The organism is Streptomyces sp. NPDC051105 (genome assembly GCF_040682795.1).
GTDB lineage: Bacteria > Actinomycetota > Actinomycetes > Streptomycetales > Streptomycetaceae > Streptomyces.
The window spans coordinates 1-57671 of the sequence record NZ_JBFBBR010000011.1 but is presented as its reverse complement, the minus strand read 5'-3'; the positions used below and the strand labels follow the sequence as shown (position 1 = coordinate 57671).

At 70.5% G+C, this 57671-nt stretch carries 44 protein-coding genes, 2 tRNA genes and 1 pseudogene (1 of these 47 running past the window's edge); 31 read left to right on the top strand and 16 right to left on the bottom strand.

Annotation, left to right across the window (positions count from 1 at the left end):
- Positions 1–2775: the 5' portion of a S8 family serine peptidase gene (locus AB0N16_RS26400; protein WP_365800736.1), read on the bottom strand. 528 nt of this gene lie to the left of the window's left edge; 2775 of the gene's 3303 nt are visible here — the first part of the coding sequence; its start codon is at positions 2773–2775; its stop codon lies off the left edge, out of view.
- Positions 2776–2996: 221 nt separating this feature from the next.
- Between AB0N16_RS26400 and AB0N16_RS26395 the strand changes: the two genes are divergently transcribed.
- From AB0N16_RS26395 to AB0N16_RS26370, 6 genes are all read left to right on the top strand, one after another.
- Positions 2997–3461 carry an NUDIX hydrolase gene (locus AB0N16_RS26395; protein WP_365800734.1) on the top strand — a complete coding sequence of 155 codons (465 nt, stop codon included), beginning with the start codon at positions 2997–2999 and terminating at the stop codon, positions 3459–3461.
- 254 nt (positions 3462–3715) lie between these two features.
- The gene (locus AB0N16_RS26390) at positions 3716–5494 is read left to right on the top strand and encodes a TIGR03767 family metallophosphoesterase (protein WP_365800732.1); all 1779 of its coding nucleotides are present in this window, start codon (positions 3716–3718) and stop codon (positions 5492–5494) included.
- Between the two features lie 99 nt (positions 5495–5593).
- A complete protein-coding gene (locus AB0N16_RS26385; protein WP_365800730.1) occupies positions 5594–6724 on the top strand; it encodes a serine hydrolase domain-containing protein in 1131 nt (376 codons plus the stop codon).
- 118 nt (positions 6725–6842) lie between these two features.
- On the top strand, positions 6843–7250 hold the full coding sequence (locus AB0N16_RS26380; protein WP_365800728.1) for a YciI family protein: 408 nt from the start codon (positions 6843–6845) through the stop codon (positions 7248–7250).
- Positions 7251–7258: 8 nt separating this feature from the next.
- Positions 7259–8407: a DUF6596 domain-containing protein gene (locus AB0N16_RS26375; RefSeq protein ID WP_365801179.1), complete on the top strand. Its 1149-nt coding sequence runs from the start codon at positions 7259–7261 to the stop codon at positions 8405–8407.
- A gap of 356 nt (positions 8408–8763) precedes the next feature.
- Positions 8764–9921, top strand: coding sequence for a glycosyltransferase (locus AB0N16_RS26370; RefSeq protein ID WP_365800726.1), 1158 nt, complete (start codon positions 8764–8766; stop codon positions 9919–9921).
- Positions 9922–10126: 205 nt separating this feature from the next.
- Here AB0N16_RS26370 and AB0N16_RS26365 read toward each other — a convergent pair whose 3' ends face one another.
- Positions 10127–11176 (bottom strand): hypothetical protein, encoded by a 1050-nt coding sequence (locus AB0N16_RS26365; RefSeq protein WP_365800724.1) that lies wholly within the window; start codon positions 11174–11176, stop codon positions 10127–10129.
- A gap of 207 nt (positions 11177–11383) precedes the next feature.
- Positions 11384–13966: an aminopeptidase N gene (pepN, locus tag AB0N16_RS26360; RefSeq protein ID WP_365800722.1), complete on the bottom strand. Its 2583-nt coding sequence runs from the start codon at positions 13964–13966 to the stop codon at positions 11384–11386.
- A 137-nt stretch (positions 13967–14103) separates the two neighbouring features.
- Here pepN and AB0N16_RS26355 point away from each other — a divergent pair, with 137 nt between their 5' ends.
- On the top strand, positions 14104–14766 hold the full coding sequence (locus tag AB0N16_RS26355) for a DsbA family protein (protein WP_365800720.1): 663 nt from the start codon (positions 14104–14106) through the stop codon (positions 14764–14766).
- 141 nt (positions 14767–14907) lie between these two features.
- Here AB0N16_RS26355 and AB0N16_RS26350 read toward each other — a convergent pair whose 3' ends face one another.
- From AB0N16_RS26350 to AB0N16_RS26320, 7 genes are all read right to left on the bottom strand, one after another.
- Positions 14908–15555 (bottom strand): superoxide dismutase, encoded by a 648-nt coding sequence (locus AB0N16_RS26350; RefSeq protein WP_365800718.1) that lies wholly within the window; start codon positions 15553–15555, stop codon positions 14908–14910.
- A gap of 155 nt (positions 15556–15710) precedes the next feature.
- Positions 15711–16601 (bottom strand): TauD/TfdA family dioxygenase, encoded by an 891-nt coding sequence (locus tag AB0N16_RS26345; protein WP_365800716.1) that lies wholly within the window; start codon positions 16599–16601, stop codon positions 15711–15713.
- A gap of 13 nt (positions 16602–16614) precedes the next feature.
- Positions 16615–17955 carry an LLM class flavin-dependent oxidoreductase gene (locus AB0N16_RS26340; protein WP_365800714.1) on the bottom strand — a complete coding sequence of 447 codons (1341 nt, stop codon included), beginning with the start codon at positions 17953–17955 and terminating at the stop codon, positions 16615–16617.
- Positions 17952–18665, bottom strand: coding sequence for an ABC transporter ATP-binding protein (locus tag AB0N16_RS26335; protein ID WP_365800712.1), 714 nt, complete (start codon positions 18663–18665; stop codon positions 17952–17954). Before AB0N16_RS26335 ends, AB0N16_RS26340 begins: the two co-directional genes overlap by 4 nt.
- On the bottom strand, positions 18641–19483 hold the full coding sequence (locus AB0N16_RS26330; protein ID WP_365800710.1) for an ABC transporter permease: 843 nt from the start codon (positions 19481–19483) through the stop codon (positions 18641–18643). Before AB0N16_RS26330 ends, AB0N16_RS26335 begins: the two co-directional genes overlap by 25 nt.
- A complete protein-coding gene (locus AB0N16_RS26325) occupies positions 19480–20547 on the bottom strand; it encodes an ABC transporter substrate-binding protein (RefSeq protein ID WP_365800708.1) in 1068 nt (355 codons plus the stop codon). Before AB0N16_RS26325 ends, AB0N16_RS26330 begins: the two co-directional genes overlap by 4 nt.
- A 206-nt stretch (positions 20548–20753) precedes the next feature.
- Positions 20754–21938 carry an ROK family protein gene (locus AB0N16_RS26320; protein ID WP_365800706.1) on the bottom strand — a complete coding sequence of 395 codons (1185 nt, stop codon included), beginning with the start codon at positions 21936–21938 and terminating at the stop codon, positions 20754–20756.
- A 443-nt stretch (positions 21939–22381) separates the two neighbouring features.
- Here AB0N16_RS26320 and AB0N16_RS26315 point away from each other — a divergent pair, with 443 nt between their 5' ends.
- Complete coding sequence (locus AB0N16_RS26315; protein ID WP_365800704.1) at positions 22382–22966, top strand: biotin transporter BioY; 585 nt, start codon at positions 22382–22384, stop codon at positions 22964–22966.
- Positions 22967–23115: 149 nt separating this feature from the next.
- Here the strand turns inward: AB0N16_RS26315 and AB0N16_RS26310 are convergent, their stop codons facing one another.
- Positions 23116–23826 carry an LPXTG cell wall anchor domain-containing protein gene (locus AB0N16_RS26310; RefSeq protein WP_365800702.1) on the bottom strand — a complete coding sequence of 237 codons (711 nt, stop codon included), beginning with the start codon at positions 23824–23826 and terminating at the stop codon, positions 23116–23118.
- Between the two features lie 258 nt (positions 23827–24084).
- Between AB0N16_RS26310 and AB0N16_RS26305 the strand changes: the two genes are divergently transcribed.
- Complete coding sequence (locus tag AB0N16_RS26305) at positions 24085–26022, top strand: protein kinase (RefSeq protein ID WP_365801177.1); 1938 nt, start codon at positions 24085–24087, stop codon at positions 26020–26022.
- Between the two features lie 12 nt (positions 26023–26034).
- Here AB0N16_RS26305 and AB0N16_RS26300 read toward each other — a convergent pair whose 3' ends face one another.
- Complete coding sequence (locus tag AB0N16_RS26300) at positions 26035–27507, bottom strand: amino acid permease (RefSeq protein ID WP_365800700.1); 1473 nt, start codon at positions 27505–27507, stop codon at positions 26035–26037.
- Positions 27508–27711: 204 nt separating this feature from the next.
- Here AB0N16_RS26300 and AB0N16_RS26295 point away from each other — a divergent pair, with 204 nt between their 5' ends.
- Both AB0N16_RS26295 and AB0N16_RS26290 read left to right on the top strand, forming a co-directional pair.
- Positions 27712–28197 (top strand): ribose-5-phosphate isomerase, encoded by a 486-nt coding sequence (locus AB0N16_RS26295; protein WP_365800698.1) that lies wholly within the window; start codon positions 27712–27714, stop codon positions 28195–28197.
- Positions 28198–28477: 280 nt separating this feature from the next.
- On the top strand, positions 28478–29281 hold the full coding sequence (locus AB0N16_RS26290; RefSeq protein WP_365800696.1) for a DNA-formamidopyrimidine glycosylase family protein: 804 nt from the start codon (positions 28478–28480) through the stop codon (positions 29279–29281).
- A 49-nt stretch (positions 29282–29330) separates the two neighbouring features.
- On the opposite strand, the gene AB0N16_RS26285 is transcribed toward AB0N16_RS26290, so the two are convergent.
- Entirely contained in the window at positions 29331–30572 is a 1242-nt protein-coding gene (locus AB0N16_RS26285; RefSeq protein WP_365800694.1) for a GNAT family N-acetyltransferase, read from the bottom strand.
- Between the two features lie 175 nt (positions 30573–30747).
- Here AB0N16_RS26285 and AB0N16_RS26280 point away from each other — a divergent pair, with 175 nt between their 5' ends.
- On the top strand, positions 30748–31911 hold the full coding sequence (locus AB0N16_RS26280) for a PP2C family protein-serine/threonine phosphatase (protein ID WP_365800692.1): 1164 nt from the start codon (positions 30748–30750) through the stop codon (positions 31909–31911).
- Between the two features lie 254 nt (positions 31912–32165).
- Positions 32166–32624, top strand: coding sequence for an HD domain-containing protein (locus AB0N16_RS26275; protein ID WP_365800690.1), 459 nt, complete (start codon positions 32166–32168; stop codon positions 32622–32624).
- A gap of 6 nt (positions 32625–32630) precedes the next feature.
- Here AB0N16_RS26275 and AB0N16_RS26270 read toward each other — a convergent pair whose 3' ends face one another.
- Positions 32631–33815: an acyltransferase family protein gene (locus AB0N16_RS26270; protein ID WP_365800688.1), complete on the bottom strand. Its 1185-nt coding sequence runs from the start codon at positions 33813–33815 to the stop codon at positions 32631–32633.
- Positions 33816–34278: 463 nt separating this feature from the next.
- On the opposite strand from AB0N16_RS26270, the gene AB0N16_RS26265 reads away from it, so the two are divergent.
- Positions 34279–34473 (top strand): hypothetical protein, encoded by a 195-nt coding sequence (locus tag AB0N16_RS26265; protein ID WP_054231893.1) that lies wholly within the window; start codon positions 34279–34281, stop codon positions 34471–34473.
- A 215-nt stretch (positions 34474–34688) separates the two neighbouring features.
- On the opposite strand, the gene AB0N16_RS26260 is transcribed toward AB0N16_RS26265, so the two are convergent.
- A tRNA-Gly gene (locus tag AB0N16_RS26260) sits at positions 34689–34759 on the bottom strand.
- 163 nt (positions 34760–34922) lie between these two features.
- On the opposite strand from AB0N16_RS26260, the gene AB0N16_RS26255 reads away from it, so the two are divergent.
- The 5 genes from AB0N16_RS26255 (at position 34923) to clpX (ending at position 39779) form a co-directional block, all read left to right on the top strand.
- Positions 34923–34999: transfer RNA gene (locus AB0N16_RS26255), tRNA-Pro, on the top strand.
- A gap of 186 nt (positions 35000–35185) precedes the next feature.
- Positions 35186–36568 carry a trigger factor gene (gene tig / locus AB0N16_RS26250; protein WP_365800685.1) on the top strand — a complete coding sequence of 461 codons (1383 nt, stop codon included), beginning with the start codon at positions 35186–35188 and terminating at the stop codon, positions 36566–36568.
- 392 nt (positions 36569–36960) lie between these two features.
- Positions 36961–37569, top strand: a complete 609-nt coding sequence (locus tag AB0N16_RS26245) for an ATP-dependent Clp protease proteolytic subunit (RefSeq protein ID WP_365801175.1) — start codon at positions 36961–36963, stop codon at positions 37567–37569.
- A gap of 67 nt (positions 37570–37636) precedes the next feature.
- Complete coding sequence (locus AB0N16_RS26240) at positions 37637–38302, top strand: ATP-dependent Clp protease proteolytic subunit (RefSeq protein WP_365800683.1); 666 nt, start codon at positions 37637–37639, stop codon at positions 38300–38302.
- Between the two features lie 190 nt (positions 38303–38492).
- Positions 38493–39779 carry an ATP-dependent Clp protease ATP-binding subunit ClpX gene (gene clpX / locus AB0N16_RS26235; RefSeq protein ID WP_365800681.1) on the top strand — a complete coding sequence of 429 codons (1287 nt, stop codon included), beginning with the start codon at positions 38493–38495 and terminating at the stop codon, positions 39777–39779.
- A gap of 69 nt (positions 39780–39848) precedes the next feature.
- Here the strand turns inward: clpX and AB0N16_RS26230 are convergent, their stop codons facing one another.
- Positions 39849–40847: a hypothetical protein gene (locus AB0N16_RS26230; RefSeq protein WP_365800679.1), complete on the bottom strand. Its 999-nt coding sequence runs from the start codon at positions 40845–40847 to the stop codon at positions 39849–39851.
- Positions 40848–40984: 137 nt separating this feature from the next.
- Here AB0N16_RS26230 and AB0N16_RS26225 point away from each other — a divergent pair, with 137 nt between their 5' ends.
- From AB0N16_RS26225 to AB0N16_RS26170, 12 genes and pseudogenes are all read left to right on the top strand, one after another.
- Entirely contained in the window at positions 40985–43609 is a 2625-nt protein-coding gene (locus AB0N16_RS26225) for a valine--tRNA ligase (RefSeq protein WP_365800677.1), read from the top strand.
- Between the two features lie 166 nt (positions 43610–43775).
- The gene (locus tag AB0N16_RS26220) at positions 43776–46220 is read left to right on the top strand and encodes a SpoIIE family protein phosphatase (protein WP_365800675.1); all 2445 of its coding nucleotides are present in this window, start codon (positions 43776–43778) and stop codon (positions 46218–46220) included.
- A 55-nt stretch (positions 46221–46275) separates the two neighbouring features.
- Positions 46276–47802 (top strand): folylpolyglutamate synthase/dihydrofolate synthase family protein, encoded by a 1527-nt coding sequence (locus AB0N16_RS26215; protein WP_365800673.1) that lies wholly within the window; start codon positions 46276–46278, stop codon positions 47800–47802.
- A gap of 2 nt (positions 47803–47804) precedes the next feature.
- Positions 47805–48179: a DUF4233 domain-containing protein gene (locus AB0N16_RS26210; protein ID WP_365800671.1), complete on the top strand. Its 375-nt coding sequence runs from the start codon at positions 47805–47807 to the stop codon at positions 48177–48179.
- 152 nt (positions 48180–48331) lie between these two features.
- Positions 48332–48745, top strand: coding sequence for a nucleoside-diphosphate kinase (gene ndk, locus AB0N16_RS26205; protein WP_362575699.1), 414 nt, complete (start codon positions 48332–48334; stop codon positions 48743–48745).
- A 321-nt stretch (positions 48746–49066) separates the two neighbouring features.
- Positions 49067–50086, top strand: coding sequence for a rod shape-determining protein (locus AB0N16_RS26200; RefSeq protein WP_004001297.1), 1020 nt, complete (start codon positions 49067–49069; stop codon positions 50084–50086).
- Between the two features lie 164 nt (positions 50087–50250).
- Positions 50251–51222 carry a rod shape-determining protein MreC gene (gene mreC, locus AB0N16_RS26195; RefSeq protein ID WP_365800668.1) on the top strand — a complete coding sequence of 324 codons (972 nt, stop codon included), beginning with the start codon at positions 50251–50253 and terminating at the stop codon, positions 51220–51222.
- A 16-nt stretch (positions 51223–51238) separates the two neighbouring features.
- Positions 51239–51916 carry a rod shape-determining protein MreD gene (gene mreD, locus AB0N16_RS26190; RefSeq protein WP_365800666.1) on the top strand — a complete coding sequence of 226 codons (678 nt, stop codon included), beginning with the start codon at positions 51239–51241 and terminating at the stop codon, positions 51914–51916.
- 94 nt (positions 51917–52010) lie between these two features.
- Entirely contained in the window at positions 52011–54260 is a 2250-nt protein-coding gene (gene mrdA, locus AB0N16_RS26185; protein WP_365800664.1) for a penicillin-binding protein 2, read from the top strand.
- 28 nt (positions 54261–54288) lie between these two features.
- Positions 54289–55488 (top strand): rod shape-determining protein RodA, encoded by a 1200-nt coding sequence (rodA, locus tag AB0N16_RS26180; protein WP_365800662.1) that lies wholly within the window; start codon positions 54289–54291, stop codon positions 55486–55488.
- A gap of 151 nt (positions 55489–55639) precedes the next feature.
- Complete coding sequence (locus AB0N16_RS26175; RefSeq protein WP_365800660.1) at positions 55640–57157, top strand: CYTH and CHAD domain-containing protein; 1518 nt, start codon at positions 55640–55642, stop codon at positions 57155–57157.
- Positions 57158–57260: 103 nt separating this feature from the next.
- Positions 57261–57671 (top strand): annotated as a pseudogene (locus AB0N16_RS26170) (B12-binding domain-containing radical SAM protein); the annotation flags it as partial.

Here is a 57671-nt window from a genome sequence, read left to right as displayed (position 1 = left end):
GTCGAGCGCGGCGAACTTGTTGGCCACCTTCCAGGAGGCGACGACCGGGACGCCGGCCTTGGCCTCGGGCACGGTCACGGTCTCCGGGTCGAAGGCCGCGCCGAGCACGGTGACGCCCAGCTTGTAGGGGTTGTCGAGCAGCGGGGAGGTGCGGCGCGCCTCGACCTCGATCTCCCAGACCCCGGCCTGCGGGTCGGCGTACGAACGGACGTCGGGCTTGCAGCCGTTGCCGTTCAGGTAGTTGTTGTAGCAGTACGGGGTGCCGGACTCGTCGACCGGGACGCCGTACGGGTGGATGGCGATGAACCGCGTCTGGCTCTTGTCGGCGAGCCCGCTCATCGCGACCTCGAGAGAGGTGGCGCCCTCGGGCACGGTCACGAAGTACGAGGTGGAGCTGTTGCGCTGCACCGAACCCGAGCCGGAGTAGGTGTAGGCGAGGGGAGTGGAGACCACGACCGTCGTCAGGATCTGCTTGTCGACGCCCTCGGTCTTCGGGTCGTCGACCTCGAGGATCGCGGACTTGATGCCCGAACTCTTCGCCCGCGCCTGCACCTTGACCGTCACCGGCTGGTTCAGCGGTAGCTTCACCTCGTCCGAGCCGACGATCTTGAAGGTGTGCCCGGCGTTGTTCTCGAAGTGCAGCTCGTGCCGGATCGCCGTGTCCGCGCCGGAGGTACGGGTGATCGTGACGTCGTACGTCTTCTTCTGCCCGGCCTTGAGACCACCTTCACGGTCGTACAGCCCTGTGCCGTAGCCCGGGGTCTTCAGCGCGTAGTCGATCGCGGTGTCGACCGGCGCCTTCACGGTGTAGTCGTGCGCGGTGGCGTGGTCGCGGATGGACTCCCACGCGTCGACGATGTTGATGCGGCCCGCGCCTTCTTCGTACGCCTGCACGTCCTTGATGCGGTCGGCGGTCGAGGTGAGGGCGGTGCGCAGGTCGGCGGGGGAGAGGGCGATGCCCTTCTGCTTGGCCGCGCTCAGCAGCAGCGCCGTGGCGCCCGTCGCCTGCGGGGACGCCATCGAGGTGCCCTGGAGCATGGAGTAGCCGGCCGGCAGCGAGTAGCCCGCCTCGGCGACCGGGGAGCCCGGCAGCCAGGTCTGGGTGGTGTTGATCGCGGCGCCCGGAGCGACCAGGGTCGGCGTGAAGCCGCCGTCCTCGCGCGGGCCGCGCGAGGAGAAGGGGAGCAGCTGGTACTTGGTCGTCACCTGGGAGCCGTAGTTGGCGGCCCAGGTCTCCTTGGAGATGGCCGCGCCGACCGAGATCACCTTGTCGGCGAGGCCGGGGTCGCCGATGGTGTTGGCGCCGGGGCCCTCGTTGCCGGCGGAGATGACCAGCTGCACGCCGTAGGTGTCGATGAGCCGGGTGTACAGCTCCGCACGGGCGTTGTTGCCGTCGTTCAGTGCCGGGAGGCCGCCGATCGACATGTTGACGATGTCGACGCCCCGGTTGGCGACCAGGTCGATCATGCCCTCGGTGAGGGCGACGTTGGTGCAGCCGCCGGTCCAGGTGCAGGCCCGGGAGGAGACGATCTTCGCGCCGGGAGCCGCGCCGTTCATCTTGCCGCCGAACAGGCCGTTGGCGGCGGTGATGCCGGCGACGTGGGTGCCGTGCTCGGACTCGATGACGCCGATGTTGACGTAGTCGGCCTTGGCACCGGACGCGTTGTAGACGACGTCCTTGCGGATCTCGACGACGAACGGGATGCGCTCGACGACATCTGTGGCCGGGTCGTCCGTGCCGAAGTAGCCGATCTGGTAGCCGTCCTTGTACGGCTTCATCGGCACGTCGTCGGTGAAGTCCAGGTCGTCGTCGGTGTCGACGCGCACGGTGCCGGAGGCCGCGTCGTACAGCACACCCCAGGCGTCGGTGGTGTCGCCGTCGCGGTTCAGGTCGCCCTTCATGTCGCCACCGGTGGTGGCGGACTCGTACATGTAGTTGAACCTGTACGAGCCCTCCGGCGCCTTGAACGTCTCCGTGCCCTGGGAGGCCGTGGTGATGGAGAACGCCGGGCCGGAGGCGGGGACGGTCATCCGCCGCCAGGTGCCGTCGCCGTCGTTGACCGGGTCGGTCGAGGTCACCCAGTCGACGATCTTCCGCTCGCCCGTGGTGGTCTTCTGCAGCGCGGGGTGGCCGAGGTCGACGCCGGAGTCCAGGATGCCGATGGTGATGCCCCGGCCGTCCGCCTTCGGGTTCTCCTTGACGAAGTCGACGGCACCCGTCTCGAAGGAGGGGTTGTAGGGGTTCTCGGCAGGGGTGTTCTTGTTCGGCGCCGGGTAGGTCTTCGCGGCCTTGGCCGACTTGGCGGTGTCCGACACCGCCGGGTCGTCGAGCTGGATCTCCTGGCGCAGGTCGATCGCGTGCACCGAGGACAGCTTCGCGGCGGCGGCGATCGCCGAGTCCGCCCGGCCGGTCGGGACGGTGGCGCGGACATAGCCGACCTTGTCGTACGTACGGCCCACCGAGCCGCCCTTGACGCCGTCCAGCTCCTGCGCGACCTGCTCGGTCTGCCCCGGCGCGGTCGCGATCATCATGGTGACGTTCTTGGTGCCGTCGGCCTTGGCCTCGGCGAGCAGTTCGGCGTCGTCCGAACCGAGCTTGTCGTGGGCCGACTTGGCCTCCGCGGTGGCGGTGGCGGCGGCCGGGGACGAGGTCGAGGCGGCGGCCAGGGGTATCGGCCCGGCGGCCGAGAGCGCGGCCACCACACCGACGGCGACGGCTATCCGGCCCAGGCGTCTGTGGCCCGGTATCGGGTCGTGCTGGGGGGCGAGGGTCATCTGCATCCCTTGTAGGTAAAGGAACGAGCATGGGGCGCGCGGGACTTGGTCAAGTACCGGCGCATTGGCGCACAGCTTTCCCCAAGAAAACGGCCTTTTGAGAACGTTGACCGAATCGATATGAACGTATGGGGAAAACCCCCGGTCACCCCTTGGTCGCCCCGCGGCCCTGTCGCGGAAACCCGGTGGCCCGGCGCGTCCCGGCGCCCTAACGTGCCCCTGTGCGCGAGAAGCTGAGGGTGGCGGCCTACGCCGTGTGCGTCCGTGACGGACAGGTCCTGCTGGCCCGGTCACCGGACGACGACGGCATACCCGAGTGGGTCCTGCCCGGCGGCGGCATGGAGCACGGCGAGGACCCGTACGACACGGTCCGCCGCGAGCTCATGGAGGAGACCGGCTACCGCATCGAGGTGACCGGACTGCTGGGCATCGACTCCTTCCGGTGCCACTTCGCCGCCGAGGGCCCGTTGCGCCTGCCCACCGACCACCACGGCGTGCGGATCATCTACACCGCTGAGATCGTCGGCGGCGAACTGCGCAACGAGATCGGCGGCTCCACCGACATGGCCGCCTGGCAGGACCTGGACGCCGTACCGGCCCTGCGGCGCGTCCCGCTGATCGATATCGCCCTGCGGTTGTGGCGGGAGCGGCCCGCGGCGGGGCGGTTTGCCGAAGAGCGGTCGTAGCAGTCGTCAGCGTCGGAGCCCCTCCCCTACCCCGGCAGATGAACGCGGAGTAGCCGCCCCCCGGCCACCCGCAATCCGCTCCATGACCGGTCCCCACCTCACCTGATCCACGTACGGTGATCGGCGCTGCGCGTTGCCGCCGCGTTCACGCGCAGGCCATCCCCGGTGCCAACGATCCAGAGTGAGCGGGAAGTTCGCGGAAGCGATCGCCCGCGACCACTGCCGGACGCGTTCGCACTCGGGGAGACCGCGCCATGTCGCGCATACGCTCAGTCGCCACCTCCGCGGCCCAGAAGGGCCGCGAGGCACTGGAGATCAACCGCCGTACCGTGCTCGCCGCCGCCGGAGCCGTCTCGCTCTCCGCGGGCGTCGGCTACGCCCTGCGCCCCACCGACAGCCAGGCCGCGCCCGCCGCGACCGCGGAGCAGGAACCGGTCGCCGAGGGCCGCAGGGCCGCCGCGGCCCCCCTGGCGCCGTACACCAAGGGCACCACCCTCGCCTCCGTCGCCGCGCCCCGCGCCGGCTCCGGGTACCGGCGGCTCGGCGACGGCGCCGGCTGGTCACGCGTGGTCCGCTCCGATCTGGCCGCCGCCGCATCCGGCCGGGCCGGCCGCCGCACCGCCCTCGCCGCGTTCGTGCAGTTCACCGACCTGCACCTGATGGACGTCCAGCACCCGCTGCGCCTCGAATACCTGCGCGCCCACGACCCGCACGCCTGGCGCCCCCACGAGGCGCTCACCGTGCCCGGCGCCATCTCCCTCGTCGAGCGCGTGAACGCGCTGCGCGGCGCCCCGGTCACCGGCTCCCCGCTGCACTTCGTGATGACGACCGGCGACAACACCGACAACAACGCCCACTCCGAGCTGGAGTGGTTCATGAAGGTGATGAGCGGCGGCCGGATCACCCCCAACAGCGGTGACCCCAAGCACTACGAGGGCGTGCAGAACAGCGGCCTCAAGCTGTACTGGCAGGCCTCCGCCACGGCCCGCGACAACGACAAGGCGCTCGGCTTCCCGCACCTCGCCGGCTTCCTCGCCGCCGCGATCCGCGAGGTGAACAGCCCCGGCCTCAACCTCCCCTGGTACTCCACCGTCGGCAACCACGACAACTTGCCGCTCGGCTGCTACGGCTCGCACGCCGACCCCTACCTCGCCGCGGCCGCGGTCGCCGGCAAGAAGCTGATGACGGTGACCGACGCCGAGGCCAAGAAGCTCCAGGACTCCATCCGCACCGCCCAGGACCCCAAGGGCAGCGGCTACCGCGACTTCCTCAAGGCCCACGCCCGTTCCATGCGCTCGGTCACCGCGGACGACAAGCGTGCCCCGTACACGGCCGCCGACTACCTCAAGGCCCACCTGGACCCGGCCTACCAGGGCGTCGGCCCGGTCGGCCACGGCTACTCCTCGGCGAACCTGGCCGCGGGCACCCAGTACTACGCCTTCCGTGTCTCCGACGACGTCATCGGCATCAGCCTGGACACGACGGACGCCGGCGGCCACTACGACGGATCGATCGGCACGGCCCAACTGGCCTGGCTGGAGAAGACCCTGCGGGAGAACAAGGACTCCTACGCCGTCGTCTTCAGCCACCACACCAGCCAGACGATGACCAACACCCGCCCCGACCCTGCCCACCCGGGCGACCGCCGCCACTCGGGCGCCGAGCTGGTCACCCTCCTCAACCGCCACGCCAACGTGCTGGCCTGGGTGAACGGCCACATCCACCGCAACCTCATCACCCCGCACAAGGCCTCGAACGGCAACTCCTTCTGGGAGATCACCACCGCCTCGCACGTCGACTACCCCCAGCTCGCCCGGGTCGTGGAGCTGGCGGACAACAAGGACGGCACGGTCTCGCTCTTCACCACGCTGATCGAGTCGGCGGCCCCGCACCGCACGGACTTCTCCGACCTCTCCCAGACCGGCCTCGCCGCCCTCTACCGCGAGCTGGCCTTCAACGCCCCCCGCTCCAGCAAGGTCCTGGGCGGCAACGCCGTGGACCGGAACACCGAGCTGGTCCTGAAGAAGGGCTGAAACTCACCCAACCGGCCCACAGCGGGCAACCTCCCCGATCACGACGGTGTCCCTTCCCCCGACCGGTGACCCGACCGGCCACCCGACCGGGGGAGAGACATGTTCCTGCGTACGACACTGATGGCGGCCACGGCGGCGGCCCTGTCCGCGGCACTGGCGGCACCGGCGGTGGCGGCGCCCGCCGCCGGCCACCAGGCCACCCGCGAGGCGGTGCGGGCCGCGGTCGGGGCAGGTGTACCCGGGGTGACGGCCACGGCCCGTGACCCGCACGGCACCTGGTCGACGACGGCCGGGGTGGGCGACACCCGGACCGGAGCCCCGCGTTCCGCCGCCGACCGCTACCGGGTCGGCAGCATCACGAAGACCTTCGTCTCCACCGTGCTGCTCCAACTGGAGGCGGAGGGCCGCCTGTCCCTGGACGACACGGTGGACAAGTGGCTGCCGGGAGTGGTGACCGGCCACGGCAACGACGGTCGCCGCGTCACCGTCCGCCGGCTCCTCAACCACACCAGCGGCATCTTCGACTACACGGCGGACGAGGACTTCGGCCGCACGTACTTCACGAAGGACGGCTTCTTCCAGCACCGTTACGACACGCTGACGCCCGCCGGGCTGGTCGCGATCGCGATGAAGCACAAGCCGGACTTCGCGCCGGGCACGAGCTGGGCCTACTCCAACACGAACTACATCCTGGCCGGCATGGTGATCAAGGCGGTGACGGGCCGCTCCTACGCCGAGGAGATCACGAACCGGGTGATCCGGCCCCTCCACCTCACCGGCACGTCCCTCCCCGGCACCCGCACCACCCTCCCGCACCCGAGCAGCCGCGCCTACTCGAAACTGACCGACCCGTCCGGCCCGACCTACGACGTCACCGCCCTCAACCCCTCCATGGCCTCCTCCGCCGGCGAGCTGATCTCCACCGGCTCCGACCTGACCCGCTTCTACGAGGCCCTGTTCCGCGGGAAGCTCCTCACCCCGCACCAGTTGAAGGAGATGAAGACCACGGTCCCCGTCCCCGGCATCCCCAACAGCGCCTACGGCCTCGGCCTGATCGACCACACCCTCTCCTGCGGTGTCCACGTCTGGGGCCACGAGGGCGGAATCCACGGCTCCTCCTCCACGGCGGCCACCACCGCCGACGGCCGCCACGCCCTGGCCGCGAACTTCAACGGCGACTGGGCGGGCGACCCGGGCACCGTCCTCGACGCGGAGTTCTGCGGGGGCTGAGCGCCTTCCGTGAGGGCCCGGAAAAAAATCCGGCGGCGATGTCGAGAACCCGCGGTCCGCTCCGTCCCAGGGGTGAGCGCGGCCACAATGGGTCGCACGAGCACCGAGGAGAACCATCATGGCCAAGTACCTGCTGCTCAAGCACTACCGGGGCGCCCCGGCCGCAGTCAACGACGTACCCATGGACCAGTGGGCGCCCGAGGAGATCACGGCGCACATCCAGTACATGAACGACTTCGCGGCCCGGCTGGAGAAGACCGGCGAGTTCGTCGGCGAGCAGGCACTCGCCCCCGAGGGGATGTGGGTCCGCTACGACGGTGAGGGGCGGCCGCCGGTCACCGACGGACCGTTCGCGGAGACCAAGGACCTCATCGCCGGCTGGATGATCATCGACGTCGACAGCTACGAGCGGGCCGTCGAGCTGGCGGGGGAGCTGTCGGCCGCCCCCGGGGCCGGGGGCAGGCCGATCCACGAGTGGCTGGAGCTGCGCCCGTTCTACGGAGTGCGGCCCACGGTCACGGAATGACCTCGGAAGTGAACGAGGCTCTGCTCCGGAGCCTCACGCCGAGCGTGCTCGGGATCCTCGTCCGCCGCGGAGCCGACTTCGCGGCGGCCGAGGACGCCGTGCAGGACGCGCTCGTCGAGGCGGTCCGCGTGTGGCCCGCCGACCCGCCGCGTGATGCGAAGGGCTGGCTGGTCACCGTGGCCTGGCGCAGGTTCCTCGACGCGACCCGGGCGGACGCCGCCCGCCGCCGGCGTGAGGACCTCGTCGACGAGGCGCCGGCCCCCGGGCCGGCGCCCGCGCTGGACGACACGCTCCAGCTCTACTTCCTGTGTGCCCACCCGTCCCTCACCCCGTCCTCCGCGGTCGCGCTCACCCTCCGGGCCGTCGGCGGACTCACCAACCGGCAGATCGCCCAGGCCTACCTGGTGCCCGAGGCGACCATGGCGCAGCGCATCAGCCGGGCCAAGCGCACCGTCTCCGGGGTGCGGTTCGACCAGGCCGGTGACGTCGCCACCGTGCTGCGCGTCCTCTACCTCGTCTTCAACGAGGGCTACTCCGGCGACGTCGACGTCGCCGCCGAGGCCATCCGGCTCACCCGGCAGCTCGCGGCCCGGCTCGCCCACCCCGAGGTGGCCGGGCTGCTCGCCCTCATGCTGCTCCACCACGCCCGGCGCGCGGCCCGCACCGCGCCCGACGGCAGCCTGGTGCCGCTCGCCGAGCAGGACCGGAGCCGTTGGGACACCCGTCTGATCGCCGAGGGCGTCGGGATCCTCCAGGCGGCCCTCGCCCGCGACCGCCTCGGCGAGTTCCAGGCCCAGGCCGCGATCGCCGCCCTGCACGCGGACGCGCCCACCGCGGAGGAGACCGACTGGGTGCAGATCGTCGAGTGGTACGACGAACTCGCCCGCCTCACCGACAGCCCGGTGGTCCGGCTCAATCGCGCGGTCGCCGTGGGCGAGGCCGACGGACCCCGGGCCGGCCTGGCCGCGCTCGCGGCACTCGACCCCGCCCTGCCCCGGCACACCGCGGCCGAGGCCTACCTCCGTGAACGCGACGGCGACCCGGCGACCGCGGCACGGCTGTACGCCGAGGCGGCCCGGAAGGCGACGGACCTCGCCGAACGCGATCATCTGACCCGCCAGGCCGCCCGGCTCAACGTCCGCCGGAGCCGTCACTGACACCGTCGTACGTTCGGGTGGCGCGCTTGCCGATTTTTTGCCCTCGGCCATGGCGGTCCCGCACCTCCCGCCACCCCGGAGAGATCCCGTAAAACCGCAGGTCAGAGGGGTGGCGGCGGAGGTCGTCGGGCGATGCCGCGAGTGACCGTCCCGGTACCCGCCGTGTAAATGAATCGGACTCCGATACGAGACATACCGTTCATCCGAATGAAACGTCCGTACCGCCTCATATCGGCTAACCCGCGGTTCTCGGGGATGGCTCGATCTGGTGCAAGGCAGGTGGTCGTGTGGACGCTCGGCTCGGACTTCGTGTCCTCTCGGTCTACGAGGGGTTTTTCTCCGGGGGAGCCCGGATCGTGCACAGTGATGTCCTGCTGGGCCTGGTGGAGGGCGGCCAGCAGTGGCATCGGGTGCTGAGTCTGCACGGAGAGGTCCACCGGGAAGCCACCACCCAACGGATGGAGGACGACGCCTGCTACCGCGCGCTCACCGCCGGTGGCATCGACGTCACCTCCCTCGGCCGCACCGCGGGCCTCGTCGACGGCACGGTCGCGGCGTCGGTTTTCAGCGGTCCCGAGCTGGCCGATACCGCGCGGGCCATGGCCGGTGCGGACGTCATCCTCTCGCTGAAGGAACAGCCCCTCGCCCTCCTCAACCAGGGCGGGCTGCCCCGTCGTCCCGTCGTCGTCTGCCTGCACCGGTCCGACCCGGAGAACCAGGGCCCGGCGCTGGACGAGCTGAAGACCGCCATCGCGGAGGGCAAGGTCGTGGCGTGCGTGTGCTGCGCCGAGTCGACGCGGGACGCGTACGAGGCGGCCGGCATCCCGGGTGAGCTGCTGCACGTCATCCCGAACGGGGTCGATCTGCTCCGCTTCCGCCCGGACGCGGCGGTGCGCCTGGCGTTCCGCGAGTCCGCCGGGATCCCGGCCACCGCCCCCGTCGTCGTCTTCGCCGCCCGGTACGCCGGGATGAAGAACGTGCCGCTCTTCCTGCGGGCGGCCCGCGCCTGGCTGGCCCGCGAGGGCGGTGGCCACGTGGTCATGTGCGGTGCCGGGATGACCGAGGACAACGCCGCCCTGTGGGCCGACATGGAGATCGCCTTCGGCGCCGACCGGGCCGCCCTCGGCGACCGTGTGCACCTTCTCGGCGTACGGCACGACATGGAGGCCGTCTACGCCGGCTCCGACGTCGTCGCCCTCACCTCCGTCTCCGGGGAGGCGGCGCCGCTCTGCCTCATCGAGGGCATGATGTGCGGCGCCGTACCGGTGACGACGGACGTCGGCGACAGCGCGTCGATCGTCGAGGGACACGGTCTCGTGACGTCCTTCGACCCCGACGCGATCGCCTTTGCGTGGTCGGCGGCGGTGGCCGAACGGGACGCCTTCGCACCGGCGCTGCTGGCGAGCCGCGAGCGGTTCAGCCGTACGCGGATGATCGCCGCGTACGCCGACCTGCTCGCCCGTGTCGCCGGCGACGTACGCGACGAGCTGCGCCCGGGCGTCGGCGGGCAGTAGCGGGGCGGGGCCGGCGGGTCACCGGGGGAGCGGGGCGTCACGCAGGACGCTGTGGAGGACCTGGTCGCCGAGGGCGCGCGGGTTGACGGCCGGCGTTCGGGCGTCGCCCCCGGCGGCACCCGACGGCACCCGACGGCACGAGGAGGGGCCGTCGGTCCCCCTCCGGACCGACGGCCCCTCCGCTCCCCTCCGTGATCCCCCTCCGTTATCGGGGCAGCACCACGACATACGCGGCCGGGTCCCGGTCGTCGGCCGCCATCAGAGCCGTACGGACCACCGCCGCCTGCTGCTCCATCGCGTCGCGGAGCTTCTTCGGGGTGAGGTGGACGACGGTGATGCCCAGCCGCTCCAGGTGCTCGCGCTTGCGGGCGTATTCGGACCACAGGGCGTCGTCGTCCTGCCGGTGGCCCTGCCGCGGTGCGCGGGTGTCCAGTTCGAGGGCGACGGCCTGCTCGGGCCAGTAGGCGTCCAGACCGCCCAGGTGGGGGCCGCCGGGGAGGCGCAGGTCCACGTTCCACACCGGGTCGGGGAGGCCGTACTCGCGGACCATCCGGTAGAGGCGGTCCTCGGCGATGGCCCGGCCCTCGGCGACCAGCGAGTCGACGGCGTCCACCACATGCGGGCGGGACAGCAGCTTCGCCTCGTTCAGCGCCCGTACCACCGCGGCCGGTTCGCAGTGGTGGCCGCGGACCGCCTCCGTCAGCAGCCGGCGTACCGCCTCCGCGTCGGTCAGGTCCGCCACCGCGTCCGCGAGGGCGCGGGGGACCGGGGCGACGGGCAGGCCCGTCACCGGCTCGGGGGTCGGCAGGGCCGGGGTGCGGAGCACGCGGACGTAGGAGGTGGAGCGGATCCGGCGCAGGCGCGGGACCAGCACGTCCACGTGGTCCAGGGAGAGGAGCGGCGGGGTGGAGGAGAAGCCGTGGAGGGTCAGCGCGGCCAGGCCCGTGATCATCGCCTCCGGGTAGACCGGGCGGTGCGGGGAGTCGGCGCTCGGCTGGACGGGGACACCGGGGGCCGCCTCGCGGGCGGCGAACAGCAGCGCTCCGTGCAGGCGTTCCTCGCTGGTCGGCGGGCCGGGGTGGAGCAGGATCACACCGGGGAGCAGTTGCTGCCAGGGACCGGCCGCCCGGCACTGCTCGGCGATCTCGGTGGCCGGGACACCGTGGGAACGGAGCTGAGCCGTCGTCAGCACCCGGCGGTGGACGTCGGAGAGGTGACGGAGAGGGCGGGGGGAGAGTGGGGTGTTGTGGGTCATGGACCGGAGATTCCCGCGTCCGGTCTGCCCGGTAACCGCTGTTACGTTCCTGTTGAAGAATACGGACAAGACGGTGCTAAAGGTCAGGTGTTCGAGTGCCGAGTAGGAGGTGAAAACCCCTGGTCCGATCGGGTGCGGACCAGGGGTTACGGCCATGATTGACTGAATTCCGTAACGGTCACCCGGCGGGAAACCCAAGGCCAAAGGTCAGGCGCCGGCGGCCCTCGCGTCGCACTCCTGTGCGCGCAGCGTCCGGGCCAGGTCCTCGCGGGCCTCCAGGACCAGCCGGCGCAGTGCCGGCGGCGCGTCGGCGTGCGCCGCCAGCCAGGCGTCCGTCGCCTCCAGCGTCTCCGGGCGGTCCTGGAGCGAGGGGTACAGGTCCCGGACCACGTCCATGCCGATCTGGATCGAGCGGTCCTCCCAGATCCCTGCGATGACCTCGAAGTACTTCTCCGCGTAGGGCGCCAGGAGGTCCCGCTGGGACGGCTGGGCGAAGCCCGTGATCGTCGCCTCCACCAGCGCGTTGGACAGCGCCTCCGACTCCACGACCTGCGCCCAGGCCTGCGCCTTCACCGCCGCCGAGGGCCGGGCGGCCAGGCAGCGCACCTGGTGGCGCCTGCCGGACGCGGTGTCGTCGCGGGCCAGTTCGGCCGCCAGCGCGGACTCGTCGGCCGCGCCGTGCGCGGCGAGGGGTTCGAGGAACGCCCAGCGCAGCTCCTGGTCGACGTCCAGGCCGTCGATCGTGGCCGTGCCCGACAGCAGTTCCTGGAGCAGCCGGAAGTCGGGCCCGTCCGCCGCCGTCGACGCGAAGAACCGCGCCCAGGCCAGCTGGTGCTCACTGCCCGGCTCGGCCTGCCGCAGCTCCCGCAGGGCGCCCTCGGCGAGCCGCGGCCCGGCCGTCTCCCGCCACTCGGGCGCCACATAGCCGACCAGCGCCGTGTTCGCCCACGCGTGCAGCATCTGCAGCACCCCGATGTCCGACTCGCGGCTCGCGAACCGCAGCACCAGGTCGACGAAGTCCCGGGCCGGCAGCAGCGCGTCCCGGGTCAGGTTCCACAGCGCCGACCAGCACAGGGCGCGGGCGAGCGGGTCGGTCAGGGCACCCAGGTGGTCCCGGAGCGTCGCCAGTGAGGTGTCGTCGAAGCGGATCTTGCAGTAGGTGAGGTCGTCGTCGTTGACCAGGACCAGCTCCGGGGCCTCGGCGCCCGCCAGGTCGGCGATCACCGTGCGCGGGCCGTCGACGTCCGCCTCCACGCGCGCGTACCGCTCCAGACGGCCGTCCGACACGCGGTACAGGCCGATCGCGACCCGGTGCGGACGCAGCTCGGGGTGTGACTCGGCCGCCTCCTGCAGCACGGCCAGTTCGGCCACCCGCCCCTCGCCGTCGAGCAGCACCTGCGGGGTCAGCGAGTTCACCCCCGCCGTCTGCAGCCAGGACCGCGCCCAGGCGCTCATGTCCCGGCCGCTGGTCTCCGCCAGGACCGACAGCAGGTCACCGAGGCGCGTGTTGCCGTACGCGTGGCGCTTGAAGTAGCGGCGGGCGCCCTCCAGGAACGCGTCCTGGCCGACGTACGCCACCAGCTGCTTGAGGACGGAGGCGCCCTTGGCGTAGGTGATGCCGTCGAAGTTGAGCTTCGCGTCCTGCAGGTCGCGGATGTCGGCGGTGACCGGGTGCGTGGACGGCAGCTGGTCGGCGCGGTAGGCCCAGGCCTTGCGGCGGTTGGCGAAGGTGGTCCAGGCGTTGCTGAAACGGGTCGCGTTGACGTTCGCGAAGGTGCCCATGAAGTCCGCGAAGGACTCCTTCAGCCACAGGTCGTCCCACCACACCATGGTGACCAGATCGCCGAACCACATGTGCGCCATCTCGTGCAGGATGACGTTGGCGCGCGCCTCGTAGGACGCCTGGGTCACCTTGCCCCGGAAGATGTACTCCTCCCGGAACGTCACCAGACCCGGGTTCTCCATCGCGCCGAGGTTGTACTCGGGCACGAACGCCTGGTCGTACTTCCCGAACGGGTACGGGTAGTCGAAGTGGTCGTGGAAGAAGTCCAGGCCCTGCTTGGTGACGAGGAAGACGTCGTCCGCGTCGAAGTAGGGCGCCAGGCCCTTGCGGCACATCGCGCCGAGCGGGATCTCCAGCGTCGTCCCGTCGGGGAGCGTGCGCGCGTACGCGTCCGTCACGTAGTGGTACGGGCCCGCCACCACGCAGGTGATGTACGTCGAGATCGGCTTGGTCTCCGCGAACCGCCACACCCCGTCGGCGAGTTCACCGGCCCCGTTGCTCCACACCGTCCACTCCTCGGGCGCCCGCACCTCGAAGCGGAACGGCGCCTTGAGGTCCGGCTGCTCGAAGTTGGCGAAGACCCGGCGGGAGTCGGCCGGCTCGTACTGCGTGTAGAGGTAGACCTCGCCGTCCTCGGGGTCGACGAAGCGGTGCAGGCCCTCGCCGGTGCGGGAGTAGGCGCACCGGGCGTCCACCACCAGCTCGTTCTCCGCGGCCAGGTCCTCCAGGAGGATCCGGGTGCCGTCGAAGACCTCGCCCGGGTCCAGGTCCTTGCCGTTCAGGGTCACCGCGGTCACGCTCGGCGCGATCAGGTCGGCGAAGCTCGCCGCGCCCGGCTCGCTGCAGCGGAAGCGGATCGTGGTCACCGAGCGGAAGGTGCGCGGCTCGCCCTCGCCCTCGCCCTCGCCGACGGCCGACCGCACGTCCAGCGACACGTCGTAGCCGTCCACCGACAGCAGGGCGGCCCGCTCTCGGGCCTCGTCGCGGGACAGATTCTCACCGGGCACGGGGGGCACTCCCTCATCGTTGTCGGTACGCCGGAACAGCACCGATACTCCCATGCGCACCTGACCGGGGGATCCGGGAATGGGGTGACCGACGGCGGTGTTGCGGCTGGGAAAGGGACCGTATTCCGAGGAGAGCCATGTCCGAGACCGTGACGAGTTCCGGCAAGACCCCTGTCGACTTCTGGTTCGACCCGCTCTGCCCCTGGGCCTGGATGACCTCCCGGTGGGTCCTGGAGGTCGAGAAGGTCCGCGACATCGAGGTCCGCTGGCACATCATGAGCCTCGCGGTCCTCAACGAGCCGAAGCTCGACGAGCTGCCCGAGGAGTACCGCGAGCTGCTGGAGACCAAGGCCTGGAAGCCGATCCGCGTGGTGACCGCGGCCTGGCAGAAGCACGGCTCCGACATCCTCGGCCCGCTGTACACCGCGCTCGGCACCCGTATCCACAACAACGGCGAGGGCCCGACCCTGGAGGCCATCGCGGGCGCCCTCGCGGACGTCGGTCTGCCCGCCGACCTGATCGACTACGCCGAGCAGGAGGACTTCGAGTTCGACGCCGAACTGCGCGCCTCCCACAAGGAGGGCATCGACAAGGTCGGCCAGGACGTCGGCACCCCGGTCATCGCGGTCCCCGGCGCGGACGGCGAGCAGATCGCCTTCTTCGGCCCGGTCGTCACCCCCGCCCCCAAGGGCGAGGAGGCGGCCCGCCTGTGGGACGGCACCCTCGCGGTCGCCTCCGTCCCCGGCTTCTACGAGATCAAGCGGACCCGCACCAAGGGCCCCGACTTCAGCAACCTGTAGGCCCGATCAGGTCGCGGGCGCATGCCCTGACGAACCCCTACGGGAAGGCCCCCGCGAGTCACGTCCTCGCGGGGGCCTTCTTTTTCCGCCTGCCCCCGTGAGCGGTGAGAAGACGATCACGAGGCAGGGCGCATCGGTGGCTCAGGGAGCCAGCAGCAGCACATCCGCGCGGGACTTCGCCGCCTCGTGACGGCGGGCCACGTCCTGCCAGTTGACGACGGCCCACATGGCGTCGATGAAGTCGACCTTCTGGTTCCGGTACTGGAGGTAGAAGGCGTGCTCCCAGGCGTCGAAGACCAGGATCGGGGTGGAGCCCTGGCCGACGTTGCCCTGGTGGTCGTAGACCTGCTCGACGATCAGCCGGCCGCTGAGCGGCTCGAGGGCGAGGACGCCCCAGCCGGAGCCCTGGGTGGTGGCGGCGGCCTTGGTGAGCTGGGCCTTGAAGCCGGCGAAGGAGCCGAAGGACTCGGTGATCGCGTCGGCCAGGTCGCCCACGCCGTCGGCGGCCAGCGGCTCGCCGCCGCCGTCCTTCGGGCCGGTCATGTTCTGCCAGTAGATGCTGTGCAGGATGTGGCCGGACAGGTGGAACGCCAGGTTCTTCTCCAGGCCGTTGACCGAGCCCCAGCTGTCCTTGTCCCGTGCCTCCGCGAGCTGCTCCAGCGTGTCGTTGGCGCCCTTGACGTAGGCGGCGTGGTGCTTGTCGTGGTGCAGCTCGATGATCTCGGGGCTGATCACGGGCGCCAGCGCGGAGTAGTCGTAGGGCAGTTCAGGGAGCGTGTAGACGGGCATGGGCGTGAATCCCCTCCGGACCGCTTGTTGCAATGGACTTGCAAGTACACGTTAGCAACAAGAAGGGCGGTGTGGGCAAGGAAGAAGGCCCCCACGTGTCGTCACGTGAGGGCCTCGGCGGGAGGGGCGGGGTCAGCCGGCGGCGGCGCCCGGGGTCATGCGGCCACGGGCGTGTAGTGCGAGGCGTCGCCCTCGACCGAGTAGCTCTCCTTGCCCTCGATGCCGGCCGGGACGTCACCGGCGATGGTGACGCGGTGCAGGCGGCGCGGACGGCCGTCGTAGTTGTCGATGGCGTAGTGCTGGGTGATGCGGTTGTCGAACAGGACGAGCTGGTTGGGGGACCAGCGGTGGCGCAGGATGTTCTCGGGGCGGGTGACGTACGCCTGGAGCAGGTCGAGGACCTTGCGGGACTCTTCCTTCGACAGGCCGACGATCCGCTGCGCGAACCCGCCGATGAACAGGCCGCGTTCACCGGTCAGCGGGTGCACCCGGACGACCGGGTGCACCGTGCGGAACTTGATCGACGTGAACTGGGCGCGCTGGGCTGCCTGTTCCTCGCCGATCTCCTCGTCCGGTACGGCGTAGTCGTAGTCGTTGGTGTGCTCCGCCCAGAGCGTGTCCGCGAGCGCGCGCAGCGGCTCGGGCAGGTCGCGGTAGGCGGCGGCCGAACTGGCGATCAGGGTCTCGCCGCCGTACGGCGGGATCGTGAGGGAGCGCAGGGTGCTGGCCTGGGGCGGGTTCAGGACGAACGTCACGTCCGTGTGCCAGTGGTTGGCCCGGCCGCGCTCGCTGTCGACGGGCAGCACGTTCGGGGCGCCGTCGACGGCGGGCACCGTCGGGTGGGCTGTGGTGAGGCCGCCGAAGTGCCGGGCGAAGGCCTCCTGGCCCGCGTCGTCGAGGTCGACGTCGTCGAAGACCAGGGCCTTGTGGGCGTTCAGGGCCTCGCGGATCGCTGCGACCTGCTCCTCGTCCAGCGGCTTGGCGATGTCCACGCCCAGGACCTGGGCGCCTATGTTCGCGGTGACCTTGCGGATCTCGATGGACATGCGGGGCGTCCTTTCAGACGGTGGCGAGTGCGGGAGTGACGTACTGGTTGGCGGGGCGGGGGAGGCCGTAGCGCTCCCGCAGGGTGCGGCGGGGGCCGTACTCTGCGCGCAGCAGGCCGCGGGCGCGCAGGAGCGGTACGACGTGGTCGACGAAGGCCTCCAGGCCGGAGGGGAGCACCGGCGGCATGATGTTGAAGCCGTCGGCGGCGCCCTGGGTGAACCAGGTCTCGATCGCGTCGGCGACCTGCTCCGGTGTCCCGGCGAAGGTCAGATGGCCGCGGCCGCCGCCGAGCCGGCCGATCAGCTGCCGGACGGTGAGCCGGTCGCGGCGGGCGAGTTCGACGACCAGCGTGTAGCGGCTCTTGGCCCCTTCGACGGCGTCCTCGGACGGCAGGCCGGCCGGCAGCGGCGCGTCCAGCTCCAGGGTGCCGGGGGCCAGTTGGAGGAGCCGCTCCAGGCCGTCGACACCGTGCCGGTGCACGATGTGGTCCTCGAGGAGCCGCTCGTTGGCCCGCGCCTCGGCCTCGGTCGAGCCGATCACCGGGACGATGCCCGGCAGCACCTTGATGTGGTCCGGGTCCCGGCCGGCCGCGGCCGTACGGGCCTTGAGGTCGGCGTAGAAGGCGCGGGCGTCCTCGATGGTCTGCTGCGCGGTGAACACCGCCTCCGCGTACCGGGCCGCGAACGCCTTGCCGTCCTCGCTGGACCCCGCCTGCACCAGCAGCGGGTAACCCTGCGGGGAGCGCGGCACGTTGAGGGCGCCCTCGACGCTGAAGTACGGCCCCTGGTGCCGGGGCGGGTGGATCTTCGCGTCGTCGCCCCAGACGCCGGCCGCCTTGTCGGCGACGATCGCGTCGTCCTCCCAGCTGTCCCAGAGCTTCAGGGCCACGTCGAGGAAGTCGGCGGCCCGGGCGTACCGCTCGGCGTGCGCGGGCTCCGCGTCCAGACCGAAGTTGCGGGCCGCCTCCGCCCCCGCGGTGGTGACGATGTTCCAGCCCGCCCGTCCGCCGCTGACGATGTCGAGGGAGGCGAACCTGCGGGCCAGGTTGTAGGGGGAGTTGTAGGAGGTGGAGGCGGTGGCGATCAGGCCGATGTGCTCGGTGGCGGTCGCCAGCGCGGTCAGCAGGGTGAGGGGTTCGAGCGCCCCGGAGGGCCGCTGCTCGACGCTGCCCCACAGATGCGGGCCGTCGGCGAGGAAGAGCGAGTCGAAGGTGCCGCGCTCGGCGGTGCGGGCCAGCCGTACGTAGTGCGCGAGGTCGACGTGCGCGTAGGGATCGCTCTCCGGGAGGCGCCAGGAGGCCTCGTGGTGACCGGTGTTCATGAGGAAGGCGTTGAGGTGGAGCGGGCGGGTCATGCGGGGTCCTCCGTGACACCGAGGGCGGCGAGCAGTTGCTTTCGGTAGAGGGCGCTCGGCCGGGCGCGGTCGATGGTCAGGTCGAGGCCGATCCGGCCGTTCTCCAGGACCAGGACACGGTCGGCGAGGACGATCGCCTCGTCGACGTCGTGGGTGACGAGCAGCACGGACGGCCGGTGCCGCCTCCACAGCGCGCGCAGCAGGTGGTGCATCTTGATGCGGGTGAGGGCGTCGAGCGCCCCGAACGGCTCGTCAGCGAGGAGCAGTTCGGGCTCGCGGACCAGGGAGCGGGCGAGCGCGGCGCGCTGTGCCTCACCGCCCGACAGCTCGCCGGGCCAGGCCCGCTCCCGGCCGCCGAGGCCGACCTCTTCGAGCGCCGACCGGCCCTTCGCGTGGGCGTCCTTGCCGTCCAGTCCCAGCACCACGTTGTCCAGCACCCGGCGCCAGGGCAGCAGCCGGGAGTCCTGGAAGACCACCGACACCCGTTCCGGAGCGGTGAGTTCGCCACTCCCCGCGACCCCGTGGTCGAGTCCGGCGACCGCCCGCAGCAGGGTGGACTTGCCGGAGCCGCTGTGCCCGAGCAGGGCGGTGAACTGCCCGGCGGGCAGGTCGAGGTCGATGCCGTCGAGGACCGTGCGGCCCCCGAACGACCTGGTCAGCCCCCGGAGCCGGACGGCGGGGCGGGTCAGCTGCTCAGTGTGCGGCGCCATGACAGCACCCTCCGTTCGATGCCACGGACCACGGTGTCGGAGACGAGGCCGAAGACGCCGTAGATCAGCAGGCCGACCAGGATGATGTCGCTGCGGCCGTAGTTCTGGGCCTGGAACATCATGTAGCCGAGGCCGCTGGTGGCGTTGATCTGTTCCAGGACGACCAGACCGAGCCAGGATCCGGTGACACCGAGCCGGAGTCCCACGAAGAATCCGGGCAGCGCGCCGGGGATCACGATCTGCCGGATGAACCGGAGCTTCGACAGGTCCAGGACCTCGGCGAGTTCGACGTACCGGCTGTCGATGGCGGACAGCGCGGCATGTGTGTTCAGGTAGACCGGGATGTAGACGACGATCGCGATGATGGCGATCTTGAAGGTCTCGCCGATGCCCAGCCAGAGGATGAACAGCGGGATCAGACCGAGGGTCGGGATCGCCCGGTTGATCTGCACGGTCCCGTCGATCAACGCCTCCCCGGTCCGGGTGAGCCCGGCGGCCAGGGCCAGCAGCACCCCGGCGGTCAGCCCGATCGCGAAGCCGTACCCGGCCCGCTCCACGGAGGTCAGGATGTCCGTGCGCAGCGTCCCCCCGGTCCACAGGTGGTACGCCGTGTCCAGGACCGTCCAGGGCGCCGGGATGGCGCCCGGGTCGAGCTGCCCGGCGGCGGACGCGATCGCCCAGGCGGCGAGGAAGACCAGGGGTCCGACCAGCCGGGCGGCGGGCAGCCGGCGGCCGGGCGAGAGTCGGCGGCGCGGGCGGACCCGGCGGGCCTCCTCCTCGACGGGAACCGGCACGGTGCCGGTGGCCACGGCGGTCATTTCCGGTACTCCGCCGGTACGGCCTTCGCGGCGAGGGACTCGAAGCGGTGGTCGAAGAGCGAGGAGACGTCGGTCTTCTTCACGAAGCCGCCCTCCGCCAGCAGATCGGCGGTCTCCTGCTCCCACTTGATCGCCTCGTCCCAGCTCGGCGGGAACAACGGCTTGTTGGCGAGCTTCGTGATGCCCTGGGCCTGGGCGAGGGTCAGGTTCTGGGTCTTCACGTAGAACTCCTCGTTCCAGGTGTCCGGGTTCTCCCACTGCCAGACCAGGCCCTTGGCCCACTGCGGGATGTACGCGGCGACCGCGGCCGCCTTGGCCTTGTCGTTCAGCACCGCCTGCGGCGCCCACAGCAGGTTGAGCAGGTCGACGACGTCGGTGGCGATCGTGTGGGCGCCCTTCGCGCCGTACTGCTGGATATAGGCCGGCGCCTGGGTGTTGGGGAGCGGGGCCACGTCCACCTGGCCGGACTGCAGGGCCGTGAAGAACTGGTTGCTGGTCAGCGGGACCAGCCGCACGTCGTCGTAGGCGAGCCCGGCCTCCTTCAGCGCCCGCAGCAGCACGACCCCCTGGGCCTGCCCCTGCGAGAAGGCGAGCTTCTTTCCCTTGAACTCGGCGACCGTGCGGATGTCGCTGCCGGGCTTGGTGGCGAACGTGTAGTTCGGCTTGCGGGTGATGTTGATCGCCACGATCTTCGCGGCGAAACCCTGGAACTGCGCCTGGATCGGCGGAATTCCCGCGTTGTTGGCGAGGTCGAGGGACTTGGCACGGAACGCGTTGATGACATCGGGACCGGCCCCGATGTTCAGCCAGCTCGACACCGTGAACGGCAGCTCGGGCAGTTTCGCCAGCTTGAACTGCAATTGCTGGGCGTTCAGATAGGAGGCGATCTTCAGGCTGGTGCCGGCCGGGACCTTGGTGGCCAGCGGAGCGGTCGAGGCGCCCGTGGTCTCGGCGGCGGCCGTGCCGCCCGCGCAGCCGCTGAGCCCGGCCACGGCCGCCGAGGCGCCGAGCAGCGAGGAGAGGAAGAGCCGGCGGTCGATGTCGGAGGAGGACGCAGAAGGCATGGGAGGGCTCCCGGGAGAAAAGCAGCTGAGAAGCAGCAGAATGGCAGGGAGAATTTCCGGCGGAAGAAGGCCGGAAAGAGAGATCTCACGCAGCGGGAAATGCGCGCTCGGAGCGCGTCAAGACGTCAGCAACAGAGGGTGCGACAGGTCATGAGAAGGATGTTCCTTGCCGTGGACGACGGCTGTCAACATTCCGAGTTTCTGAATTAAATAAGCCGTGGTGACGCGCTCAACGGGTCCCGGTACAGCACGTCGAGGACCACCGAACCGCCCGCCACCGCCAGCACCCGGTCCCCGAAACTGGTCGGCGCGACCAGGGCGGCCCGCTCCGGTCCGACCGCCTCCCGCAGGGCGGCCAGGCAGTCCTCGCGGTTCAGGACGCCCACCTCGGTGACCACCACGCTCTCCGGGTTGAGGACGTCGAGGAGCAGCCCCGCCGCCCGCCCGGTCAGCCGCGCCCGCTCCACCAGCAGCCGCGTCGCCACCGGATCACCGGCGCCGGCCGCCGCGAGGACGTCCATCGGATTGGCGCCGTCGACGACCCCGGCCGCCCGGGCCCGCCGCACCAGCGTCCGCTCGCTCAGCTCCACCTGGAGGCAGCCGGTGCGCCCGCAGTCGCACGGCTCCGTGCCGCCCGGCACCGGGAGATGGGCGATCGTGCCCGCCTGCGAGCGCGGGCCGTGGTGCACCTCGTCGCCGGTCGCGAAGGCCGCGTCGACCACGTTCCCGACGAACAGGTGCAGCACGCTCCGGCTGCCCCGGGCCCGCCCGAAGAGCCGCTCCCCGTTGACCAACGCCCGGGCGTGCCCGTCCACATGGACCGGCAGCCCGGTGGCCGCGCCGAGCAGCTCGCGCACCGGCACCTCGCGCCAGCCCAGCAGCGGGTGCTCGACGACGGTCCCGGAGTCCCGGTCCACCCAGCCGCCGACCGCGACCCCGACGCCCAGCGGCCGGCTGCCCGGCACCCCGTCGAGCAGCGCGGCCAGCCCGGCGGCGGCCCGCTCCAGCACCCCGCGCGGCTCGGTGTCCCGGTGCTTCAACTCCCGCCGCAGGACCACCCGGCCGCGCAGGTCGAGCAGCGCGACCGTGGTGTACGGCACGGCCACGTGCACCCCACCGACCACGAACCGCGAGTCGTCCAGGTCGACGGGCACGTGCGGCCGGCCCACCCCGCCGGCCCGGCGCGGCGCCCGCGCCTCCCGGATCAGGCCGAGTTCGGTGAACCGGGCGCAGTAGTCGGTGACGGAGGCCGGGGAAAGGCCGGTCAGCCGGGCGATGGTGGAGCGGGCCACCGGCCCGTGCTCCAGCACCGACCGCAGCACCACGCTGGCGCTGGTACGCCGCCGGTCGCCGGGGGGAGAGGGGAGCGGGGGTGCCGCGGTACGGGGCATGGGAACCGTCCTCGGGAACGGGGGCCGACACGTCTGGGCGATCGAGGCGCGCCGGGTCCGGTCCCTGCCGCACGACCTCAGGCCGGACGGCGACAGGTGGCAGCCCCTTGCCGTCGCAGGTCGACATAGCGACGCGACGTGAAGTTCCGGGACTGGGCGACCATGTCCGAAAGCGTAGGGCAGCACCCTGGAATCCCACCAGCCCACTAGGATTCGATTGGTGGAACTCCACAGGCCTGTTCAACGCCATTGACGTGACGGAAACATCGCTGCCTCAGTGATCGGCGTCACCTTGAACCGCGTGTAGCCCGCACCCTTTGTGGGGAGCCCACCAAGCGCCCGTTCCGGCCTTTGTCGATCGCTGACGTGTTCGGCTCAGGCGGCCCGGGATAGCGTCACGGTGTCCCCTGGTTGTCCGCCCACCCTCACCTCGCGGAGTCCCCATGAGCACCGCCACCGCAGCCGCGTCGACCCGCACCGGCACCGTCCTCGCCGATCTCCTGCCCGCGTCCCGGGTACGTGACGTGGCCCTCGTGGTCGGCGGCGCCGCGCTCACCGGCCTCGCCGCCCAGATCGCCGTCCCGGTCCCGGGCTCCCCGGTCCCGGTCACCGGCCAGACCTTCGCGGCCCTGCTCGTGGGCACCGCCCTCGGCGCCCGCCGCGGTCTGCTCTCCCTCGCCCTGTACGCGCTGGCTGGCCTCGCTGGCGTGCCGTGGTTCGCGAGCGGCACCTCCGGGGTCTCCGTCTCCTTCGGCTACATCCTCGGCATGATGCTCGCCTCCGCCGTCGTGGGCGCCCTGGCCCGCCGCGGTGCCGACCGCGACGTGCTGCGGATGGCGGGCACGATGCTGCTCGGCGAGGCGATCATCTACGCGATCGGTGTGCCGTACCTGGCCTACGCCGCCGACCTGTCCGCGTCCGCGGCGATCGCCGCGGGCCTCACCCCGTTCCTGATCGGCGACGCGGTGAAGGCGGCCCTGGCGATGGGCGCGCTGCCGGCCGCCTGGAAGTTCGCCGACAAGAACTGACGGCACCGAATGGCCGACAAGGGCTGACGGCACCGAATGGCCGACAAGGGCTGACGGCACCGAATGGCCGACAAGGGCTGACGGCATCGGATACGGGAAGGGGCCCGGGGCGCGCACGCGCCCCGGGCCCCTTCCCGTGGGTGTCCCGCTCAGCCGGTCCGCCGCCGTGACCACCACACGCCCGCCGCCCCGGCCGCGATCAGTGCCGCGCCGGCCGCGCCGAGCGGCAGCACGTCACTGCCCGCACCGGTCTTCGGCAACTGGTCGCCGCTCGGTCCGACCGGCTTGTTGTCGGTGCCTAGCAGCAGCGGGGTGGCCGGGGCGTTCGGCGACGGGTTCGTCGTACCGAACGGCACCGGGCCCTGCTGCCAGAAGGTCTTCTTCCCGTCCGCGCTCTGCACGGGCAGGCAGATCTTCCCGGTCTTGCCCAGGTCGAAGGTGGCGTCCACCGGGTACGACTTCGACTTGCCCGCGCCGAGCGCGCCGACCGGGCAACTGAAGCCGCTGTTCGAACCGGCCGGCAGGTCCTTCGCCGCGATGGCGTCGCAGCCCTGCACGTTCGTGACCTTCAGGCCGTCGAAACCGACCACCAAAAGCCTGATGTCGGCGCTGTCCTTGGTGCCTTCGTTCTTGACCGTGGCGGTAATCGCCGTTTTCTGTGAACTGTTGTCGACCGAGATCTTCTCGGGCAGTGTGGTCGTCAGCTTCACACCCGCCGGTGCCTGGTCAACCGCCTTTCCCCCCTTGCCGCTTGCCGGTCCCTGGTCATCGGCGGCAGCCGTGAACGGAAGGATCATCACGGCCGAGAAAGATGCCGTGACCAGCGATCCCGCGACGACTGCCATACGACGAGAACTCATGTTCGTCCCCCTTGCAACCCCCTGGACCGCGCCTGAATTCGCGGTCACTTGAAGAGGTACCACAAGATTTCTCCGCACTATGCTGGTATGGCCGTAAGTGTGACCATTGTGTGTCAGCAGGGGCGGTCGTTGAGGGGGTGCAGCGAATTGCCGGAGAATTCAGGGAGTTCAGGGATCTCAGGGAATTCCGGTAGTCCAGGGAATTCGGTTGGTCCAGGGAATTCGGAGAGCACGGTGCACGGTGGTGTCCCGGGGCTGCTGGTGACCGGTCGCTACCGGCTGGCCGAGAGTATCGGGCAGGGGGGAATGGGGCGGGTGTGGCGGGCCACCGACGAGACGCTGGACCGGCAGGTCGCCGTCAAGGAGATGCGGATCGACGGCCTCGACGCCGAGGACACCCGCACCCGCCGCGAACGCACTTTGCGCGAGGCCAGGGCCACCGCCCGGATCGACCACCCCAATGTCGTACGGGTCTACGACGTCGTCGACGAGGGCGAACGCCTGTGGATCGTCATGGAGCTGGTCAACGGCCGCTCCCTGGAGTGGATCATGGCCGAGGAGGGGGCGCTGAGCCCGCGGGCGGCGGCCCGGATCGGCCTCGGCCTGGTCGCCGCGCTGCGCCAGGTGCACGCCGGGGGAGTGCTGCACCGCGACATCAAACCCGGGAACGTCCTCGTCGAGAACGCGGCCGGCCGGGTCGTCCTCACCGACTTCGGCATCGCGGCGATCCAGGACGCCAAGGCGCTCACCATGGTCGGCATGCTCGTCGGCTCCCCCGACTACATGGCACCCGAGCGGATCTCGGGGCGTCCGCAGGGCCCGCCGTCGGACGTCTGGTCGCTCGGCGCGACCCTGTGCGCGGCCCTCGGCGGCCGCTCCCCCTTCTCCCGCGACACGACGCTGGCCACCCTGCACGCGGTCCTCTACGAGGAGCCCGAACTCCCCGCCGCGGCAGGCCCGTTGCACGACCTGCTGGCAGCGCTGCTGGCGAAGGAACCGACGGCGAGGCCAGGCCTGGCGGAGGTGGAACAGACCCTGCGTCCAGTGGCGTACCCACCCCAGACCCCGACGGAGACCTACCCGACTCCGGCCCCGACTCCGGCCCCGGCTCCGGCTCCGGCTCCGACTCCGGCTCCGGCTCCGGCTCCGGCTCCGGCTCCGGCTCCGACGCCGACTCTGACTCCGACTCCGACGCCGACGCCGACGCCGACGCCGACGCCGACTCCGACTCCGACGCCGACTCCGGCTCCGGCTCCGGCGGAGCGCCCGACACCGGCGTACGTGGACCTGACGAAGCTGCGCGTGCCGGAGCCCGAGGACGAACGCCCGCAGCCGCAGCCGACGGAGGTGCGGACGTCCCCGCCGGTGAGCCCCTCGACGGAGGCGGCGACGCGACGCTCAGAGGTCCGCTCGGAAACTCCGCCCAGCAACTCGGCAGGGCCCACCCTCCAGGCTCCCCCTCCGACAGGCTTCGCATCGCAACGCCCCGAGCTGAAGCGCCCCGAAAGGGGCGCGGGGCTGCATCCAGCAGCGGCTCCGCCGCGGAGCGCGACAAGCCACCACGCACCCGCAGTGCCCCACCACCGCAAAGCCCCCAAACGCACAACTCTCCTGGCCGTACTGGGAACCGCGGCGGTAGCCACCGCCCTCGCCATCCTCCTCACCACCACAACAGGCGGCGGCGACAGCGACACAGCGACCGGCACCTCTCCAACCCCCTCGGCCACCACTTCCCCGTCGGCCACAGTGGCTGGCACCGCCCGCCCCCGCAGCCTCCCGCCCGGCGCCCACGAGGAGGCCGGCGGCTTCGCCTGGGTGACCCCGAAGGGCTGGCGCAGGGACGTGAAGACCGGCGCCGAGGTGCACTACACCTCCCCCGACGGCAGCCAGGAACTCGTCGCCAAGTCCTCCCTGGCCCGCGGCGACCTCATGGACAGCTGGAGTGCCTCCGAACGCAGCGCCCACCAGGGCCAGGACTACACGAAGATCCGGCTGGTCGAGACGGAGTTCCGCGGCTACCCGGCGGTGATCTGGGAGTACACCTTCACCCTCAAGGGCGTCCGCTGGCACGCACGGCTGCTGGGCTTCGACGCCGACGGCAAGTCGTACCAGATCAACACCTGGTACCAGCCGGCGATCGAAACCCAGGCCGTGCGGACGTACCAGCAGGTCAAGGAGGGCTTCACCCTGCTGTGACCGGCGGACGGCTCAGCCGACGGACACCTTGTCGGCGGGCTCGCCCGCCTCCGCGGCGGTCGCCGCCACGCGGCCCCCCGTGAGCTTCTGCTTCACCACGGCGACGGCGATCACGAGCGCCGCGACGAGCAGCGACAGCAGCACGGTCGTACGACCGCTGCTCTCGCCCTCCGTGTCGGTCAGCATGTAGGCCAGGACGAACACGATCAGACCGGCCGTCGCCCAGGTCAGGTACGGGTACAGCCACATCTTCACGACGAGCTTCTCCGGCGCCTCGGCCTGGATGATCTTCCGCATGCGCAGCTGCGAGAAGCAGATGACCAGCCAGACGAACAGGGCGACCGCGCCGGAGGAGTTGACGAGGAAGAGGAAGACGGAGTCCGGGAACCGGTAGTTGAAGAAGACGGCGACGAACCCGAAGACGACGGAGGCGATGATCGCGGCCATCGGCACACCGCGGGAGGTGGTCCGGGCGAAAGCCTTCGGCGCGTCGCCGCGCTGCCCGAGCGAGAACGCCATCCGGGAGGCCGTGTACAGACCGGAGTTGAGACAGGACAGCACCGAGGTCAGCACGATGAAGTTCATGATCTCGCCGGCGTGCGCGATACCGAGGGAGTCGAGGGCGGCGACGTACGAGCCCTTCTCCTTGATCGACGGGTCGTTCCAGGGCAGCAGTGCGACGACGATGAGGATCGAGCCGAGGTAGAAGACGCCGATCCGCCAGATGATGCTGTTGGTGGACTTGGTGACGGCCCGCTGCGGGTCCTCGGACTCACCGGCGGCCAGGGTGGCGATCTCGCTGCCCATGAAGGAGAAGACGACCAGCAGCACACCGGTGAGGATCGCGCCGGGCCCGTGGGGCAGGAATCCGCCGTGGTCGGTGAGGTTGGCGAAGCTCGCCTTGTCCGCGTGCACGCCGGGCAGCACGCCGAGGACGGCCAGCAGGCCGACGACGATGAACGCGCCGATCGCGACGACCTTGATCCCGGCGAACCAGAACTCGAACTCGCCGTAGGAGCCGACCGAGATCAGGTTGGTGGCGGTGAGCACCACCATCACGATGAGCGCCCAGCCCCACTGGGGCACGGCCGGGATCCAGCCCTCCAGGATCTTGGCACCGGCGGTGGCCTCCACCGCCAGCACCACGACCCAGAAGAACCAGTACAGCCAGCCGATGGAGAACCCGGCCCAGCGGCCGAGCGCGCGGTCGGCGTGCGCGGAGAACGAACCGGAGGTCGGATTGGCGGCGGACATCTCGCCGAGCATCCGCATCACGAGGACGACGAGCGTGCCGACGAGGGCGTACGACAGCAGGATGCCGGGCCCTGCGGTGGCGATACCGGAACTGGAACCGACGAAGAGGCCGGCGCCGATGACACCGCCGATGGCGATCATCGACAGGTGACGGTTCTTGAGTCCTGCGTGCAGACCGTTGCCGGGATCACCGGCCGGGGACGTGGCAGTCGTGGTCGGCTGCGAAGTCATGGGGGAATTCCTTTGCGCCGTTGAGCGGAGGTCCCGTACGAGCGGCGTACGAGTTGGTCCAGTGAAACGGAGGCAGGCGAATTCCTGAACCTTTGATTCCAGATCGTTACTTGAGGTTTTCCTGAGGTTCTGTAGTGTTACTCACACTTTCCGGGGTCCGGCCCCGACGCTGCCGTGCGTTAACGGGCATGTCACACTCGTCCCATGCGCGTGTATCTCGGCTCCGACCATGCGGGCTTCGAACTCAAGAACCACCTCGTCGAGTGGCTGAAGGAAGCGGGTCACGACCCCGTCGACTGCGGCCCCCACATCTACGACGCCCAGGACGACTACCCGCCTTTCTGCCTCCGCGCGGCCGAGCGGACGGCGGCGGACCCCGAGTCCCTCGGCATCGTCATCGGCGGCTCCGGTAACGGCGAGCAGATCGCCGCGAACAAGGTGAAGGGCGTGCGGGCGGCACTCGCCTGGAGCGAGGAGACCGCGTCGCTGGGCCGGCAGCACAACAACGCGAACGTCGTCGCGGTGGGGGCGCGGATGCATACGCAGGAGGAGGCGACGAAGTTCGTCGAGACCTTCCTGAACACGCCGTTCTCCGAGGGCGAGCGCCACATCCGCCGCATCGACATGCTGACGGAGTACGAGACGACGGGCGACCTCCCGCCGATCCCGGCGCACCACCCCCAGCCGTAACACTTTTCCCCGCCCGGCCGCCTGCCACCCACCCGACTCGGCCCACCGAGAGGCGAGGCCCGGGGCAGCCGGCGGTTGCACGGCCGCGGCCCGGCGGGGGCTGAACGCATCCACGCGGCGGAGCCGCGAATCAACCCAGCCCCGCGCCCCTCACGGCGCGCTCCTGGCTCATGGTGCGCCCCTCATTCCGTTCGACGGGGTGCTCTCAGTCTCCTGTCTACTCGACGTACTCCTCTTCACTGAGCGAGTCGGGCGGGCGGGTAGGAAAGGAATGGCTTTCGTGCCGGAAGGGCACACTATTCACCGGCTCGCGGCGGATTACCGGCGGCTCACCGGCCCCGTGCGGGTCAGCAGCCCGCAGGGCAAGTTCTCCGACGCCGCCGCCCTGCTGGACCGCGCCGAACTCACCCGTACCGAGGCCCACGGCAAGCACCTCTTCCTCGGCTTCCGCGACAGCGACTGGGTCCATATCCACCTCGGCCTCTTCGGCAAGGTCACCTTCGGTGACGCCCCCGCACCCCCGGCCACCGACACCGTCCGGCTCCGCCTCGCCGACGCCACCTCGTACGTCGACCTGCGCGGCCCCACCACCTGCGCCCTGATCACCGACGCGGAGAAGCATGCCGTACACGCCCGGCTCGGCCCGGATCCGCTCCGTGACGACGCCGACCCGGGCGTCGCGTACCGGAGGATCTCCCGCAGCCGTACGACCGTCGCCGCGCTTCTGATGGATCAGAAGGTCATCGCGGGGGTCGGCAACGTCTACCGCGCCGAGGTGCTGTTCCGGCACGGGATCGACCCCTATCGCGCGGGCAAGGAGCTCAGGCCCGCCGAGTGGGACGCGGTGTGGGCCGATCTCGTCGAGCTCATGCACGAGGGCGTGCGGAACAACCGCATCGACACCGTCCGCCCCGAGCACACCCCGGAGGCCATGGGACGCCCACCGCGCGTCGACGACCACGGCGGCGAGGTGTACGTCTACCGCCGGGCCACCCTGCCCTGCCACGTCTGCGGCACCGAGATCCGCACGGCCGACCTCGCCGCCCGCAACCTCTTCTGGTGCCCCCGCTGCCAGGAACGCTGATCAGAGACGCTGGTCAGAGACGCTGGTCAGGAACGCTGAGCGGCGCGCACTAGAAACCGTGCGGCAGCCACGGCAGCACTGGTGACCCGAACGCCGTCGACGCCTCCGCCAGCGCCCCCGGCCGCAGCTCCCGCACCCGGCCGGCGCGGGCCAGCGACAGCAGCGAGACACCACCGAGGTACGCCGCTCCCAGCTCCCGTACGGACAGGGCGAGTTCGGCCGAATCGGTCGTACGTTCGCAGGACGCGCCCTTGGCGTCGCCGGCCAGCCGCCAACGCCCCGCGTTCCACGGGCAGAAGGCGTCGGCCACCTCCAGCACCACGTCCACCGGCGCCTGGTAGGTCCGCGCCGCGAGCGCCGCACCGACGTCGACGACACGGACGTACCCCATGTCCCGCACCCGCGTCAGACAGCGCCGGATGTCGGAGACCAGGTACTGCCAGGCGTCGTCGACCGGCCGCCCCCGTACCGTCAGCTTCGACATCAGGTCGATGCCGAACAGGAACCGCCACAGCGCCGCGTCGCTCGCCGTGTCCAGCGCGGCCAGGTCCTCCAGCGTCACCGTGCCGTCGTGCCCGCTCGGCGACCAGCCCAGCTTGGTGCGGAACCGGGCATACCCGGTGACCCGCCCCTCCCGCTCGGCGACCACGCACTGCAGCGCCGACGCCCCGTCCCGCTCGCTCTCCGGGTCCAGCAGCCCCGCCCGCTCCCAGCCGGGCTGCCGGGCCAGCATCCCGGGCCGCAGCGGCACCAGCTCCGCGTACACCGCCTCACACGCGTCGAGCACGTCGGCCGGCGCCGCGTACCGCAGCCGTACGTCGTCGGTGCCGGCCGGTACGTCCAGCGTCACCCGGCTCGTGTCGATCTCGGCGTGCAGCTGGTAGGTCGCCGCGTCGTACCCGAAGCGGCCGTAGATCGCCGGCTCGGAGGCGGTCAGCGCGGCGAGCGCCTCGCCCCGCTCCCGTACGTCGTCCAGCTGGCGGCGCATCATCGCGGTCAGCACCCCGCGCCGCCGGTGTGTCGCGGACACGCTCACCATGGTGACGCCGGCCACGGGCAGCACGGCACCGCCCGGCACGGTCATCCGGAAGCTGAACGCCCCGCTCGTCCCGACGAGTTCGGCCCCGTCCCAGACGGCCAGCGAACGCTCGACCTCCGTCAGCGACCGGTCCAGCTCGCGCTCCTCGGCCGACGCCGGGCCGGCCCCGAAAGCCCGCACCAGGTGGTCCCACCAGCCGTCGAACTCCTCGGCACGCAGCACCTTCAACTCGGTCGTACGGTCACTCGCCATACGCCATGCCTATCAGGGGCAATGCGGGACGAGCTAGCGAATTTCTCCCGGACGCCGACGCGGGGGCTTCCGGTGAAGTTCACTGTGAAGTCGCAGTCGACGGTGAACCTCGGACGGGGGACAAGTGGGACCTCCCGTGCCAAGCAGCTGGTCCGATGGATAGGGTCCCGAACTAATGGCAGTAGACGGAGATCGGCGCGGAAAGGCCGAGACGTTCACGGCCCGGTGGAAGATGCAGTGGCACCGGGCCCGCGTCGGCCTGCGCAGAAGCGCCGTGGACTACTTCCGCGGCGACGGCTCGGACTGGATCGCGCTCATCGGTCTGCTGCTGACCGTCCCGGTGCTGGCGGCCATGACCCTCGCCAACTCCGTGTGGTTCTCCCCGGCTTCTCTGGTCCTGCCGATCATCGCGGGCGGCCTTCTGCTGCGCCCGGCAAGCCTGCTCGGTCTGTACGCGGCGGCGGCCACGGCGCTGATCGTGGAGTCGGTACGGCTCGGCCCCTACACCGAGGGCCCCTCCCGGGTCACCCCGGGCGTGGTCCTCGTCGTCGCCGCCTGCGGCTTCTTCGGGCTGCTCACCGCCCAGTTCCGCAGCCGGGTCGGTGTGCCCTGGCGGCGCGGCGGCACCATGCTCTTCGACCTGCGCGAACGCATCCGGGTGCAGAGCAAGCTGCCGAAGCTGCCGCCGGGCTGGCACCGAGAGATGGCCCTGCGGCCGGCCGGCGGACAGTCCTTCTCCGGCGACTTCGTGGTCGCGGCCCGCACGAACAACGGCCGCACGATGGAGGTCGTCCTCACCGACGTCTCCGGCAAGGGCATGGACGCGGCGTCCCGCGCCCTGCTGCTGTCCGGCGCGTTCGGCGGCCTCCTGGGGTCGCTGCCCCCGCACGCCTTTCTCACCGCCGCCAACGGCTACCTCCTGCGCCAGGACTGGGACGAGGGCTTCGCCACCTCGATCCACCTGGTCCTCGACCTGGACTCGGGCGACTACGAGCTGTACTCCGCGGGCCACCCCCCGGGCCTCCAGCTCAGCGCGGGCAGCGGCCGCTGGGAGGAGAAGGCCGCGGAGGGGCCTCTCCTGGGCGTGTACGACGGCGCGCAGTTCGACTCGGTCAAGGGCTCGCTGCGGCCGGGGGACGTCCTGATGCTCTTCACGGACGGCCTGGTGGAGACGTCGGACCGGGACATCGTGGAGGGCATCGACCGCCTCACGGGAGAGGCCGACCGCTATGTCGCCGGCGGCTTCCACGGGGCGGCCTGGCACCTGATCGAGGCGGTGGCGAAGGACGTGAACGACGACCGGGCGCTGCTGCTGATCTGCCGGGAGGCGGCGCGGTGAGGAGGCCGACGGTTGGGCTGCGGGCCGGTGGGGGCTGGTCGCGCCCACGTGGCGGAGCCGCAGCTCGATACGGCCTCGCGCTCCTTACGGGGCGCTTCGCCCGCCGTCTCTCCCCAGCTGCGGGCAGGCGTGCCTCCCCCAGTGGCTTAAGGGCCTGGGAGGTGCCCCCCAGGCGGCACGGGTGGGCGCAGGCGGCACCCTGCAAGCGCCGGTAAGCGTCCCCGCCCCCACCCCCGCCACGGGATACTCGCACCGTGACCCCGACCCCGACCCCGCTCTCCCTCGCCGAAGTAGAGGCCCTCGCCCGAGCCGCGCACGCGGCGCAGACCGACAAGGCCGGCCGCCCCTACGCCGAGCACCTCGCCGCCGTCGCCGAAGGCGTCCGCGTCCGCGGCGGTGACCCGGAGCAGATCGCCGCCGCCTGGCTGCACGACGCCGTCGAGGACCATGCCCTCACGGCGGACTGGCTGGCGGCGGCCCCCCTCACCGCCCGCACCAGGGCGATCGTCCTCGCCGTCACCAAACGCCCCGGCGAGCCCCCCGAGGCGTACGCCCGCCGCATCCTCGACACCCCGGGCGCGCTCCTCGTCAAACAGGCCGACCTCGCGCACAACGCCGACCCCGGCCGGCTCGCCGTACTCGACGAGGACACCCGGAAACGGCTGACCGAGAAGTACGCCCGGCTGCGCGCCCTCCTGGGTCTGCCCGCGTAAGCGGAATCACGCGTTGGCCATCTCCCGGCCCTCCCGGCCCTCCCGGCCCTCCCAGCCCTCCCGGCCCTCCCGGCTCTCCAGGCTCTCCCGGCCCTCCCGGCTCTGCCGGCCCCGCGCCAGTTCCGCCGGGTCCTGCCGGAACGCCCAGGCCATCCTCGGCTCCATGGCGAACCGGAACACCCGCTGGACGGGCCGGGAGCACAGCAGCGTGACCACGGCGCCGGCGAGCGCGGTGACGAGGATCTCGCCGAGCGGACCGTGCAGCCACCTCGCGTCGAACCAGCCCGCGTGGTCGCCGTACTTCACGACGAAACCGTGCAGCAGATAGCCGTACAGCGTGCCCGCGCCCAGTGTCGTGAACCACATCCGCCGGCCCGGTACCCAGGACAGGAAGCAGGCCGTCAGCAACATCGAGCAGCCGAACATCGCGAGCACCATCACCGGCCCGCACCACCACGGCGCACCCAGCTCCTGCGCGGAGTCCCGGTGGTAGAACCACGCGGTGTTCATCCGCGGCACCGACCACCACGCGAACGCCAGCGCGACCGCGAACACCGGCACCGCGGCGATCCGCACCGGCCACCGGCGTACCAGCCGGAAGTGCTCCGGCCGCAGACACAGGCCGAGCACGAAGTACGGCAGGAACTGCAGGACCCGCTGGAGGTCCAGGTCGTCACCGATGCTGGGGGACACGGACGCCAGCATCGCGACGAGGAAGGCGGCGGGCAGCGGGTGCCGGACCGCCCGCCAGATCGGCGTGGTCAGCCGCCAGACGAACAGCGCGCACAGGAACCAGGTCAGGTACCAGGGGTCGAGCAGGCTGATGTCCTGACCGGGGGAGTGGTCGACGTACCGCTGGAACAGCGAATAGGCGGTCTCGAACAGGACGTACGGCACGACCACACCGGTGACCAGCCGCTTCAGCCGGTCCGGGCGCATGTCGAAGTTCCGGGAGAAGTAGCCGGAGATGATGATGAACGCCGGCATGTGGAAGGCGTACACGGCGCTGTACAGCGCCTCCAGGACGCGGCTGTCGCCCTTCAGCGGCTCCCAGGAGTGACCCATCGCGACGAGCACGATCGCCAGGTACTTGGCGTTGTCGAAGAACGCGTCGCGCTGTCTGTCCACCGGCGGCCGGGCCGGGGGACGCGGTGCTGGGTTCTGGCCGGGGGACGTGGCGGCGGCAAACATCTGAGGCACCCTAGCGGCGCCTGTGGGATTTCGTAAAACCACCGACGTGAATGCTGCATATCCGCCGTGACCGTCCTGTGAACCGCCGGTCGATTTACCCGGGTCGACTCCGATACCCATGCGGTTTCATGCGGCACTTACACCCGCGATGTCCCTATTCATCCTGACTAATTGGTGCATAACGTCGGCATGTGAGCCTGTCTTGTGGTGTCTGTGTCAACAATTCGAATGGGCTGCGCACGCGTTGTGTGGACACCGAAACCATGTCTGCCAATTGCCTTGGATCTACGGCCGGGTGGAGCCTCGAATTACTGTGCGGGCGGGGGCCGGTGGGCGGTGAGTTGTCGACGTTGTGTCACGGGCCGCATAGTGCGGCCGGGTTGGTGGCACGATGGTTCTGGCGGGGGTGCGGGGTCGTACCCCCGGGCCGGGAGAGCGGAACCGACCGAGGGCGTGATCAGTTGTGGCCATTTCACTGTCTGTGGTGCTGCTGTTGGCGATCATCCTGGTAGTGCTGATCAGAGGGGGGAGCATCAAGGCCGGCCCCGCGATCGTCGCCGTCCTCTTCGGCTTCTTCCTCGCGTCGACCGGGATGGCCCCCTCCATCCAGCGCTTCCTCGACTCGATAGCGCAGACCATCAACTCGATCAGCTTCTGACCGCGTGGGCGCGCGTGGGCGCGCGCCCGGACCGCGCGACGGAACACGAGACGTGGACAACGGAACACCAGACGTAGATTCCGTACGCCCTGTACGGCGTCCGCTCCTCCGTCCGCACGGTCGGCGCGCCCGCCCCGCGACGGCGGCCCGGCCCCGGACGCACCGAAGGCCCAGGCAGGAGGTCGGAACCTCGCACCTGGGCCTTCGCCACGCGGAGCGGGCGACGGGAATCGAACCCGCGTAGTCAGTTTGGAAGACTGAAGCTCTACCATTGAGCTACGCCCGCACAACACGCGCCGCAGGTCCGTGACCGCGGCACAGAAGGCATCGTAGCGGGTCGTACACCGCGTAGGCCAACGTGTTGGTCCTCGCGGACGCGAGTCCGACGCGGGTGAACAAAGCGGCCGACGTGGGCGGCCCGGGCATGTACCCTACGTGTCGCACCGAAACGGGGTGTGGCGCAGCTTGGTAGCGCGTCCGCTTTGGGAGCGGAAGGCCGTGGGTTCAAATCCCGCCACCCCGACCACCGAATGACGGCGTCCGTCTTGATCGCCTTTTGGGGCGCTGAGCGGCTGCGGTTACTATGCAAGCTGCGCGCCCGCGTGTCCCGGCCCCCACTCGGCGGCCTACGAACTCCTCCGGGCGGCGAAACTCCGCCGGGCCTCTCTGGTCCCGGCAGAACCCAAGCAGTCAGCCACAAGGAGACCGAACCGTGAAGAGCGCCGTGGAGACCCTGAACCCGACTCGGGTTCGGCTCACTGTCGAGGTGCCCTTCGAGGAGCTCAAGGACAGCCTCGACGCGGCGTACAAGAAGATCAACCAGCAGGTCACGGTGAAGGGCTTCCGCAAGGGCAAGATCCCGGCGCGCGTCATCGACCAGCGCTTCGGCCGCGGTGCGGTGCTGGAGGAGGCCGTCAACGACGCGCTTCCGAAGTTCTACACCGAGGCGGTCAACGAGGCCGAGCTCAACCCGCTGGGCCAGCCCGAGGTCGACATCACCGAGCTGAAGGACGGCGAGACGCTGAACTTCACCGCCGAGGTCGACATCCGCCCCGCCCTGGAGATCCCGGACTACTCCGGTATCGAGGTCGAGGTCGACGCGGTCGAGGTGACCGACGAGGACATCGAGAAGTCCGTGGAGCAGCTCCGCGAGCGCTTCGCGTCCACCTCCCCGGTCGAGCGGGCCGCCGAGGAGGGTGACGTCGTCACCATCGACCTGGAGGCCAAGGTCGACGGCGAGGTGCTGGAGGACGGCATCGCCAGCGGCGTCTCCTACACCATCGGCTCCGGCGAGCTGCTCGACGGCATCGACGACGCCGTGAAGGGCCTGGAGGCCGGTGGCGAGGCCACCTTCACCTCCGAGCTCAAGGGCGGCTCCGCGGCCGGCCGGGAGGCCGAGGTCACCGTCAAGGTCACCCAGGTCGCCGCGCGTGAACTCCCCGAGCTGGACGACGAGTTCGCGCAGCTCGCCTCCGAGTTCGACACCCTGGACGAGCTGAAGGCCGACAGCCGCAAGCGGCTGGCCGACATGAAGACGTACGACCAGGCCACGCAGGCCCAGGAGCGCGTCCTGGAGAAGCTCCTGGAGCTCGTCGAGGTGCCCGTCCCCGAGAAGCTGCTCGAGGACGAGATCAACACCCGCAAGCACAACCTGGAGCACCACCAGCTCGGCCAGATGGGTCTCGACCTCGAGAAGTACCTCGAGATCCAGGGCAAGACCGCCGAGGAGTTCGAGGCCGAGACCAAGGAAGCCGCGGTCAAGGGCATCAAGACCCAGTTCGTCCTCGACGAGCTGGTCAAGGTCGAGAAGCTGAACGTCAACCAGGAGGAGCTCACCGAGCACCTCATGCGGCGCGCGGCCTCCTCCGGCATGTCCCCCGACCAGTTCGCCCAGGCCGTCGTCGAGGGCGGTCAGGTCCCGCTCCTGGTCGGCGAGGTGGCCCGCGGCAAGGCCCTGGCCGTCGTGGTCGAGGCCGCCACGGTGAAGGACACCAACGGCGAGCTCGTCGACCTGGACGACGAGGACGAGACGGAGGCCACCGAGGCCGCCGCCGAGGCCACGGACGAGCCCGCCGAGGAGAAGACCGAGGGCTGAGCCCACGGCGCCTCCAGCGACGTAGAAGGGGCTCCTGGGCACTGCCCGGGGGCCCCTTGTCATAGGGCCTGGGGTCAGCGCCCCGAAAGGGGCGCGGGGAACTGCGCGAACGGCCGCATCGGACCCGCAGCCGCCTCCCACCGGCACAGCCGCGGCGGGTCGGCGGCGGCCCTTCCGCCGGACGCACCTGCGCCGGCGCAACCACGGCGAGTAGCCATCGGCCCACCGCCGGAGGCTCTACGCCCCCGGCGAACAGCCCTGTTACCGGGATTCCCCGAAGGGACCATCGCGTTAGGGTCCATGAGTACGAGGGCAGCCAAGCCCCCGGCTACGGAAACGTGAGACGGCCCGGCGCCGTCGTAAGACGAGCAGGTGGATACGTGACGAATCTGATGCCCTCCGCCGCCGGCGAGCCTTCCATCGGTGGTGGCCTCGGCGACCAGGTCTACAATCGGCTGCTCGGCGAGCGGATCATCTTCCTCGGCCAGCAGGTCGACGACGACATCGCGAACAAGATCACCGCGCAGCTGCTGCTGCTCGCGGCCGATCCCGGCAGGGACATCTACCTCTACATCAACAGCCCCGGCGGCTCGGTGACGGCCGGCATGGCGATCTACGACACCATGCAGTACATCCCGAACGACGTGGTCACCATCGGCATGGGCATGGCGGCCTCGATGGGCCAGTTCCTGCTCACCGGCGGCACCGCCGGCAAGCGCTTCGCCCTGCCGCACACGGACATCATGATGCACCAGGGCTCCGCGGGCCTGGGCGGTACGGTCTCGGACATCAAGATCCAGGCCCAGTACCTGCTGCGCACCAAGAAGACCATGTCCGAGCTGACCGCCCTGCACTCCGGCCAGACCGTCGAGACGATCATCCGCGACGGCGACCGCGACCGCTGGTTCACCCCGGAAGAGGCCAAGGAGTACGGTCTCATTGACGAGATCATCACGCATGCCTCCGGTGTTCCGGGAGGCGGCGGCACCGGCGCCTCCTGAGCCCGGCCACGCCACGCTCCGCCGAGACTCCAGCCCCCCGAACGCCACCAGGACGGTGAACACCCTCATGAGCAACTTCCCCGGCGCCGCCGACGCCCGTTACGACGGTCCCCGGCCCGACGCCCGCTACGTCATCCCGCGCTTCGTGGAGCGCACCTCCCAGGGCATTCGCGAGTACGACCCGTACGCGAAGCTCTTCGAGGAGCGTGTGATCTTCCTCGGCGTCCAGATCGACGACGCCTCCGCCAACGACGTCATGGCGCAGCTGCTGTGCCTGGAGTCGATGGACCCGGACCGGGACATCTCGATCTACATCAACAGCCCGGGCGGCGACATGACCGCCCTCACGGCGATCTACGACACGATGCAGTTCGTGAAGCCCGACATCCAGACGGTCTGCATGGGCCAGGCGGCCTCCGCCGCGGCCATCCTGCTGGCCGCCGGCACGCCCGGCAAGCGCATGGCCCTGCCGAACTCCCGTGTGCTGATCCACCAGCCGGCCGGTTCCACCGGCCGCGGCCAGCTCTCCGACCTGGAGATCATCGCCAACGAGTTCACGCGGATGCGTGAGCAGCTGGAGGACATGCTGGCCAAGCACTCCAACCGGCCGATCGAGCAGGTCCGCGAGGACATCGAGCGCGACAAGATCCTCACGGCCGAGGAAGCGCTGGAGTACGGCATCGTGGACCAGATCATCTCCACCCGGAAGATGAACAACGCGGACGTCCGCTGACAGAGGATGTAGTCTCTGCCGCCCTTGGCCCGGTTTGACCGTGGGCTCGGCAAGGCGCACGTCAAAGTGAACCGTGCCAAGGGGGGCCCGTACGGGGGTCCCGGCAAGGTACCGTCGACATAAGGCAGCACCAGGAGCCGTTTGGATTCGAAAGAGTCCGGGCGTCTCCCAGGCGAAGGGGAAGCACACCGTGGCACGCATCGGTGACGGCGGCGATCTGCTCAAGTGCTCGTTCTGCGGCAAGAGCCAGAAGCAGGTCAAGAAGCTCATCGCAGGGCCCGGTGTGTACATCTGCGACGAGTGCATCGACCTCTGCAACGAGATCATCGAGGAGGAACTCGCCGAGACGAGCGAGGTGCGCTGGGAGGAACTCCCCAAGCCCCGCGAGATCTACGAGTTCCTGGAGGGCTATGTGGTCGGCCAGGAGGCCGCCAAGAAGGCCCTCTCGGTCGCGGTGTACAACCACTACAAGCGGGTCCAGGCCGGTGAGAACAGCGGCGGCCAGAGCCGCGAGGACGCCATCGAGTTGGCGAAGTCCAACATCCTGCTGCTGGGCCCCACGGGTTCCGGCAAGACGCTCCTGGCGCAGACCCTGGCCCGCATGCTGAACGTCCCGTTCGCGATCGCCGACGCGACCGCGCTGACGGAGGCGGGCTATGTGGGCGAGGACGTCGAGAACATCCTCCTCAAGCTCATCCAGGCGGCCGACTACGACGTCAAGAAGGCCGAGACCGGGATCATCTACATCGACGAGATCGACAAGGTCGCGCGGAAGAGTGAAAATCCGTCGATCACCCGGGATGTCAGCGGCGAGGGCGTGCAGCAGGCCCTGCTGAAGATCCTGGAGGGCACCACCGCTTCGGTCCCGCCGCAGGGCGGCCGCAAACACCCGCACCAGGAGTTCATCCAGATCGACACGACGAACGTGCTGTTCATCGTGGGCGGTGCGTTCGCCGGCCTGGAGAAGATCATCGAGTCCCGGGCGGGTGCCAAGGGCATCGGCTTCGGCGCGACGATCCGCTCCAAGCGCGAGCTGCAGTCCAAGGACCAGTTCGAGGACGTCATGCCCGAGGACCTGGTGAAGTTCGGCATGATCCCCGAGTTCATCGGCCGGCTGCCCGTCATCACCTCGGTGCACAACCTGGACCGCGAGGCCCTGCTCCAGATCCTGATCGAGCCGCGCAACGCGCTGGTGAAGCAGTACCAGCGCCTCTTCGAACTCGACGGCGTGGAGCTGGACTTCGAGCGCGAGGCCCTGGAGGCCATCGCCGACCAGGCCATCCTCCGCCAGACCGGCGCGCGCGGCCTGCGCGCCATCATGGAGGAAGTCCTCATGTCCGTGATGTACGAGGTGCCGTCCCGCAAGGACGTGGCCCGCGTGGTCATCACGGCCGACGTCGTCCACTCCAACGTCAACCCGACCCTGATCCCGCGCGACGCGCGCGGCCGGGGCGCGGGCGAGCAGAAGTCGGCGTAACCACGTCAACACCGAAGCGCCGGGCTCCTCCGAGGAGGGGCCCGGCGCTTTCGTGTGGGTCAGCGGTGGCTACTTGGCGACGCGCACCTCACTCCGTACATCGGCCGCGATCTTCGCCGACTCGTCGATGCCGTACGACTTCACCGCCGCCGTCGGCTCCACCATGCCGATGGTGCTGTAGTCCGCCCAGATGCACAGGTAGGCCGTCTGGGCCTTGCCGGTGAGCTGGTTCTTGCCCTTCGCCTGCTGGCACTTCATCACCGCGCCGTCCAGCCCGTCGGGCGAGACGGACCGGGCGTCGCCGACGAACTGCACGTCCTCGTCCGAGGTGCTGTCCTTCTTCATGTTGGCGAAGGTGGCGTCCAGCGCGGCCTCCGGGTCCTTCACCGACCCGTAGACGCCGAAGAGGGTGACGTTCTCGGCGGTCTGCGCCTTCGCCACGTCCGCCGGGTCGCTGGTGTCCAGGGACTCCAGGTCGACGGTCGAGTAGATCGCGGTGACCGAAGTGGCGTCGGTGACACCGGACTTGGCGAGATCCTCGGCGTCGCTCGAGCTCGTCTTCTGCTCGCTTGAGTCACCCACCCGCTTGTACTTGGCGGACAGGACCGAGGCCGGCGCGGTCAGCTTGTGCGGCCCGTCGTCCTCGAGTCCGCCGCTCCCGCCCCCGGCGAGCACGAAGTACGCGCCGACCGCGACGGCGGCCACCACCGCCACCGCGCCGATGACCAGGCCCGTCTTCTTCCTCCCGCCGCCCGGAGCCGGTGGCTGCGGAACGCCGTAGGGCTGCTGGCCGTACGGGGGCTGGCCGTAGGGCGGCTGCTGCTGGCCGTACGGGTTGTCCTGCGGGGGAACGCCCTGGGGCGGGTAGCCGTAGCCCGGCTGCTGGGGCTGCGGCGGCCGGCCGTAGGGCCCCGGCTGCGGCGGGGCCTGCTGGGGGTAGCCGTAGCCGGGCTGGGGCGCCTGCGGCGGCTGGCCGTACGGACCCGGCTGCTGCTGCGGCGGCCCTCCGTACGGGCCCGGCTGCTGCGGCGGCGGCCCTCCGTACGGACCCGGCTGGTGGTAGCTCATCTCTGGGTTCCCCTCCAGATGCTTATGTGTTCCTGACATCCTGGCTCAGCCACAGGGGACACACGGCACAGGGGTGCTCACCGTTACAGAACAAACGCGTTTCGGGACTGCCCCGTGACACCTCTAAACTGAGCCCCGTGACCGAGAATGCTCAGCAGCAGCCCACAGCGCCCAGCACCGAACTGCCGACCCAGTACGCGCCGGCCGACGTAGAGGGGACGCTGTACGAGCGCTGGGTGGAGCGCGGTTACTTCGCGGCCGACGCCAAGAGCGACAAGCCCGCGTACACCATCGTCATCCCCCCGCCCAACGTCACCGGCTCGCTGCACCTGGGCCACGCCTTCCAGCACACGCTGATGGACGCGCTGACCCGCCGCAAGCGCATGCAGGGCTACGAGTCGCTGTGGCTGCCCGGCATGGACCACGCCGGCATCGCCACCCAGAACAAGGTCGAGCAGCAGCTCGCCGAGGAGGGCAAGTCCCGCCAGGACCTCGGCCGCGAGGAGTTCGTCGAGCGCGTCTGGCAGTGGAAGGAAGAGTACGGCGGCAAGATCCTCGGCCAGATGCGCAGGCTCGGCGACGGTGTCGACTGGGACCGCGAGCGCTTCACCATGGACGAGGGCCTGTCCAAGGCCGTCCAGACCATCTTCAAGAAGCTCTACGACGACGAGCTGATCTACCGCGCCGAGCGCATCATCAACTGGTGCCCGCGCTGTCTGACGGCCATCTCGGACATCGAGGTGGAGTACCAGGAGGACGACGGCGAGCTGGTCTCCATCAAGTACGGCGAGGGCGACGAGACGCTGGTCGTCGCCACCACGCGTGCGGAGACGATGCTCGGTGACACCGCGGTCGCCGTCCACCCGGACGACGAGCGGTACCGGCACCTGGTCGGCAAGCGCATCAAGCTCCCGCTGACCGACCGCACGATCCCGGTCGTCGCGGACCCGCACGTCGACCCGGAGTTCGGCACGGGTGCCGTCAAGGTCACCCCGGCCCACGACCCGAACGACTTCGCGATCGGCCAGCGGCACGGCCTGGAGTCCATCACCGTGATGGACGAGCGGGCCGTCATCACCGTCCACGGCCCCTTCGAGGGCCTGGACCGCTTCGAGGCGCGGTCCGCGATCGTCGCGGCGCTGCGCTCGCAGGGCCGGATCGTCGCCGAGAAGCGGCCGTACGTCCACAGCGTCGGCCACTGCTCGCGCTGCAAGACCACCATCGAGCCGCGGCTGTCCATGCAGTGGTGGGTCAAGGTCGGCCCGCTGGCGAAGGCGGCCGGTGACGCGGTCCGCGACGGGCGGGTGAAGATCCACCCCGAGGACATGTCGAAGCGGTACTTCGACTGGGTCGACAACATGCACGACTGGTGCATCTCGCGCCAGCTGTGGTGGGGCCATCGCATCCCGGTCTGGTACGGCCCCAAGGGCGAGATCGTCTGCGTCGGCCCCGACGAGGAGCCGCCGGCGGGCGAGGGCTGGCGCCAGGACACCGACGTCCTCGACACCTGGTTCTCCTCCGGCCTGTGGCCGTTCTCCACCCTCGGCTGGCCCGAACAGACCGCGGACCTGCGGAAGTTCTACCCGACCGACGTCCTGCTCACCGGCCACGACATCATCTTCTTCTGGGTCGCCCGGATGATGATGTTCGGCCTGTACGCCATGGACGGCGAGGTTCCCTTCCGTACCATCGCGCTGACCGGCCTGGTCCGTGACGAGCGCGGCAAGAAGATGTCGAAGTCCTTCGGCAACGTCGTCGACCCGCTGGACTGGATGGACAAGTACGGCTCCGACGCCGTCCGCTTCACCCTGGCCCGCGGCGCCAACCCCGGCACCGACGTCCCGATCGGCGAGGAGTGGGTCCAGGCGTCCCGTAACTTCGCCAACAAGATCTGGAACGCGACCCGCTTCGCCCTGATGAACGGCGCGACCGTCGAGGGCCCGCTCCCGGACCCGGCCGAGATGTCGGCGACGGACCGCTGGATCCTCTCCCGCCTCAACGAGACGGTCGCCGAAGTCGACGCGTTCTACGACGACTTCCAGTTCGCGAAGCTGTCGGACTCCCTCTTCCACTTCGCGTGGGACGAGGTCTTCGACTGGTACGTCGAGCTGTCGAAGACGACGTTCCAGGCGGGCGGCCGCGGCGCCGAGGTCTCCCAGCGGGTCCTCGGCGAGGTCCTCGACGTCACCCTGAAGCTCCTCCACCCGGTGGTCCCGTTCGTCACGGACACCCTGTGGACGACGCTCACCGGCGGCGAATCGGTCGTCATCGCCGACTGGCCGTCCGACAGCGGCTTCCGCGACGAGGCGGCCGAGCGGGAGATCGGGAGTCTCCAGTCCGTCATCACCGAGGTCCGCCGCTTCCGCGCCGACCAGGGCCTGCAGCCCGGCCAGCGGGTCCCGGCCCGCCTCACCCTCGACGGCACGGCGCTCGCCCCGCACGAGGCGGCCATCCGCCAGCTGCTGCGCCTCCAGCCGGAGGGCGACGCCTTCGCGGCCACGGCCACCCTCCCGGTCGCCGGCGCCACGGTCGCCCTCGACCTCTCCGGCACGATCGACGTGGCGGCGGAGCGCAAGCGCCTCGCCAAGGACCTCGCGGCCGCCGAGAAGGAGAAGGCCCAGGCGACCGCCAAGCTGGGCAACGAGGCGTTCCTGGCGAAGGCCCCGGACAACGTGGTGGACAAGATCCGCGGCCGGCTGGCCAAGGCGGACGAGGACATCGCCCGGATCCAGGCCCAGCTGGACCGCCTTCCGCAGGCATAACCCGCACGTCTCCGCAGGCGTCCGGCAGCCCGTTCCCCGGGCCGCCGGGCGCCTGCGGGTATTTCCTCCGTCACCCAGCACGGACCGGCCACCGCCCTACAATCCAAAAGTAGGAACATGACCTTAATGTTCCGTTTTGATGCTTCGTGGCGGAGGGAACGCCCGCATGCAGCGCAGGGGCCGAACAAGGACACCTCCGCAAGGGGGACTGGTCCCCCTGACGGCTGTCACGGGCGCCCTGCTCGCGGTGCTCATCGGCCTCGTCTTCCTGATGCTGCTGTGGGCGATCCAGGACGCGCGCGGCTCCCTGGTGACCGCCCGGGGCGGCCGGCCGGCACTCACCCAGGCCATGACCGTCGAGAAGGCCGTGGTCGACATGGAGGGCGGTCAGCTGAGCTACGTCATCACCCGGCAGGACGAGTTCCTCAAGCCGTGGCGGGCGGGACGGGCCGCGTTCCCCGTGCAGGCACAGCGGCTCGTGGACATGAGCCCCTCCCCCTCCCAGCGGCAGCTCGCCCGGCAGATCCGGCAGTCCGGGCAGTCCTTCATCCACGACTACTCGGTCCCGCTCGTCGACGCGGCCCGGCGCGGCGATCCCGCCGCGGTCAGCAGCGCACGCACGCGGGAGGGCAGACAGCTCGTCGAGGCGCTCCGCGGTCAGCTCAGCGACTACCTCGCCGACGAGCGGGGCGTCATCGACAAGCAGGAGCACGCCCTTGAGCACCGGATGGACCACCTGACCTTCGCGGCATCCGTCGGTGTCGCCGGGGCGGTCCTGCTGATCGTCGGCTTCGGGGCCTACGTGACCCGGGTGATCGTCTGGCCGGTGCGCAGGATGGCCGTCACCGCCACCCGGCTCGCTGCCGGTGACCTCAGCGCCCGGGTGCCGCCCTCCGGCAGACGGGAGATCGGGCAGCTGGAGACGGCGTTCAACAGCATGGCCGCCTCCCTGGAGAAGAGCCACCGCCGGCTCCGACTGCTCTACGACGCCGGCACGGCCGTGGGCACCACCCTCGACGTGCGGCGGACCGCCGACGAACTCGTCCGGGTCGCCGTGCCCCGCTTCGCCGACCACGTCACCGTCGACCTGGCGGCGGCCGTCCTGACCGGCGGGGAGCCGGCGAACGACGACGGCGAGGGCCTGCGCCGGGTCGCCATCGGCGGCATCCGCGACGAGTCGCCACTGGCCCCGGTCGGCGCACCGGCCGCCCCCGGCCGGGCCGCCCCCGGCACCGGCGCGGCCCTCCACACCGACCTGCGCACCGCCCCGGCGGGGTGGGCCACCGACACCCGGTGCGTGGACCGGCTGCTCGCCTACGGCATGGGCTCGCTGATCACCGCGCCGCTGTCGGCACAGGGCGTCACGATGGGGGTGATCGCCTTCTGGCGGACCCGGGACTCCCCACCGTTCGAGAAGGACGACCTGTCCGACGCCGAGGAACTGGCCGCGAAGACCGCGGCCGCCATCGACAACGCGCGGCGCTACACCCGGGAGCGCGAGACCGCGCTGGCCCTCCAGCACAGCCTGCTGCCGCACAGCCTGCCCGCCCGGCCGGCCGTCGACATCGCCTACCGCTACCTCCCGACCGGTACCCGGGCCGGAGTCGGCGGCGACTGGCTCGACGTGATCCCGCTGTCGGGCACCCGGGTGGCCCTGGTCGTCGGAGACGTCGTCGGCCACGGCATTCAGGCCTCGGCCACCATGGGCCGGCTGCGCACGGCGGTCCGCACCCTCGCCGACGTCGACCTGCCGCCCGAGGAACTCCTCACCCACCTCGACGACCTCGTCCTGCACCTCGACGACGGCGCCCTGGAACCGGCCGGCGAGGTGGGCTCGACCTGCCTGTACGCCGTCTACGACCCCGTCTCGCGGCACTGCTCCCTCGCCAGCGCGGGCCATCCGCTGCCCTTCGTGATCACCCCGCAGGGCGCGGTGGAGAAGGCCCCCGGCCAGCCCGGACCGCCGCTCGGGCTCGGTGGCCTGGCGTTCGAGACGACCGAGCTGGACCTCGCCGGAGGCACCACCCTCGCGCTGTTCAGCAACGGGCTGGTGCACTCCCGCAACCTCGACCTGAGCCAGGGGCTCGACCGGCTCCGCCGTGCGCTGGCGACGCCCGGGGAGTCGCTGGAGGCGACCTGCGACCACGTGGTGGCAGCCCTGCGCACCGGCGAACCCGCCGACGACGTCACGCTGCTGCTGGCCCGCACCCGCGCCCTGCCCTGCGACCAGGTGGCCACCTGGGACGTCCCCTCGGACCCCGAGCACGTCGCCCGGGCCCGGACCCTGACCACCCGCCAGCTCGGCGCCTGGCAGCTGGACGACCTGTCGTTCACCACCGAACTGGTGGTCAGCGAGCTGGTCACCAACGCGATCCGCTACGGCGGCTCCCCGATCCAGCTGCGGCTCATCCGGGACACCACGATGCTGATCTGCGAGGTCTCCGACGGCAGCAGCACCGCCCCCCACCTGCGGCGGGCCCGCGTCTTCGACGAGGGCGGCCGCGGCCTGCTGCTGGTCGCCCAGCTCACCCAGCGCTGGGGCACCCGGCAGACCTCCGCCGGCAAGACCATCTGGTGCGAGCAGGCCCTGCCCCCCGCGGAACCTTCCTGACCTTCCCGGGCCTCCTGGGCCGCCGGGTCCGTGCGGCGCTCCGTAGACTGGTGCCGTGAGTGATCTGCCCCCGCGCGACCCCCATGACAGCTTCGACGAGAACCTCGAAGACAACTTCGACGACATCGTCGCGGCCGAGACGGACCGCGACCCCGATCTCGCGGTGATCGAGGCCGGCAGCCGGACCCTGCGTACCCAGGGCGGCCCGGCGCAGGCCGACGTCCCGGCCCGCCCCGAGGACCCCGAGGTCGACCGGGCCCTGCGCGAGGTCGAGGCGGAGCTGGCGACCCGCTGGGGCGAGACCAAGCTGGAGCCGTCGGTCACCCGGATCACCGCCCTCATGGACGTCCTGGGCGAGCCCCAGCGGGCGTACCCGTCGATCCACATCACCGGCACCAACGGCAAGACCTCCACCGCCCGCATGGTCGAGGCCCTGCTCGGCGCTTTCGACCTGCGCACCGGCCGCTACACCAGCCCCCACGTGCAGTCGGTCACCGAGCGCATCAGCCTCGACGGCGCCCCGATCTCCGCCGAGCGGTTCATCGAGACCTACCAGGACATCAAGCCGTACGTCGAGATGGTCGACTCCCGGCAGGAGTACCGGCTCTCCTTCTTCGAGGTGCTCACCGGCATGGCGTACGCGGCGTTCGCGGACGCCCCCGTCGACGTGGCCGTCGTCGAGGTCGGCATGGGCGGCTCCTGGGACGCCACCAACGTCATCGACGGGGACGTCGCCGTCGTCACCCCCATCGACCTCGACCACACCGACCGGCTCGGCGAGACCACCGCCGAGATCGCCGGCGAGAAGGCCGGGATCATCAAGCAGGACGCCACCGTGATCCTGGCCCAGCAGCCGGTGGACGCGGCCCAGGTGCTGCTGAAGAAGGCCGTCGAGGTGGACGCCACGGTGGCCCGGGAGGGCCTGGAGTTCGGCGTGGTCGCCCGCCAGGTCGCCGTCGGCGGCCAGCTGCTCACCCTGCGCGGCCTCGGCGGCGAGTACGACCAGGTCTTCCTCCCGCTGCACGGCCCGTACCAGGCCCACAACGCGGCCGTCGCGCTGGCCGCCGTGGAGGCGTTCTTCGGCGTCGGCTCCCAGCGCCCCGAGCCCCTCGCCATCGACACGGTCCGCAAGGCGTTCGCGGCGGTCACCTCGCCGGGCCGTCTCGAAGTCGTACGGCGCTCTCCCACCGTCGTCCTGGACGCCGCACACAACCCGGCCGGCGCCCGCGCCACCGCCGAGGCGGTCGGCGAGGCCTTCGACTTCAGCCGGCTGATCGGCGTGGTCGGGGCGAGCGGCGACAAGAACGTCCGGGGCCTCCTGGAGGCCTTCGAACCGATCTTCGCCGAGGTCGTGATCACCCAGAACTCCAGCCACCGCGCGATGGACTCGGACGAACTGGCCGCGGTCGCCGTCGAGGTGTTCGGCGAGGACCGCGTCCAGGTCGAGCCGCGGCTGCCCGACGCCCTGGAGGCCGCGATCACGCTGGCCGAGGAGGAGGGCGAGTTCGCGGGCGCGGGGGTGCTGGTCACCGGCTCGGTCATCACGGTCGGCGAGGCCCGGCTGCTCCTGGGGAGGGCCTGATCATGCGGACGCTCTGCTCCTCCACCCTGATCGGCGAGTTCTTCGTCATCGGCTTCGCCGCGCTGGTCGCCATGAAGGACCCCGACCTGTCCACCGCCACGGTGTGGCTGGTCAGCGGCATCGCGATGTTCCTCTGCGTGGCCCTGTGCGGTGTGCTCACCCGCCCCGCCGGCATCGCCCTCGGCTGGGCCCTGCAGATCGCCCTGATCGCCTCCGGCGTCTTCGTGCCGACGATGTACTTCATGGGCGCGGTCTTCGCGGCCCTGTGGTGGGCGTCGGTGCACTACGGCAGGAAGATCGACGAGGCGAAGGCGCGCTTCGCGGCGCAGAGCACCGAGAACAGCCTGTCCGGGGGTGCCCCCTCTGGGGGAGTCTGAGGGCGAGGCCGTTCAGGCCGGAGCGGGGAGTCCGGCGGGCGGCAGCCCCCGGCCACCGGTGACAGGGTCTACTGACACTGCGTGACGAACGCCCGGACCAGCCCTGTAGCCTCTCCTCACCGCACACGTAAGTACCGCGAAGGAGCCCTCACGTGACTCAGCGCACCCTCGTCCTGCTCAAGCCCGACGCCGTCCGTCGCGGCCTGACCGGCGAGATCATCGGCCGTATCGAGCGCAAGGCCGACTGGCGGATCACCGCGCTGGAGCTGCGCTCCCTGGAGCGGGCGACACTGGAGCAGCACTACGCCGAGCACGTCGGCAAGCCGTTCTACGAGCCGCTGGTCGAGTTCATGGCCTCCGGCCCGGTCGTCGCCCTGATCGTCGAGGGCGAGCGGGTCATCGAGGGCATCCGCGCACTGGCCGGCCCCACCGACCCGATCGCCGCCGCGCCGGGCTCGATCCGCGGCGACTTCGGGGTGATCGTCCGCGAGAACCTGATCCACGCGTCCGACTCCGAGGAGTCCGCCGAGCGCGAGGTCAAGATCTTCTTCCCGGGCCGCGCCTGACTCCCCGGGGCGGGTCCCCGTAGAGTTTCCGTAGATTTTTCTGACTGGATGTCAGTCCGCTACTCCGTCTGGCCTGGGACGGTCGAATGATTTCGGCCGTCCCTCGGCATATGCGCGCCGATCGGGGGAACGAGTGCCCCCGTCGGACCGTCTCCACAAGCGAGGCGGCCCTCTCCGTGATGACAATGGCGAAGACCCTCGCGCAGTGTTCGTGCAGGCGCGTCTACGATGTAAGCCTTCACGTCACAGCACCCACTTCGCCGACCTGAAATGCCCTCAAAAGCTCCCAGGAAGGCCAGACGAATCCTGATGGGGAACTCAATGTCGTTCATCGGCCGTGACATGGCTGTCGACCTCGGGACCGCCAACACGCTGGTGTACGTCAGGGGTCGCGGGATCGTACTCAACGAACCGTCCGTCGTCGCGATCAACACGAACACCGGTGGAATTCTCGCGGTCGGCGCGGAAGCGAAGAAGATGATCGGGCGCACGCCCGGCAACATCGTCGCCGTACGTCCGCTGAAGGACGGCGTGATCGCCGACTTCGAGATCACCGAGCGGATGCTCCGCTACTTCATCCTGAAGATCCACAAGCGGCGCTACCTGGCGCGGCCGCGGGTCGTCGTGTGCGTGCCCTCCGGTATCACCGGTGTCGAGCGCCGCGCGGTGATCGAGGCGTCGTCGCAGGCCGGTGCCCGCCAGGTGCACATCATCGAGGAGCCCATGGCGGCCGCCATCGGTTCCGGCCTGCCGGTCCACGAGGCCACGGGCAACATGGTGGTGGACATCGGCGGCGGCACCACGGAGGTCGCGGTCATCTCGCTGGGCGGCATCGTCACCGCCCAGTCGATCCGTGTCGCGGGCGACGAGCTGGACAACGCGATCATCCAGCACATCAAGAAGGAGTACAGCCTCCTTCTCGGTGAGCGGACGGCCGAGCAGATCAAGATCACGATCGGTTCGGCGTACGACCTGGACTCCGACGAGCACACCGAAATCCGCGGCCGGGACCTGGTGTCCGGGCTGCCGAAGACCGTCGTCATCTCGGCCGCCGAGGTCCGCAAGGCGATCGAGGAACCCGTCAACGCGATCGTGGACGCCGTCAAGACCACGCTGGACAAGTGCCCGCCGGAGCTGTCCGGCGACATCATGGACAGGGGAATCGTTCTGACCGGCGGCGGAGCACTGCTGCGCGGTCTGGACGAGCGGCTGCGCCGGGAGACCGGCATGCCGATCCACATCGCCGAGGACCCACTGGACAGCGTGGCGCTCGGCTCCGGCAAGTGCGTCGAGGAATTCGAGGCGCTCCAGCAGGTCCTGGACGCCCAGCCGCGCAGATGACGTAACTCTTCGATTCCGCCGTACGAGATGATCCCCTCTCGTGCGGCGGATCGTTGATATGGAGGCATAGGCTCACACGAACGAGCTTCCTCCCCCCTGACTTCCCCCCGATTCACCACACAAGCTCCCGCAAGTTCCTATCGAGGAAGGCACGGCCGCCGCACGTGAGGGACACGAAAGAGAGCCGGCTGCTCCTGGTGCTGCTGATCGCCATCGCGTTCGCGCTGATCACGGTGGACATCCGAGGTGGCAGGAACTCCCCGGTCGACGGCGCCCGGCAGGCCGCGGCCGCGGCCTTCGGCCCGATCGAGAACGGCATGTCGACGGTGGTGGACCCGGTGGGCAACGCCGTCTCCGCCATCCGCGACTCCGGCGAACGGCACGACCGGCTGGCCCGGCTGGAGAAGCAGAACGCGACCCTCAAGGCGAAGCTCGGCAGCAACGACCGCAACCGCAGCCGCCTGGCGCAGCTCGACAAGATGCTGAACATCGCCGCCGAGGGCCAGTACGGCATCAAGGGCGCCCAGGTCATCGCCATAGGGTCGGCGCAGGGCTTCTCCTGGACCATCACCATCGACGTCGGCGCCAACGACGGCATCAAGCGCGACATGACCGTCCTCAACGGCAACGGCCTGGTCGGCCGCGTCACCACCGTCGGCCCCGACGCCTCCACCGTCCTGCTCGCCAACGACCCCGACTTCACCGTCGGCACCCGCATGGAGGGCAGCGACGAACTCGGCTTCGCCTCCGGGCAGGGCGACCGCCCGCTGCGCGTCGAACTCCTCAACGGCAAGGCCGAGGTGAAGAAGGGCGACCGGCTCGTCACCTTCGGCTCCCAGGCCGACCGGCCCTTCGTGCCCGGCGTCCCGGTCGGCACGGTCTCCAGCGTCGACCCGTCCAACGGCGGCCTCACCCGCACCCTCTACGTCACGCCGTTCGTGTCCTTCACCAAGCTCGACGTCGTCGGCGTGGTCGTCGAGGCGCCCAAGAAGGACCCGCGTGACGAGGTGCTCCCGGCCAAGCCGAAGCCGACACCGACCCCGACGGTGACCGTCACGGTCACCCCGTCCGCGAGCGCGAACACGGGATCGGACTCGGGCACGGACTCGTCGGACACCACCAACCAGCAGCGGTAGGAGCTGAATCCCCTTCATGCGTGTCAACCGGATCCTGCTCTCCTCCGCCCTGGTCGTCGTCGCCCTGGTGGTCCAGGTGAGCGTCCTCGCCCGCCTCCATCTGCCGGGCGCCGTCCCCGACCTGATGCTGCTCACCGTCCTCGGCCTCGCCATGGTGTACGGCCATGTCGGCGGCGCCCTCGTCGGCTTCGGCGCCGGACTCCTCGCCGACCTCGCCCCGCCCGCCGACCACGCGGCCGGGCGGTACGCCCTGGTGCTGTGCGTCGTCGGCTACTTCGCGGGCCTGATCAAGCCGGAGAACGGCCGGCTGAAGTCCGCGACGGGGCCGATGCTCGTCGTGGTCGCCGCCGCCGTCGGCTCCACCCTGCTGTACGCCGGCGTCGGCGCCCTCGTCGGCGACACCGCCGCCCGGCACGTCGGCATGACCAGCCTGCTGATCAGCGCCGCCCTCTACGACCTGCTGCTCGCCCCGTTCGTGGTCCCCGGCATCATGTGGCTGGCCCGCCGTGCCGACAGCGACCCGCTGACGGAGGCCAACTCCGGCACCAGGGCGGGCGACATCTCCTCCGGCTGGCTCTCCTCCGGCACCGGACTGCGCATCGGCGGCCAGCGCGGCGGCCTCGGCTCCCTGAAGGCCAGGGCGCGCACCCGCAACGTCCGCGTCGGCCGGATCAAGGGGGTCAAGCGCCTGTGAGGGCACCGGAGTTCACCCGGGGGCCCGGCGACGCGGCGCACAGCTTCGTCGTATATGACACATACACACATCACTGAGAGGGGGAGGCAACCCAGTGACCAACATTCCCGAGACCGGTCGGACCCCACGGGTCCAGATCCGTCTCGTCGTCATCCAGATCCTGGTCCTCTCCCTGCTCGGCACCCTCGGCGGCCGCCTGTGGTACCTGCAGATCCGGGAGGGCGCCGAGTACCAGAAGGAAGCCTCCGGCAACCACGTCCAGCAGGTCGTCGATCCCGCCGTACGCGGCTCGATCCTGGACGCGCGCGGAGTCCCCATCGCGGACAACGAGACCCGGCTGGTCGTCTCCGCCTCCCGCACCGACCTGCTCAAGCAGGCGGACGACGGCAAGGCGGTCCTCACCAAGCTCGCCGGCGTCCTCGGGATGAGCCCCACCGAGGTCATGCAGAAGGTCCGCCTCTGCGACTCCAAGACCCCGCAGCCCTGCTGGAACGGCTCCCCCTACCAGCCGATCCCGATCACCGACGAGGCCACCGCCAAGCAGGCCCTGCAGATCCGCGAGCGCGCCGAGGACTTCCCCGGCATCACCGCCGAGCCCGAGGCCGTACGCCGCTACCCGGCCCCCGGCAAGGCCAACACCTCCCAGGTCCTCGGCTACCTCTCCCCGGTCACCGACGCCGAGATCCAGCAGGCCCAGAACACCAGCTCGCCCTACCTGCGCTCGGACATGGTCGGCCGCTCCGGCCTGGAGCGCGAGTACGACAAGGAACTGCGCGGCAAGGCAGGCGTCACCCGCTACGAGGTGGACAACCTCGGCCGGGTCATCGGCAAGGCCAAGTCCGACGCCGCCGAGCCCGGTTCCAACCTGGTCACCAGCATCGACTCCCGCGTCCAGCGGGTCGCCGAGTACGAGCTGGACAACGCGATGAAGGTCGCCCGCAAGCAGTACGACAAGATCACCCAGGAGAACTACAAGGCCGACTCCGGCGCCGTCGTCGTGATGGAGGCCAAGACCGGCCGGATCGTCGCCATGGCCTCCGCGCCGACCTACGACCCGAACGTCTGGGTCGGCGGCATCTCCGCCAAGGACTACAAGGCCCTCACCGGCAAGAACTCCGACTACCCGCTGCTCAACAGGGCCATACAGGGTCAGGCGGCGCCCGGTTCGACGTTCAAGGTGGTCTCCACGGCCGCCGCGGTCCAGGCCGGCTACGTCTGGGACGGCGGCTACCCCTGCACGAGTTCGTACTCGGTGGGCGGCCAGGTCTTCAAGAACTTCGAGGGCGAGAACTTCGGCCCGATCTCGCTCGGCCGCGCCCTGGAGGTGTCCTGCGACACCGTCTTCTACGGCCTCGCCGACCGCGAGTGGAAGAAGGACGGCGGCATCAACCCGAAGAAGGGCGAGCCCAAGGACTGGTTCTTCAAGACCGCCCACCAGTTCGGCCTCGGCAAGGAGACCGGCGTCGACCTCCCCAACGAGGTCACCGGCCGGGTCCCCGACCGCCAGTGGAAGCTCGACTACTGGAAGGCCAACAAGGACGCCTGGTGCAAGTCCGGCAAGAAGGACGGCACCTACGTCCAGAAGATCGAGTACGAGAACTGCCTCGAAGGCAACAAGATGCGCGAGGGCGACGAGATCAACTACTCCATCGGCCAGGGCGACACCCTCGTCACGCCGATCCAGGAGGCGATGATCTACGGCGCGGTGGCCAACGGCGGCACCGAGTACCAGCCGACCATCGGCAAGGCCATCGTCAGCGCCGACGGCAAGTCCGTCCAGGAGATCAAGCCCAAGGCGCTGCGCAAGCTGCCCGTCAGCCAGGCCACCCTCAAGGGCATGGACGAGGCCTTCGCGGGCGTCATCACCCGCGGTACCGCCGCGTGGAAGTTCGGCGGCTGGCCGCAGGACAAGATCGCCCTGCACGGCAAGACCGGTACCGCCGAGGTCTACGGCAAGCAGACCACGTCGTGGCTCGCCACCTACAGCAAGGACTACACGGTCATCATGACCATCGCCCAGGCCGGTACCGGTTCCGGTGCCTCCGGTGAGGCGGTCCGCAACATCTACAGCGCGCTGTACGGCGTCGGTGCCGACGGCTCCATCGACAAGTCCAAGGCGCTGCTCTACACCCCGCAGCAGGGCCTGCCGAAGGTCCGCACGGACGGCACCATCGCCTCCCCGAAGATCTCCAAGGACCCGGTGAAGGACTTCCAGGCGAGCCAGCAGGGCGACAAGGGCGACGACGGCCAGCAGACCCCGGCCACCACGTCCTCGCCGTCGACGGGCAACCGCGACACCCGAAGGCGGGCGCGGAAGAGGGGAAGCCGGAGGATGCCGACGTGAGCAGCGTTTCTGGCGGGAGGTTCCCGGCATGACCGGAGTCAACAGCTTCTCCGTCTCCGGCTACGGTCCCGCGCGGGCCGGCTGGACCCGGCTGTTCGCCCGGGACTCGCTGGCCCGCCGCCTGGACTGGCCGATGCTGATGGCGGCCCTGGCGCTGTCCCTGCTGGGCTCGCTGCTGGTGTTCTCGGCGACCCGCAACCGCACCGAGATCAACCAGGGCGACCAGTACTACTTCCTGTTCCGGCACCTGATGAACACCGGCATCGGGCTCGCCCTGATGATCGCCACGGTCTGGATCGGCCACCGCCAGCTGCGCAACGCGGTGCCGATCCTCTACGGCCTGTCGCTGCTCGGCATCCTCGCCGTGCTCACCCCGCTGGGCTCCACCGTCAACGGCGCGCACTCCTGGATCGTGCTCGGCGGCGGCTTCTCGCTCCAGCCGTCCGAGTTCGTCAAGATCACCATCATCCTGGGGATGGCGATGATACTGGCGGCCCGGGTCGACGCCGGCGACAAGAAGTACCCCGACCACCGCACGGTCCTGCAGGCCCTGGGCCTGGCCTCGGTGCCGATCCTGATCGTGCTCCTGATGCCCGACCTCGGCTCGGTCATGGTCATGGTCATCATCATCCTGGCCGTGCTGCTCGCCTCCGGCGCCTCCAACCGCTGGATCTTCGGCCTGCTCGCGACCGGCCTGCTGGGCGCGATCGCGGTCTGGCAGCTGCACATCCTGGACGAGTACCAGATCAACCGCTTCGCGGCCTTCGCCAACCCCGACCTCGACCCCGCGGGCGTCGGCTACAACACCAACCAGGCCCGGATCGCCATCGGTTCCGGCGGCCTGACCGGCGCCGGTCTGTTCCACGGCTCGCAGACCACCGGCCAGTTCGTCCCCGAGCAGCAGACCGACTTCGTCTTCACGGTGGCGGGGGAGGAGCTGGGCTTCGTCGGCGCGGGCCTGATCATCGTGCTCCTCGGCGTCGTCCTGTGGCGGGCCTGCCGTATCGCCCGCGAGACGACCGAGCTGTACGGCACGGTCGTGGCGGCGGGGATCGTGGCCTGGTTCGCGTTCCAGGCGTTCGAGAACATCGGCATGACCCTCGGGATCATGCCGGTCACCGGCCTGCCGCTGCCGTTCGTGTCGTACGGCGGCTCGTCGATGTTCGCGGTGTGGGTGGCGGTGGGGCTGTTGCAGTCGATCAGGGTGCAGCGCCCGATGTCGGCGTAACGGGTTGATGCCGGCATAGCCGCCGGACGCCCTGAGGGTGAGGTGGACATGTCGTTTCCGATGTGTTCACCTCACCCACATTCAGATTTTTCCTCCGATTTGCCTCCGGTGCCCGCTGTCCCTGTGCGGCGAGGGCAACTAGATTCGGTTCATGGCGGATACGAAGCGTGAGATCGAGCGCAAGTACGAATCCGACGAGAGTGGACTGCCCGACCTGACCGGCGTCGCCGGCGTGGCGAACGTCGTGGACAAGGGCACCGCCGAACTCGACGCGACCTACCACGACACCTCAGACCTGCGCCTGGCCTCGGCCAGAGTCACCCTGCGCCACCGCACCGGCGGCACCGACGCCGGCTGGCACCTCAAACTCCCGGTGGCCCCCGGCATCCGGGACGAGATCCACGCACCGCTCTCCGACACGATCCCCGACGAACTGGCCGGCCTGGCCCGCTCCCGCGTCCGCGAGGGCCAGCTGGTCCCGGTGATCCGGCTGCGCACCACCCGCGACATCCGCCACCTCGTCGACGCGCACGGCGCCCTGCTCGCCGAGGTGAGCGTGGACCGCGTCCGGGCCGAACGGCTCTTCGGCGGCGCGGGCAAGGCCCAGTGGACCGAGATCGAGGTGGAACTCGCCGACGGCGGCGACCCGGCCTTCCTCGACAAGGTGGAGAAACGGTTGGGCAAGGCGGACGTACGACCGTCGAAGTCCGCCTCCAAACTGGCCCGGGCGCTGGCCGAGACCAAGGGCGCAAAACCGCACCCGCCGAAGCCGGACTCCGGCGCGCCCGTCACGGCCGGCGACCACGTCCTGGCCTACGTCCGCGCCCAGCGGGACGCGATCGTCGAACTCGACCCCGCCGTACGCCTGGACACCGAGGAGGGCGTCCACGACATGCGGGTGGCCACCCGCCGGCTGCGCAGCACCTTCCGCTCCTTCGGCAAGGTCCTCGACCGGGAGGTCACCGACCCGGTCGCGGACGAGCTGAAGTGGCTCGCCGGGGAACTCGGCGAGGGCCGCGACCAGGAGGTCCTCGCCGAACGCCTGATGACCGCCCTGGACGAGGTCCCCGGCCCCCTCGTCTCCGGCCCGATCCACGACCGTCTGCAGGCCTGGGCCGAGGCCGGCCAAAGCGGCTCCCGGCGCCGGCTGCTCGGCGTCCTGAACTCCAAGCGCTACCTCGCCCTGCTGGACACCCTGGACACCCTGATCGCCGACCCGCCACTGCGCGAAGCGGCCGCCGGGAAACCGGAGAAGGTCCTCGCCAAGGCCGTGCACAAGGACTTCGCGAAGGTGACCGACCTGATCGAGACGGCCATGGCACAGCCCGCCGGCCACGACCGCGACCTCGGCCTGCACGAGGCCCGCAAGAAGGCCAAGCGCACCCGCTACGCGGCCGAGGCGGCCCGCCCCGCCCTCGGCGGCCCGGCGAAGTCCCTGGTCAAGTCCATGAAGTCGCTGCAGTCCCGGCTCGGCGAGCACCAGGACAGCGTGATGGCCCGCGAGACCCTGCGCGAACTGTCCGCGGTGGCCCACGCGGCCGGGGAGAGCGCGTTCACCTACGGGCTGCTGTACGGCCGCGAGGAGCGGCGGGCGGCGGCGGTGCAGGCGGAGGCGCCGGCCGTCTGGAAGAAGATCAAGAAGAAGACCGGGAAGGATGCGCCCGTCTGAGCGGGCGTACGGGGGACACCGCCGGGCGCGCTACGCTGGATGACCACCCTCCCCCCAGCCTCCGGCCGGGGGTGCCCCCAGTCAGCTCACAAAGGTCCGCGAGATGCCTGCCGAAGCCGCCGCCCCGGTCGCCGAGTCTGTGTTCCCGCAGCTCGAAGCTCTGCTCCCGCATGTGCAGAAGCCGATCCAGTACGTCGGCGGTGAGCTCAACTCCACGGTCAAGCCGTGGGAGGACTGCGACGTCCGCTGGGCGCTGATGTACCCCGACGCCTACGAGGTCGGCCTGCCCAACCAGGGCGTCATGATCCTCTACGAGGTCCTCAACGAGCAGCAGGGCGTCCTGGCCGAGCGCACGTACAGCGTGTGGCCCGACCTGGAGGCGCTGATGCGCGAGCACCGCGTCCCGCAGTTCACGGTGGACAGCCACCGGCCCGTCCGCGCCTTCGACGTCCTGGGCCTGAGCTTCTCCACGGAACTCGGCTACACGAACATGCTCACGGCCCTCGACCTCGCG

Excerpts from the sequence above, each read along its gene's own strand:
- AB0N16_RS26325 (WP_365800708.1), bottom strand. The coding sequence starts at position 20,547 with ATGCCTTCTGCGTCCTCCTCCGACATCGACCGCCGGCTCTTCCTCTCC.
- AB0N16_RS26340 (WP_365800714.1), bottom strand. The coding sequence starts at position 17,955 with ATGACCCGCCCGCTCCACCTCAACGCCTTCCTCATGAACACCGGTCAC.
- AB0N16_RS26230 (WP_365800679.1), bottom strand. The coding sequence starts at position 40,847 with ATGAGCTACCACCAGCCGGGTCCGTACGGAGGGCCGCCGCCGCAGCAG.
- AB0N16_RS26175 (WP_365800660.1), top strand. The coding sequence starts at position 55,640 with ATGGCGGATACGAAGCGTGAGATCGAGCGCAAGTACGAATCCGACGAG.
- AB0N16_RS26285 (WP_365800694.1), bottom strand. The coding sequence starts at position 30,572 with ATGGCGAGTGACCGTACGACCGAGTTGAAGGTGCTGCGTGCCGAGGAG.
- AB0N16_RS26300 (WP_365800700.1), bottom strand. The coding sequence starts at position 27,507 with ATGACTTCGCAGCCGACCACGACTGCCACGTCCCCGGCCGGTGATCCC.
- AB0N16_RS26310 (WP_365800702.1), bottom strand. The coding sequence starts at position 23,826 with ATGAGTTCTCGTCGTATGGCAGTCGTCGCGGGATCGCTGGTCACGGCA.
- rodA (WP_365800662.1), top strand. The coding sequence starts at position 54,289 with ATGACCGGAGTCAACAGCTTCTCCGTCTCCGGCTACGGTCCCGCGCGG.
- AB0N16_RS26320 (WP_365800706.1), bottom strand. The coding sequence starts at position 21,938 with ATGCCCCGTACCGCGGCACCCCCGCTCCCCTCTCCCCCCGGCGACCGG.
- AB0N16_RS26295 (WP_365800698.1), top strand. The coding sequence starts at position 27,712 with ATGCGCGTGTATCTCGGCTCCGACCATGCGGGCTTCGAACTCAAGAAC.
- AB0N16_RS26270 (WP_365800688.1), bottom strand. The coding sequence starts at position 33,815 with ATGTTTGCCGCCGCCACGTCCCCCGGCCAGAACCCAGCACCGCGTCCC.
- AB0N16_RS26355 (WP_365800720.1), top strand. The coding sequence starts at position 14,104 with ATGTCCGAGACCGTGACGAGTTCCGGCAAGACCCCTGTCGACTTCTGG.
- AB0N16_RS26330 (WP_365800710.1), bottom strand. The coding sequence starts at position 19,483 with ATGACCGCCGTGGCCACCGGCACCGTGCCGGTTCCCGTCGAGGAGGAG.
- AB0N16_RS26365 (WP_365800724.1), bottom strand. The coding sequence starts at position 11,176 with ATGACCCACAACACCCCACTCTCCCCCCGCCCTCTCCGTCACCTCTCC.
- AB0N16_RS26380 (WP_365800728.1), top strand. The coding sequence starts at position 6,843 with ATGGCCAAGTACCTGCTGCTCAAGCACTACCGGGGCGCCCCGGCCGCA.
- AB0N16_RS26315 (WP_365800704.1), top strand. The coding sequence starts at position 22,382 with ATGAGCACCGCCACCGCAGCCGCGTCGACCCGCACCGGCACCGTCCTC.
- AB0N16_RS26350 (WP_365800718.1), bottom strand. The coding sequence starts at position 15,555 with ATGCCCGTCTACACGCTCCCTGAACTGCCCTACGACTACTCCGCGCTG.
- AB0N16_RS26335 (WP_365800712.1), bottom strand. The coding sequence starts at position 18,665 with ATGGCGCCGCACACTGAGCAGCTGACCCGCCCCGCCGTCCGGCTCCGG.
- AB0N16_RS26245 (WP_365801175.1), top strand. The coding sequence starts at position 36,961 with ATGCCCTCCGCCGCCGGCGAGCCTTCCATCGGTGGTGGCCTCGGCGAC.
- AB0N16_RS26385 (WP_365800730.1), top strand. The coding sequence starts at position 5,594 with ATGTTCCTGCGTACGACACTGATGGCGGCCACGGCGGCGGCCCTGTCC.
- AB0N16_RS26210 (WP_365800671.1), top strand. The coding sequence starts at position 47,805 with ATGCGGACGCTCTGCTCCTCCACCCTGATCGGCGAGTTCTTCGTCATC.
- AB0N16_RS26220 (WP_365800675.1), top strand. The coding sequence starts at position 43,776 with ATGCAGCGCAGGGGCCGAACAAGGACACCTCCGCAAGGGGGACTGGTC.
- AB0N16_RS26200 (WP_004001297.1), top strand. The coding sequence starts at position 49,067 with ATGTCGTTCATCGGCCGTGACATGGCTGTCGACCTCGGGACCGCCAAC.
- AB0N16_RS26390 (WP_365800732.1), top strand. The coding sequence starts at position 3,716 with ATGTCGCGCATACGCTCAGTCGCCACCTCCGCGGCCCAGAAGGGCCGC.
- mreD (WP_365800666.1), top strand. The coding sequence starts at position 51,239 with ATGCGTGTCAACCGGATCCTGCTCTCCTCCGCCCTGGTCGTCGTCGCC.
- AB0N16_RS26240 (WP_365800683.1), top strand. The coding sequence starts at position 37,637 with ATGAGCAACTTCCCCGGCGCCGCCGACGCCCGTTACGACGGTCCCCGG.
- AB0N16_RS26280 (WP_365800692.1), top strand. The coding sequence starts at position 30,748 with ATGGCAGTAGACGGAGATCGGCGCGGAAAGGCCGAGACGTTCACGGCC.
- AB0N16_RS26345 (WP_365800716.1), bottom strand. The coding sequence starts at position 16,601 with ATGTCCATCGAGATCCGCAAGGTCACCGCGAACATAGGCGCCCAGGTC.